The sequence below is a fragment of the Thermoactinomyces sp. FSL K6-2592 genome (assembly GCF_038006465.1).
Lineage (GTDB): Bacteria > Bacillota > Bacilli > Thermoactinomycetales > Thermoactinomycetaceae > Thermoactinomyces > Thermoactinomyces vulgaris.
The window spans coordinates 1-54,264 of record NZ_JBBOVH010000001.1 but is presented as its reverse complement, the minus strand read 5'-3'; the positions used below and the strand labels follow the sequence as shown (position 1 = coordinate 54,264).

General features: G+C 48.9%; 73 protein-coding genes, 2 pseudogenes and 2 other annotated features (1 of these 77 only partly in view). Of the genes and pseudogenes, 69 read left to right on the top strand and 6 right to left on the bottom strand.

Going from position 1 to position 54,264, the window contains the following annotated elements:
* The 61 genes from gltX to rpsI form a co-directional block, all read left to right on the top strand.
* Positions 1–280: the 3' portion of a glutamate--tRNA ligase gene (gene gltX, locus NYE37_RS00375; protein WP_037997000.1), read on the top strand. Its footprint begins 1,184 nt before the window's first position; the window shows 280 of its 1,464 coding nt (coding positions 1,185–1,464); its start codon lies beyond the left edge, outside the window; the stop codon is at positions 278–280.
* A gap of 31 nt (positions 281–311) precedes the next feature.
* Positions 312–529 (top strand) — a binding site (T-box leader).
* A 65-nt stretch (positions 530–594) separates the two neighbouring features.
* Positions 595–1,362, top strand: a complete 768-nt coding sequence (gene cysE, locus NYE37_RS00370) for a serine O-acetyltransferase (RefSeq protein WP_206760047.1) — start codon at positions 595–597, stop codon at positions 1,360–1,362.
* Positions 1,301–2,698 (top strand): cysteine--tRNA ligase, encoded by a 1,398-nt coding sequence (gene cysS, locus NYE37_RS00365; protein ID WP_037997003.1) that lies wholly within the window; start codon positions 1,301–1,303, stop codon positions 2,696–2,698. Before cysE ends, cysS begins: the two co-directional genes overlap by 62 nt.
* Complete coding sequence (locus tag NYE37_RS00360) at positions 2,695–3,129, top strand: Mini-ribonuclease 3 (protein ID WP_231564633.1); 435 nt, start codon at positions 2,695–2,697, stop codon at positions 3,127–3,129. The genes cysS and NYE37_RS00360 overlap by 4 nt, the downstream gene beginning before the upstream one ends.
* Positions 3,122–3,862 carry a 23S rRNA (guanosine(2251)-2'-O)-methyltransferase RlmB gene (gene rlmB, locus NYE37_RS00355; protein WP_037997004.1) on the top strand — a complete coding sequence of 247 codons (741 nt, stop codon included), beginning with the start codon at positions 3,122–3,124 and terminating at the stop codon, positions 3,860–3,862. The genes NYE37_RS00360 and rlmB overlap by 8 nt, the downstream gene beginning before the upstream one ends.
* The gene (locus NYE37_RS00350) at positions 3,855–4,376 is read left to right on the top strand and encodes an NYN domain-containing protein (RefSeq protein ID WP_037997007.1); all 522 of its coding nucleotides are present in this window, start codon (positions 3,855–3,857) and stop codon (positions 4,374–4,376) included. The genes rlmB and NYE37_RS00350 overlap by 8 nt, the downstream gene beginning before the upstream one ends.
* Before the next feature lie 95 nt (positions 4,377–4,471).
* Positions 4,472–5,137 carry an RNA polymerase sporulation sigma factor SigH gene (gene sigH, locus NYE37_RS00345; protein ID WP_037997009.1) on the top strand — a complete coding sequence of 222 codons (666 nt, stop codon included), beginning with the start codon at positions 4,472–4,474 and terminating at the stop codon, positions 5,135–5,137.
* Between the two features lie 325 nt (positions 5,138–5,462).
* Entirely contained in the window at positions 5,463–5,612 is a 150-nt protein-coding gene (gene rpmG, locus NYE37_RS00340; RefSeq protein WP_037997011.1) for a 50S ribosomal protein L33, read from the top strand.
* Between the two features lie 39 nt (positions 5,613–5,651).
* Positions 5,652–5,876, top strand: coding sequence for a preprotein translocase subunit SecE (gene secE / locus NYE37_RS00335; protein ID WP_037997014.1), 225 nt, complete (start codon positions 5,652–5,654; stop codon positions 5,874–5,876).
* Between the two features lie 45 nt (positions 5,877–5,921).
* Positions 5,922–6,455, top strand: a complete 534-nt coding sequence (nusG, locus tag NYE37_RS00330) for a transcription termination/antitermination protein NusG (protein WP_037997016.1) — start codon at positions 5,922–5,924, stop codon at positions 6,453–6,455.
* Positions 6,456–6,621: 166 nt separating this feature from the next.
* The gene (gene rplK, locus NYE37_RS00325; RefSeq protein WP_037997076.1) at positions 6,622–7,047 is read left to right on the top strand and encodes a 50S ribosomal protein L11; all 426 of its coding nucleotides are present in this window, start codon (positions 6,622–6,624) and stop codon (positions 7,045–7,047) included.
* An 88-nt stretch (positions 7,048–7,135) separates the two neighbouring features.
* Positions 7,136–7,834, top strand: coding sequence for a 50S ribosomal protein L1 (gene rplA, locus NYE37_RS00320; RefSeq protein WP_037997019.1), 699 nt, complete (start codon positions 7,136–7,138; stop codon positions 7,832–7,834).
* Positions 7,835–7,974: 140 nt separating this feature from the next.
* Positions 7,975–8,130, top strand: a sequence feature (ribosomal protein L10 leader region).
* Positions 8,131–8,156: 26 nt separating this feature from the next.
* Positions 8,157–8,660 (top strand): 50S ribosomal protein L10, encoded by a 504-nt coding sequence (gene rplJ / locus NYE37_RS00315; RefSeq protein ID WP_037997020.1) that lies wholly within the window; start codon positions 8,157–8,159, stop codon positions 8,658–8,660.
* 41 nt (positions 8,661–8,701) lie between these two features.
* A complete protein-coding gene (gene rplL / locus NYE37_RS00310) occupies positions 8,702–9,067 on the top strand; it encodes a 50S ribosomal protein L7/L12 (RefSeq protein WP_037997021.1) in 366 nt (121 codons plus the stop codon).
* A gap of 120 nt (positions 9,068–9,187) precedes the next feature.
* Positions 9,188–9,790 (top strand): class I SAM-dependent methyltransferase, encoded by a 603-nt coding sequence (locus tag NYE37_RS00305; protein WP_037997022.1) that lies wholly within the window; start codon positions 9,188–9,190, stop codon positions 9,788–9,790.
* Positions 9,791–10,025: 235 nt separating this feature from the next.
* Positions 10,026–13,580: a DNA-directed RNA polymerase subunit beta gene (rpoB, locus tag NYE37_RS00300; RefSeq protein WP_037997024.1), complete on the top strand. Its 3,555-nt coding sequence runs from the start codon at positions 10,026–10,028 to the stop codon at positions 13,578–13,580.
* 71 nt (positions 13,581–13,651) lie between these two features.
* Positions 13,652–17,266, top strand: coding sequence for a DNA-directed RNA polymerase subunit beta' (gene rpoC, locus NYE37_RS00295; RefSeq protein WP_037997026.1), 3,615 nt, complete (start codon positions 13,652–13,654; stop codon positions 17,264–17,266).
* 86 nt (positions 17,267–17,352) lie between these two features.
* Entirely contained in the window at positions 17,353–17,607 is a 255-nt protein-coding gene (locus NYE37_RS00290) for a 50S ribosomal protein L7ae-like protein (protein WP_198051079.1), read from the top strand.
* Positions 17,608–17,758: 151 nt separating this feature from the next.
* On the top strand, positions 17,759–18,172 hold the full coding sequence (gene rpsL, locus NYE37_RS00285; protein WP_037997033.1) for a 30S ribosomal protein S12: 414 nt from the start codon (positions 17,759–17,761) through the stop codon (positions 18,170–18,172).
* Between the two features lie 45 nt (positions 18,173–18,217).
* Positions 18,218–18,688 carry a 30S ribosomal protein S7 gene (rpsG, locus tag NYE37_RS00280; RefSeq protein ID WP_037997036.1) on the top strand — a complete coding sequence of 157 codons (471 nt, stop codon included), beginning with the start codon at positions 18,218–18,220 and terminating at the stop codon, positions 18,686–18,688.
* A 34-nt stretch (positions 18,689–18,722) separates the two neighbouring features.
* Positions 18,723–20,798: an elongation factor G gene (gene fusA, locus NYE37_RS00275; protein WP_198241565.1), complete on the top strand. Its 2,076-nt coding sequence runs from the start codon at positions 18,723–18,725 to the stop codon at positions 20,796–20,798.
* A 110-nt stretch (positions 20,799–20,908) separates the two neighbouring features.
* On the top strand, positions 20,909–22,096 hold the full coding sequence (gene tuf, locus NYE37_RS00270; protein WP_037997041.1) for an elongation factor Tu: 1,188 nt from the start codon (positions 20,909–20,911) through the stop codon (positions 22,094–22,096).
* Positions 22,097–22,368: 272 nt separating this feature from the next.
* Complete coding sequence (gene aroD, locus NYE37_RS00265; protein WP_236533808.1) at positions 22,369–23,151, top strand: type I 3-dehydroquinate dehydratase; 783 nt, start codon at positions 22,369–22,371, stop codon at positions 23,149–23,151.
* Between the two features lie 136 nt (positions 23,152–23,287).
* The gene (locus NYE37_RS00260; protein ID WP_049720837.1) at positions 23,288–23,857 is read left to right on the top strand and encodes a shikimate kinase; all 570 of its coding nucleotides are present in this window, start codon (positions 23,288–23,290) and stop codon (positions 23,855–23,857) included.
* Between the two features lie 261 nt (positions 23,858–24,118).
* Positions 24,119–24,427, top strand: coding sequence for a 30S ribosomal protein S10 (gene rpsJ, locus NYE37_RS00255; RefSeq protein WP_037997048.1), 309 nt, complete (start codon positions 24,119–24,121; stop codon positions 24,425–24,427).
* 33 nt (positions 24,428–24,460) lie between these two features.
* A complete protein-coding gene (gene rplC, locus NYE37_RS00250) occupies positions 24,461–25,090 on the top strand; it encodes a 50S ribosomal protein L3 (RefSeq protein ID WP_082240741.1) in 630 nt (209 codons plus the stop codon).
* Positions 25,091–25,115: 25 nt separating this feature from the next.
* A complete protein-coding gene (rplD, locus tag NYE37_RS00245; RefSeq protein WP_037997051.1) occupies positions 25,116–25,742 on the top strand; it encodes a 50S ribosomal protein L4 in 627 nt (208 codons plus the stop codon).
* On the top strand, positions 25,739–26,026 hold the full coding sequence (rplW, locus tag NYE37_RS00240; protein WP_037997053.1) for a 50S ribosomal protein L23: 288 nt from the start codon (positions 25,739–25,741) through the stop codon (positions 26,024–26,026). The genes rplD and rplW overlap by 4 nt, the downstream gene beginning before the upstream one ends.
* Before the next feature lie 27 nt (positions 26,027–26,053).
* Entirely contained in the window at positions 26,054–26,887 is an 834-nt protein-coding gene (rplB, locus tag NYE37_RS00235; protein ID WP_037997056.1) for a 50S ribosomal protein L2, read from the top strand.
* A 39-nt stretch (positions 26,888–26,926) separates the two neighbouring features.
* A complete protein-coding gene (gene rpsS / locus NYE37_RS00230; protein WP_037997058.1) occupies positions 26,927–27,208 on the top strand; it encodes a 30S ribosomal protein S19 in 282 nt (93 codons plus the stop codon).
* A 29-nt stretch (positions 27,209–27,237) separates the two neighbouring features.
* Positions 27,238–27,573 (top strand): 50S ribosomal protein L22, encoded by a 336-nt coding sequence (gene rplV, locus NYE37_RS00225; RefSeq protein WP_037997060.1) that lies wholly within the window; start codon positions 27,238–27,240, stop codon positions 27,571–27,573.
* A 22-nt stretch (positions 27,574–27,595) separates the two neighbouring features.
* Positions 27,596–28,258: a 30S ribosomal protein S3 gene (rpsC, locus tag NYE37_RS00220; protein ID WP_340711708.1), complete on the top strand. Its 663-nt coding sequence runs from the start codon at positions 27,596–27,598 to the stop codon at positions 28,256–28,258.
* 3 nt (positions 28,259–28,261) lie between these two features.
* Positions 28,262–28,687, top strand: coding sequence for a 50S ribosomal protein L16 (gene rplP / locus NYE37_RS00215; RefSeq protein WP_037997063.1), 426 nt, complete (start codon positions 28,262–28,264; stop codon positions 28,685–28,687).
* The gene (rpmC, locus tag NYE37_RS00210; protein WP_037997849.1) at positions 28,684–28,896 is read left to right on the top strand and encodes a 50S ribosomal protein L29; all 213 of its coding nucleotides are present in this window, start codon (positions 28,684–28,686) and stop codon (positions 28,894–28,896) included. Before rplP ends, rpmC begins: the two co-directional genes overlap by 4 nt.
* Positions 28,893–29,159, top strand: coding sequence for a 30S ribosomal protein S17 (gene rpsQ / locus NYE37_RS00205; RefSeq protein ID WP_037997846.1), 267 nt, complete (start codon positions 28,893–28,895; stop codon positions 29,157–29,159). The genes rpmC and rpsQ overlap by 4 nt, the downstream gene beginning before the upstream one ends.
* A gap of 38 nt (positions 29,160–29,197) precedes the next feature.
* Positions 29,198–29,566 carry a 50S ribosomal protein L14 gene (gene rplN, locus NYE37_RS00200; protein ID WP_037997843.1) on the top strand — a complete coding sequence of 123 codons (369 nt, stop codon included), beginning with the start codon at positions 29,198–29,200 and terminating at the stop codon, positions 29,564–29,566.
* A 53-nt stretch (positions 29,567–29,619) separates the two neighbouring features.
* The gene (rplX, locus tag NYE37_RS00195; protein ID WP_037997839.1) at positions 29,620–29,973 is read left to right on the top strand and encodes a 50S ribosomal protein L24; all 354 of its coding nucleotides are present in this window, start codon (positions 29,620–29,622) and stop codon (positions 29,971–29,973) included.
* A 26-nt stretch (positions 29,974–29,999) separates the two neighbouring features.
* Entirely contained in the window at positions 30,000–30,542 is a 543-nt protein-coding gene (rplE, locus tag NYE37_RS00190; RefSeq protein ID WP_037997838.1) for a 50S ribosomal protein L5, read from the top strand.
* Positions 30,543–30,575: 33 nt separating this feature from the next.
* On the top strand, positions 30,576–30,761 hold the full coding sequence (locus tag NYE37_RS00185) for a type Z 30S ribosomal protein S14 (protein WP_037997836.1): 186 nt from the start codon (positions 30,576–30,578) through the stop codon (positions 30,759–30,761).
* Between the two features lie 23 nt (positions 30,762–30,784).
* Positions 30,785–31,183, top strand: coding sequence for a 30S ribosomal protein S8 (gene rpsH / locus NYE37_RS00180; protein ID WP_037997834.1), 399 nt, complete (start codon positions 30,785–30,787; stop codon positions 31,181–31,183).
* A 26-nt stretch (positions 31,184–31,209) separates the two neighbouring features.
* Entirely contained in the window at positions 31,210–31,746 is a 537-nt protein-coding gene (gene rplF / locus NYE37_RS00175) for a 50S ribosomal protein L6 (protein ID WP_037997831.1), read from the top strand.
* A 35-nt stretch (positions 31,747–31,781) separates the two neighbouring features.
* A complete protein-coding gene (rplR, locus tag NYE37_RS00170; RefSeq protein WP_037997828.1) occupies positions 31,782–32,150 on the top strand; it encodes a 50S ribosomal protein L18 in 369 nt (122 codons plus the stop codon).
* Positions 32,151–32,197: 47 nt separating this feature from the next.
* Positions 32,198–32,665 (top strand): 30S ribosomal protein S5, encoded by a 468-nt coding sequence (gene rpsE / locus NYE37_RS00165; protein WP_121874459.1) that lies wholly within the window; start codon positions 32,198–32,200, stop codon positions 32,663–32,665.
* 13 nt (positions 32,666–32,678) lie between these two features.
* Complete coding sequence (gene rpmD / locus NYE37_RS00160) at positions 32,679–32,867, top strand: 50S ribosomal protein L30 (RefSeq protein WP_037997822.1); 189 nt, start codon at positions 32,679–32,681, stop codon at positions 32,865–32,867.
* A 35-nt stretch (positions 32,868–32,902) separates the two neighbouring features.
* Positions 32,903–33,343, top strand: a complete 441-nt coding sequence (gene rplO / locus NYE37_RS00155; protein ID WP_037997821.1) for a 50S ribosomal protein L15 — start codon at positions 32,903–32,905, stop codon at positions 33,341–33,343.
* Entirely contained in the window at positions 33,343–34,641 is a 1,299-nt protein-coding gene (gene secY, locus NYE37_RS00150) for a preprotein translocase subunit SecY (protein ID WP_037997819.1), read from the top strand. Before rplO ends, secY begins: the two co-directional genes overlap by 1 nt.
* A gap of 112 nt (positions 34,642–34,753) precedes the next feature.
* A complete protein-coding gene (locus NYE37_RS00145; protein WP_037997815.1) occupies positions 34,754–35,407 on the top strand; it encodes an adenylate kinase in 654 nt (217 codons plus the stop codon).
* A complete protein-coding gene (map, locus tag NYE37_RS00140; protein WP_037997812.1) occupies positions 35,404–36,150 on the top strand; it encodes a type I methionyl aminopeptidase in 747 nt (248 codons plus the stop codon). Before NYE37_RS00145 ends, map begins: the two co-directional genes overlap by 4 nt.
* 15 nt (positions 36,151–36,165) lie before the next feature.
* The gene (locus tag NYE37_RS00135) at positions 36,166–36,471 is read left to right on the top strand and encodes a KOW domain-containing RNA-binding protein (protein WP_037997809.1); all 306 of its coding nucleotides are present in this window, start codon (positions 36,166–36,168) and stop codon (positions 36,469–36,471) included.
* A 4-nt stretch (positions 36,472–36,475) separates the two neighbouring features.
* Positions 36,476–36,694: a translation initiation factor IF-1 gene (gene infA, locus NYE37_RS00130; protein WP_037997807.1), complete on the top strand. Its 219-nt coding sequence runs from the start codon at positions 36,476–36,478 to the stop codon at positions 36,692–36,694.
* Between the two features lie 49 nt (positions 36,695–36,743).
* A complete protein-coding gene (gene rpmJ / locus NYE37_RS00125; protein WP_022738894.1) occupies positions 36,744–36,857 on the top strand; it encodes a 50S ribosomal protein L36 in 114 nt (37 codons plus the stop codon).
* Positions 36,858–36,875: 18 nt separating this feature from the next.
* Positions 36,876–37,244, top strand: coding sequence for a 30S ribosomal protein S13 (rpsM, locus tag NYE37_RS00120; protein ID WP_037997804.1), 369 nt, complete (start codon positions 36,876–36,878; stop codon positions 37,242–37,244).
* 21 nt (positions 37,245–37,265) lie between these two features.
* Positions 37,266–37,664, top strand: a complete 399-nt coding sequence (gene rpsK, locus NYE37_RS00115) for a 30S ribosomal protein S11 (protein ID WP_037997801.1) — start codon at positions 37,266–37,268, stop codon at positions 37,662–37,664.
* 154 nt (positions 37,665–37,818) lie between these two features.
* A complete protein-coding gene (locus NYE37_RS00110; RefSeq protein ID WP_049720822.1) occupies positions 37,819–38,763 on the top strand; it encodes a DNA-directed RNA polymerase subunit alpha in 945 nt (314 codons plus the stop codon).
* Between the two features lie 23 nt (positions 38,764–38,786).
* Positions 38,787–39,176 carry a 50S ribosomal protein L17 gene (rplQ, locus tag NYE37_RS00105; RefSeq protein ID WP_037998354.1) on the top strand — a complete coding sequence of 130 codons (390 nt, stop codon included), beginning with the start codon at positions 38,787–38,789 and terminating at the stop codon, positions 39,174–39,176.
* Positions 39,177–39,255: 79 nt separating this feature from the next.
* Positions 39,256–40,095, top strand: coding sequence for an energy-coupling factor transporter ATPase (locus tag NYE37_RS00100; protein ID WP_037998351.1), 840 nt, complete (start codon positions 39,256–39,258; stop codon positions 40,093–40,095).
* Complete coding sequence (locus NYE37_RS00095; RefSeq protein WP_198051077.1) at positions 40,071–40,934, top strand: energy-coupling factor transporter ATPase; 864 nt, start codon at positions 40,071–40,073, stop codon at positions 40,932–40,934. The genes NYE37_RS00100 and NYE37_RS00095 overlap by 25 nt, the downstream gene beginning before the upstream one ends.
* Positions 40,931–41,725 (top strand): energy-coupling factor transporter transmembrane component T family protein, encoded by a 795-nt coding sequence (locus NYE37_RS00090; protein WP_049720824.1) that lies wholly within the window; start codon positions 40,931–40,933, stop codon positions 41,723–41,725. The genes NYE37_RS00095 and NYE37_RS00090 overlap by 4 nt, the downstream gene beginning before the upstream one ends.
* Before the next feature lie 18 nt (positions 41,726–41,743).
* Positions 41,744–42,517, top strand: coding sequence for a tRNA pseudouridine(38-40) synthase TruA (gene truA / locus NYE37_RS00085; RefSeq protein WP_037998387.1), 774 nt, complete (start codon positions 41,744–41,746; stop codon positions 42,515–42,517).
* 154 nt (positions 42,518–42,671) lie between these two features.
* Entirely contained in the window at positions 42,672–43,109 is a 438-nt protein-coding gene (gene rplM, locus NYE37_RS00080; protein WP_037998383.1) for a 50S ribosomal protein L13, read from the top strand.
* Positions 43,110–43,127: 18 nt separating this feature from the next.
* Positions 43,128–43,520, top strand: coding sequence for a 30S ribosomal protein S9 (gene rpsI / locus NYE37_RS00075; protein ID WP_037998380.1), 393 nt, complete (start codon positions 43,128–43,130; stop codon positions 43,518–43,520).
* Between the two features lie 117 nt (positions 43,521–43,637).
* Here rpsI and NYE37_RS00070 read toward each other — a convergent pair.
* Together NYE37_RS00070 and NYE37_RS00065 are read right to left on the bottom strand one after the other, a co-directional pair.
* Positions 43,638–43,991: pseudogene (locus NYE37_RS00070) on the bottom strand (DUF2200 domain-containing protein).
* Positions 43,992–44,105: 114 nt separating this feature from the next.
* Positions 44,106–44,611, bottom strand: a pseudogene (locus NYE37_RS00065) (5'-methylthioadenosine/S-adenosylhomocysteine nucleosidase); the annotation flags it as partial.
* 101 nt (positions 44,612–44,712) lie between these two features.
* Between NYE37_RS00065 and NYE37_RS00060 the strand changes: the two are divergent.
* Positions 44,713–46,335 (top strand): catalase, encoded by a 1,623-nt coding sequence (locus NYE37_RS00060; protein ID WP_198051090.1) that lies wholly within the window; start codon positions 44,713–44,715, stop codon positions 46,333–46,335.
* A gap of 20 nt (positions 46,336–46,355) precedes the next feature.
* Here NYE37_RS00060 and NYE37_RS00055 read toward each other — a convergent pair whose 3' ends face one another.
* The gene (locus tag NYE37_RS00055; RefSeq protein ID WP_198051076.1) at positions 46,356–46,823 is read right to left on the bottom strand and encodes an HAD family hydrolase; all 468 of its coding nucleotides are present in this window, start codon (positions 46,821–46,823) and stop codon (positions 46,356–46,358) included.
* Positions 46,744–47,076, bottom strand: a complete 333-nt coding sequence (locus NYE37_RS00050) for an HAD family hydrolase (RefSeq protein WP_069201566.1) — start codon at positions 47,074–47,076, stop codon at positions 46,744–46,746. Before NYE37_RS00050 ends, NYE37_RS00055 begins: the two co-directional genes overlap by 80 nt.
* 181 nt (positions 47,077–47,257) lie before the next feature.
* Here NYE37_RS00050 and NYE37_RS00045 point away from each other — a divergent pair, with 181 nt between their 5' ends.
* The 4 genes from NYE37_RS00045 (at position 47,258) to NYE37_RS00030 (ending at position 50,690) form a co-directional block, all read left to right on the top strand.
* Positions 47,258–48,073 (top strand): ZIP family metal transporter, encoded by an 816-nt coding sequence (locus NYE37_RS00045; RefSeq protein ID WP_198051075.1) that lies wholly within the window; start codon positions 47,258–47,260, stop codon positions 48,071–48,073.
* Between the two features lie 149 nt (positions 48,074–48,222).
* On the top strand, positions 48,223–48,747 hold the full coding sequence (locus NYE37_RS00040; RefSeq protein WP_037997911.1) for a hypothetical protein: 525 nt from the start codon (positions 48,223–48,225) through the stop codon (positions 48,745–48,747).
* 77 nt (positions 48,748–48,824) lie between these two features.
* On the top strand, positions 48,825–49,556 hold the full coding sequence (gene cwlD / locus NYE37_RS00035; protein ID WP_037997909.1) for an N-acetylmuramoyl-L-alanine amidase CwlD: 732 nt from the start codon (positions 48,825–48,827) through the stop codon (positions 49,554–49,556).
* A 45-nt stretch (positions 49,557–49,601) separates the two neighbouring features.
* A complete protein-coding gene (locus tag NYE37_RS00030) occupies positions 49,602–50,690 on the top strand; it encodes an Mrp/NBP35 family ATP-binding protein (protein ID WP_049720827.1) in 1,089 nt (362 codons plus the stop codon).
* Positions 50,691–50,717: 27 nt separating this feature from the next.
* Here the strand turns inward: NYE37_RS00030 and gerD are convergent, their stop codons facing one another.
* The gene (gerD, locus tag NYE37_RS00025) at positions 50,718–51,335 is read right to left on the bottom strand and encodes a spore germination lipoprotein GerD (protein WP_037997903.1); all 618 of its coding nucleotides are present in this window, start codon (positions 51,333–51,335) and stop codon (positions 50,718–50,720) included.
* A gap of 132 nt (positions 51,336–51,467) precedes the next feature.
* Here gerD and NYE37_RS00020 point away from each other — a divergent pair, with 132 nt between their 5' ends.
* Positions 51,468–52,130, top strand: a complete 663-nt coding sequence (locus NYE37_RS00020; protein WP_049720828.1) for a KinB-signaling pathway activation protein — start codon at positions 51,468–51,470, stop codon at positions 52,128–52,130.
* Between the two features lie 89 nt (positions 52,131–52,219).
* Here NYE37_RS00020 and pdaB read toward each other — a convergent pair whose 3' ends face one another.
* Positions 52,220–52,984: a polysaccharide deacetylase family sporulation protein PdaB gene (pdaB, locus tag NYE37_RS00015; RefSeq protein ID WP_037997897.1), complete on the bottom strand. Its 765-nt coding sequence runs from the start codon at positions 52,982–52,984 to the stop codon at positions 52,220–52,222.
* 92 nt (positions 52,985–53,076) lie between these two features.
* On the opposite strand from pdaB, the gene NYE37_RS00010 reads away from it, so the two are divergent.
* Both NYE37_RS00010 and NYE37_RS00005 read left to right on the top strand, forming a co-directional pair.
* Entirely contained in the window at positions 53,077–53,694 is a 618-nt protein-coding gene (locus NYE37_RS00010; protein ID WP_037997894.1) for a stage II sporulation protein M, read from the top strand.
* Positions 53,695–53,705: 11 nt separating this feature from the next.
* Positions 53,706–54,128 carry an OsmC family protein gene (locus NYE37_RS00005; RefSeq protein WP_037997891.1) on the top strand — a complete coding sequence of 141 codons (423 nt, stop codon included), beginning with the start codon at positions 53,706–53,708 and terminating at the stop codon, positions 54,126–54,128.
* Positions 54,129–54,264 lie beyond the last annotated feature (136 nt).

Below are 54,264 nucleotides of genomic sequence, written 5' to 3'. Positions count from 1 at the left end.
ACAAGCCCGGCAAGTGCTTGCGGAAGAGCAAGTTCCCGCTGTCTTGAAGGCCTTTTTGGAACAAGTTCAACAAAGCGGGTCCTTTGAACCGGATGATATCAAGAAAATGTTTAAACAGGTGCAAAAAGAAACCGGTTATAAAGGGAAAAAATTGTTCATGCCGGTCCGGGTGGCCGTCACCGGTTTGGAACACGGCCCCGATCTGCGCGGAAGCCTTTCTTTGATTGGCCGGGACCGGGTGATAAAACGTTTGCATCAAGTCATTGACAATGTTTTGTGAAGCCGCCAAAATAATATAGATAGAAACGAGTAACAAGGCTGTGATCGGGAGAGTCAGATGTTAAAGGGATTCCAGAGAGGAGCTGGCCGGTGCGAAGCTCCATTCCTGAACATCTGATATGCACCCGGGAGCTGACCTCTGAAACGGATGCGGTCCGGAGTAGGAGGATCCGGCCACCCGCCGTTATCGGGAAAAAGAGGGGCCTGGTTGGCCCAAACAGAGTGGAACCGCGGATATACCGTCTCTGTAGCTTGCGTGCTGCAGAGATTTTTTATTTCCTATTTCAAATCGGCGATAAGAGGGGGAAACCTGACATGCTGTGGAGTAAGAAAAATGGAATTCGCCAAACTCTGCAGGCAGATATTCAAGCGGTGTTTGACCGGGATCCGGCGGCTCGGAGCACTTTGGAAGTGGTGTTGACTTATTCCGGATTGCATGCATTATGGGCTCACCGGTTGGCGCATTGGTTCTACAAAAAACGTTTGTTGCTCATTGCGCGTATAATATCTCAGTTAAACCGCTTTTTTACCGGGATTGAGATTCATCCCGGTGCCAAAATCGGCCGGGGGGTCTTCATTGATCACGGAATGGGTGTGGTCATCGGAGAGACATGTGAAATTGGCGACTATGTGACGATTTATCAGGGCGTCACATTGGGAGGAACAGGCAAAGAAAAAGGAAAACGGCATCCGACGATCGAGGATCATGTGATGATTGCGTCAGGGGCGAAAGTTTTGGGCTCCATTCGTGTCGGACGTTTTGCCAAAGTCGGAGCCGGCTCGGTGGTCTTGCGGGATGTGCCGCCCAATTCCACCGTTGTCGGAGTGCCGGGACGGGTAGTGATTCAGGACGGCGTGAGGGTGAAAGATGATTTGGATCAAGTGAACCTGCCCGACCCGGTTGCGGAAACATTGCGATCCATGCATGTTGAAATGGATGCGTTAAAAGCCCGGTTGAGTGAGTTGGAAGCGAAGTTAAACTGCAGGGAAAATCCAGTGGATCAGGGAGGAACAACCGACGATGACAATACAGCTTTACAACACGCTGACCAGAAAGAAAGAAATGCTTCAAGTGCAAAATAATGAGGTTCGCATCTATGTGTGCGGCCCGACGGTATATAACTTTATTCATATCGGGAACGCCCGTGTCTTTGTCTTTTTTGACGTGGTGCGGCGGTATTTGCGCTCCCGGGGTTATCGTGTGACTTATGTGCAGAATTTCACCGATGTCGACGACAAGTTGATCCGGGCCTCCCAAGAAACGGGAAAACCGGTCCCGGAAATTGCCGAACAATACATCCAAGCTTATTTTGAGGACATGGATACATTGGGGGTGCAACGGGCGGATGTGCATCCGCGGGCAACCGAGCATATTCCGGAGATGATTGAAGCGATTCGGGATCTGATTGACAAAGGATATGCTTATGAAAAGAACGGGGATGTTTACTTCCGCTCCTTGCGCAAAAAAGATTATGGAAAACTGTCCCATCAATCGTTGGAAGAATTGAAGGCGGGGGCCAGGATTGAAATCAATGAACAAAAGGAACATCCGTTGGATTTTGCATTGTGGAAAGCCGCCAAGCCCGGGGAAATCAGCTGGGAAACGCCTTGGGGACGCGGGCGGCCCGGCTGGCACATCGAATGTTCCGTAATGGCACGCAAATACCTGGGGGACACGTTGGACATCCATGCAGGCGGAGCGGATCTCTGCTTCCCCCACCACGAAAACGAGATCGCACAAAGCGAGGCATGGACGGGCAAAACATTTGTGCGTTATTGGCTGCATAACGGGTATATTAATATGGGAAATGAAAAGATGTCGAAATCGCTCGGGAATGTCAAACGCGTGGTTGAATTGCGTAAGACCTATTCCCCGGAGGCGATCCGGTATTTCCTTTTATCTGCCCATTACCGGCATCCGATTTCCTTCAGCGATGAAGTGATGAGACAGGCGGAAGGAAGCATTGAACGGATCCAAACCGCGGTGGAAAATTTAAAACACCGGTTGGATTCGGCGATGCCCGGCGGGGAAGATCCGGAAACGGCCGCGAAGCTGTCACGGTACAAAGAGCAGTTTGAAGCCGAGATGAACGATGATTTCAATACAGCCAATGCCATCAGTGTGCTGTTTGAAGTGGTCAAACTGGCGAATGAAACGGTGGCGAAACCGGTCGTGTCCAAGGAAACGGTTCAAGGAATCTTGGATTGGCTGAAAACGCATGGGGAAGAAATTCTGGGCCTGGTCACAACCGAATCGGAAGACCGCCTGGAGCAGGAGCTGGAAGCCTTGATCGAAGAAAGGCAAAAAGCGCGAAAAGCCCGGGATTTTGCAAAAGCTGACGCAATCCGGGACCAGCTTTTGGCCCGCGGGATTGTGCTGGAAGATACACCACAAGGAGTTCGATGGAGAAGAAAATGAGTGAAAATATATTCGGAATGCTTCAACCGCTGACAAAAACACCGCGGGAATATAATCCTTTGTTGCTGGCTTATCTGGGTGATGCCGTGTATGAGATATTTATCCGGCATCACCTGGTGGCCCGCGGCATTGCCCGGCCTCAGGACTTGCAAAAAGAGGCGGCCAAATTTGTGTCTGCTTTGGCCCAAGCCAAAGTGTACAAAGCGATTGAAAACGATCTGACGGAAGAAGAGCGGGACATCTTAAGACGCGGCCGCAATGCCAAGTCAGGAAGTGTCCCCAAAAACGCAAAGGTGACGGATTACAGACAAAGCACCGGATTGGAAGCGTTGATGGGCTACCTGTATTTGAAAAAAGATGAACAACGTTTGCATGAATTGATGAATTCAGCGATAGAGATTGTCGAAAAGGGGTACAAGGAAAATGATTGACTGGATATACGGGAAACACGCGGTTTTGGAAACATTGAAGTCCGGGCGCCCGGTGGAAAAAATTCTTTTGGCAAAAAATATCAACAAATTCAGCGTGAATGAGATCATTGAACACGCCAAAAAACAAAATGTTCCGTACCAATGGGTGCCCCGTTCCCGTTTGGACCAATTGGCGGAAGGGAATAACCATCAAGGAGTCGTTGCCCAAGTCGCTGCCTTTGAGTACGCTTCGCTGGAAGACCTTTTTAAGCGGGCGGAGCAGAAACAGGAGGCACCCTTTTTTTTGCTTTTGGACAGTATTGAAGATCCCCACAACCTCGGATCGATTTTGCGTTCAGCCGATGCTTCGGGGGCGCATGGCGTCATCATTCCGAAGCGGAGGGCGGCAGGGGTGACTTCCGTGGTGGCAAAAACCTCGGCCGGTGCGGTGCAACATGTGCCGGTGGTCCGGGTGACCAATTTGAATCGTGTTGCCGATGAATTGAAAGAACGGGGAGTTTGGCTCGTCGGAAGCGACGGATCGGCCGAACAGGAGTATACCGGGATTGATTACAACATGCCGGTTGCCGTGGTGATCGGGAATGAAGGGCGCGGGATTCACACGTTGTTGAAAAAGAAATGCGATTTTTTGGTGAAGCTCCCGATGAGAGGGAAGGTTTCATCGTTAAATGCATCGGTTGCGGCGGGGATTCTCATGTATGAAGTCATGCGCTGCCGGATGAATGATGGTTAAGCACGAAGAATGGCTGGTGGTGGATGGGTATAACGTGATCGGTGCCAAGTCGGGGGTGCACTGGAATCCGGTTTCGATTGAAGAGGAACGGGTTCAATTGATTCGCGATTTGTCTGAATATCAGGCGATGACCGGCCGGCAGGTCCATCTTGTGTTTGATGCGCATTCCACACCAGGGATTGACGTGAAAACCGACGAGGAGAAAATTCTGGTTTACTATACCCGTCGCGATGAAACCGCGGATGAGTTTATCGAACGCTTTGTCAAGAAGCATAAAAGCCCGCACCGCTCCATTTATGTGGCAACGTCCGATTATCTGGAGCAACGGATGGTTTTCGGACAAGGGGCCTACCGCATCTCTTCCAGGGAGCTGTTGGAGGAGATCCGGATCGCAAAAGAGAAATTAAACAAAAAATTGAAACGGGAGAGGCAACAAAAGCAAAGAAACACCTTGGAAGAAAGAATAAGTATCGATCTCAAACAGATATTTGAAAAATGGAGAAGGAAAAAATAGGTTAAAATTTGACGTTTTTGTTTCACTTCGGATATAATAACATTACTGTGGGTTAATATAAGGGTTTATAGGCTACTTGGTCGGGAGGGAAAGCGGTGAGTGTAAATCTTCAATCCAGTAATTTTGTCACTTACGACAGAAATGCTGATTACAAAAACATGGCCGACGAAGAGCTGGTTTATGGCGTACGCGTGGGAGATCATCAGGCTCTGGAATATTTGATTAATAAGTACAAAAATTTCGTCAGAGCGAAAGCGAGATCCTATTTTCTCATCGGAGCCGATCACGAAGATATCGTGCAGGAGGGGATGATTGGACTATTTAAAGCGATTCGGGACTTTAAGGGGGACAAGCTGGCTTCGTTTAAAGCATTTGCCGAATTATGCATCACGCGCCAGATCATCACAGCGATCAAAACGGCTACCCGACAAAAACACATTCCGCTCAACTCTTATGTTTCATTGGACAAGCCTGCTTACGACGACGATACGGACAGGACGTTGCTGGATAAAATCCCCGGAAGTCTATCAAACCCTGAGGAGATCTACATCAGCCAGGAAGAATATAATGATATTGAAGATAAAATAGCGAAAATTCTTAGTGATTTGGAACGGAAAGTATTGATGTTGTATCTGGACGGACGTTCTTATCAGGAAATCGCGGTCGACTTAAATCGACATGTGAAGTCGATCGACAACGCCTTGCAGAGAGTGAAACGGAAATTAGAGAGATACCTTGAAGTGCGTGAACTTTCTTTATGATTAACAAAAGCACCGGTTCACAAAAGAACAGGTTTCGTACCTGTTCTTTTGTTTGGATTCGACAAAAAACATCATGATTCCTTTTTGTTTTGAAAAAATGTATGGAAAATCATGCGGATTGCTTGCTTTTTAACAAAGTATTCAAAAATTCCCGGCCGGTTTCTTTTTTATAAACTGATTTTTGATGAGCGAAATTTATGTCAATAATGGTTTTACAAACGGCTTTACATTGACAGCAGGGAGCCAGTGTGATAATGTAATTTGGGTATTTTCTATCGTTTCCTTCCGTTTGAACGGCGACTTGATGAAGAGGAGGTGTCGGAAGATGCGGGTGAACATTACACTGGCTTGCACCGTATGTCGTTCACGCAACTATGCATTGACCAAAAACAAAAGCAAACATCCGGATCGCATGGAATTACGCAAATATTGTCCGCGTTGCAATTCGCATCAAATCCATCGTGAAACCAAGTAATAAGGGTTTAGCTGCTTGATAGAAGATGGGGGTGACAATATGGCTGCTTTTCAAGGCCTTAGACGTGGAGTCCGGAAAAGTGTTTCCGGCACAGCCGGCTTTTTCCGGGGAAGCATTCAGGAGCTGAAAAAAGTTCGCTGGCCAAACCGGCAGGAAATGTTCAACTACACCGTTGTGGTTTTGCTGATTGTGATACTCTTGGCTGTCTTTTTCTTTGTCGTGGATGCTGGGATTTATCAGTTGGTGAAACTGATTACTAAATAGCAGTCATTTCTTAAGGGGGGGACAGGGGTCAAACCCTGATGAGCAATGGAGAAAAATTGGTATGTGGTTCACACGTATTCCGGCTACGAGAACAAAGTGAAAACCAACCTGGAAAAGCGTGTCCATTCCATGGACATGCAAGATAAGATCTTCCGCGTTCTTGTACCAATGGAAGAAGGAATCGAGCACAAAGACGGAAAAAAGAAAACGGTAATGCGAAAAGTCTTTCCGGGTTATGTGTTGGTAGAGATGGTTATGACCGACGACTCGTGGTATGTCGTGCGAAACACACCAGGAGTGACAGGATTCGTGGGTTCATCAGGGGCAGGGTCCAAGCCAACTCCCCTTATGCCGGATGAGGTTGATGCCATCCTGCGTCAAATGGGCATGGAAGAGTCTAAGGTGACGGTTGATTTTTCGATTGGCGAAAATGTCAAAGTGAAGGAAGGACCGTTCGCTAATTTTGTCGGAAGAATTGACGAAATTGATGCAAGCCGTTCAAAAATCAAAGTAATGGTCAATATGTTCGGCCGGGAGACGCCGGTTGAACTGGATTTTGACCAGGTGGAAAAAATTTAGCGAACCGAAAACTTTCGTTTCTTTTTTGTGTGTGGTAAAGTATAACTGTTTGTTTTATGTTACCCCCATCTTTGGGGCGAGCGCAAGCCTGACTGAAAGGGAGCTTGCCTTTCCGTGGGAGGGTAATACCCGAGAAAACCACATGTTTGAAGGAGGTTGGATTCGCGTGGCCAAAAAAGTCATTAAAGTGGTCAAGCTGCAGATTCCGGCTGGGAAAGCCAATCCGGCACCGCCTGTAGGTCCGGCATTGGGTCAAGCTGGTGTGAACATCATGGGATTTTGTAAAGAGTTCAATGCCCGCACGGCTGAACAGGCCGGACTGATCATTCCGGTTGAAATCACGGTTTATGAAGACCGTTCCTTTACGTTTATCACCAAAACTCCTCCAGCTGCCGTTCTCTTGAAGAAAGCAGCCGGGATTGAATCCGGATCCGGTGAACCGAACCGGAATAAAGTAGCGACCATTAAACGGGATAAAGTGCGTGAGATCGCTGAAATGAAAATGCCCGATTTGAATGCCGCAAGTGTGGAAGCTGCCATGCGCATGGTGGAAGGCACGGCAAAAAGCATGGGCATTCAGATCGAAGACTGATCGGGTGAAGAGCCGGGCTGCTCTGCCACGAGCAGCTTGAAGCTTGTGGGAGGATCTTCCGCTAAGACCACGAAAGGAGGAAATGAACGTGGCAAAACACGGCAAAAAATATCTTGAGGCGCTTAAAAAAGTTGACCGCGAAAAACTCTACAGCCCTCAAGAAGCATTGGAACTTGTGAAAGAAATTTCCACTGCGAAATTTGATGAAACGGTTGAAGCAGCGTTCCGTTTGGGAATCGACACCAAAAAAGCTGACCAGCAAGTGAGAGGTGCGGTGGTGTTGCCGCATGGTACCGGGAAAACCAAACGTGTTCTCGTCTTTGCCAAAGGGGAGAAAGCAAAAGAAGCTGAAGCTGCCGGTGCCGATTATGTCGGGGATGAAGAGACGATCAACAAAGTCAGCCAAGGATGGCTTGATTTTGACGTGGTTGTGGCCACTCCCGACATGATGGGGCAAGTCGGTCGTTTGGGACGGATCCTGGGACCGAAAGGATTAATGCCAAACCCGAAAACCGGTACGGTTACCTTTGAAATCGAGAAAGCCGTAAAAGAAATCAAAGCCGGCAAAATTGAATACCGTGCCGACAAAGCCGGTATAGTCCACGCTGCGATCGGTAAAGTTTCCTTTACGACAGATCAATTGCGTGAAAACTTGCAAGTGTTGGCTGACGCTTTGATGAAAGCCAAACCGGCTGCTGCCAAAGGAACCTACATGAAGAGCGTGACCGTTTCTTCGACCATGGGACCTGGCGTTTCCGTCAGCGCACAACAATTGGTTGGTCGTTAATTTTTGCATCTGGAAATCTTTTGCACGGGGCAATAAAGAGAACAAGTATTGCCCGGTGATGACTTTTCTGATATAATCCGTGTCATGATGTGATTCGCCGGTGGCAGTGTGTCTGCTTCGGATGAGGTGAATCCGCAATAATTGGATATAGCTTTTTACCGTAGACAGTAGGTGCCGAAGTTGCTGCTTAATATCCTACCGAGGTAAGGATACATGCATGGATGTGGTGTGTTCCACGGAATCCATACGAGTAACGGAAGCCTTCGACTGTCTACGGAGGCTTTTTCTATTTTTAAAAACTCCTGATGAGGAGGTGTGCCGCGTGTCCAAAGCGATTGAAAGAAAAAAACAAGTTGTCGCAGAAATCGCAGAAAAACTGGAAAAGAGCAAAAGCACCATTGTAGCTGACTATCGCGGTTTGGATGTAAAACAAATGAACGAGCTGCGCAAACAGTTGCGCGAAGCCGGCGTTGAATTCAAGGTGCTCAAAAATACGCTGACCCGCCGCGCTTGCGAACAAGTCGGCGCCAACGACCTGACCGAGCATCTGACCGGACCAACCGCAGTTGCATTCAGCTACGAAGATGTAGTGGCTCCGGCCAAAATTCTCCATGGCTTTGCCAAAGAGAACAAGGAGCTGGAAATCAAAGGCGGTTTGGTGGAAGGTAAAGCCGTCAGCCTTGATGAAATCAAGGAACTGGCAGAACTGCCGTCCTACGAAGGTTTGCTCTCCATGTTGCTTAGCGTGTTGCAAGCGCCTGTGCGCAACTTTGCACTGGCTGTCAAAGCAGTGGCTGACAAAGATGGAGAAGCTGCCGAAGCTTAAAAAATTATTGATATCTAACAGAATGCAAGGAGGTTTCCTTTATGTCTAAAGAAGAAATCATTCAAGCGATTAAAGAAATGAGCGTTCTCGAACTGAACGATCTTGTAAAAGCAATCGAAGAAGAATTCGGTGTAACTGCTGCGGCTCCGGTTGCAGTGGCTGGTGCTGCCGGCGGCGGGGATGCTGCTGAAGAAAAAACTGAATTTGATGTTGTGCTTGCCAATGCAGGCTCCTCCAAAATCAACGTCATTAAAGCCGTTCGCGGTATTACCGGCCTCGGCTTGAAAGAAGCAAAAGCACTTGTTGACAACGCTCCGTCCCCGGTCAAAGAAGGAGTTTCCAAAGAAGAAGCAGACAAAATCAAAGCAGAACTCGAAGAAGCCGGTGCTACTGTAGAAGTTAAGTAATCGTTTGGATCCGGCTAACCCGTCGTCATACGGTCGGCGGGTTCTCTTTTTAAAGCAGACGATCTGAAATTTGAGATGAGAAGGACTGATCCTCTCTTCAAAAAAGGAGATCCGTTATCCATGGCTGATCACTATTTTTCCCGTCAACCTGAGTCGAAAAGTGAAGAGCGCGAAATCCAAGCCGTTCTGTCGGGTGAATCTTTCCGGTTTAAAACGGATGCCGGTGTGTTTTCGAAAAAGGGAATTGATTTTGGCACCCGCCTTTTGATTGAAAGCGCCGAGATTGAACCGGAATCCGCCGTCCTTGATTTGGGCTGCGGCTACGGAGCGGTTGGAATTGCGGTGAGCAAAACGGTTCCGGATGTAGCAGTGACCATGGTGGATGTGAATGAACGGGCTGTTCAGCTGGCAAAAGCGAATGCAGCTTTGAATCAAGCGGATGACCATGTGGAAATTTTGGTCAGCGACGGGTTCTCTCAATTGCAAGGCAGAAAATTTGACCATATTTTGTTAAACCCGCCGATTCGTGCGGGGAAATCAACGATTTACCGTCTGTTTAAAGAAGCGTCTGTTGCCCTTCATCCAGGGGGATCTTTGTGGATCGTCATCCGCAAGCAACAGGGAGCGGAATCGGCCAAAAAAGAGTTGGAACAATTATTTGCAGATGTGGATGTGGTCCGGAAGAAAAAAGGGTATGTCATTATCCGCTCACGAAAAGATTGACACTAAATTTTCGTTATGATAGTGTATTAAATTGCAGAAAGTGTCTTTGAACTCATAGAATCATTGAAAACGGTTGTGTGAAAACCGGTTGGTTTATTGCGCGATCCAACTGGATAAAATAGGTAAATAGACTGCTTCTAGGTAAAAATGAGGTTCAATATCACTCATTTTCTTTTTTTACTTTGACAACCGCATCTGGAAAGCGGTTTTGACTGGGTGCGAGGGGGGAGTTTATTTGGCTGGTAAAATGATCCCGTGTGGTCGTCGGCAACGTCGTAGTTATGCTCGCATTAACGAGGTTTTGGAACTACCGAATCTGATTGAGATTCAATTGAAGTCATACCAATGGTTTTTGGATGAAGGTTTGCGGGAAATGTTCCGCGACATTTCGCCTATCGAAGATTTCACGGGGAATCTGGTGTTGGAATTTATCGATTACAGCTTGGGCGAACCCAAGTATACCGTGGAGGAAGCAAAAGATCACCAGGTTACCTATGCAGCACCGTTGCGCGTGAAAGTTCGCCTGATCAACAAAGAAACCGGTGAAGTCAAGGAACAGGAAGTGTTTATGGGTGACTTCCCGCTCATGACAGAAACCGGAACCTTTATCATCAACGGCGCAGAACGAGTCATTGTAAGCCAATTGGTTCGTTCGCCCAGTGTGTATTATAACACGAAAGTCGATAAAAACGGGAAACCGACTTATACTGCCACAGTAATTCCAAATCGTGGCGCTTGGCTTGAGTTGGAAACCGATGCCAAAGATATCATTTATGTTCGCATTGATCGTACACGGAAAATTCCGGTGACGGTTCTTTTGCGTGCGCTCGGATTCAGCAGTGATGCGGAAATCCTCGAGTTGTTGGGGGATGACGAGTATATCCGCAACACCCTGGATAAAGACAACACGGGGAATACTGAAAAAGCGCTGATTGAAATTTATGAACGTTTGCGTCCGGGTGAACCGCCAACCGCGGAAAATGCCCGCAGTCTGCTTTATGCGAGATTTTTTGACCCGAAACGGTATGACTTGGCAAGTGTCGGACGCTATAAAATCAATAAAAAACTGCATATCAAAAACCGTTTGATCAATCAAAAACTGGCTGAACCCATTGTGGATGCAGAAACCGGCGAAATTTTGGCCGAAGCCGGACAAGTCTTGGAGCGCCGCGTGTTGGACAAGTTGATGCCTTATCTCACCGGGGAAAAGGCATACGGTTACAAGTCCTACAAAGTGCGTGGAGGCGTGCCGGAAGACGGAACGATTGAGTTGCAATCCATCAATATTTTCTCCCCGTTGGAAGACGGAAAAGTGATCAAAGTCATTTCGAACGGGGAAGTGGATGACTCGGTCAAACACATTACCGCTGCGGATATTTTGGCTTCCATTAACTACTTTATCAACTTGTTGCACGGGGTTGGCTCAACGGATGACATTGACCATCTCGGAAACCGCCGTCTGCGTTCCGTCGGGGAATTGTTGCAAAACCAATTCCGGATCGGTTTGTCCCGGATGGAGCGTGTGGTACGTGAACGGATGTCCATCCAGGATGCCAATGCCATCACACCGCAAGCGCTGATTAACATTCGTCCGGTGATTGCCGCGATCAAAGAGTTTTTCGGCAGCAGCCAGTTGTCCCAATTCATGGATCAGACCAACCCGCTGGCTGAGTTGACGCATAAACGCCGTTTGTCAGCCTTGGGTCCCGGTGGTTTGACCCGGGAGCGCGCAGGGATGGAAGTGCGTGACGTTCACCACTCACACTATGGTCGGATGTGTCCGATCGAAACTCCTGAGGGTCCGAACATCGGGCTGATCAACTCTTTATCGACATATGCACGGGTCAATGAGTACGGCTTTATCGAGACGCCTTACCGCCGGGTCGATCCCGAAACCGGAAAGGTGACGGATCAAATTGATTATCTGACTGCGGATGAAGAAGACCATTTCTATGTTGCCCAAGCCAACGCAGAACTGAACGAGGATGGAACCTTTGCCCATGAAACGGTGACCGTCCGTTACCAAGATGAAACGATTACCGTTCCGCGGGATCGGGTCGATTACATGGACGTTTCCCCGAAACAGGTCGTGTCGGTGGCAACGGCATGTATTCCATTCTTGGAAAACGACGACTCCAACCGTGCGTTGATGGGATCGAACATGCAGCGTCAAGCCGTTCCGTTGCTCCGCCCGAGAGCACCGTTTGTCGGGACCGGCATGGAACATATTGCCGCCAGGGATTCGGGGGTCATGATTCGTGCCAAACGGCCCGGCACCGTTGTGCGGGTTACAGCGGATGAAGTATGGGTCCGCCATGAGGAAGAAGTGGACGGCCGCGTGGTTGAAGGGGACATCGACAAGTACAAGCTGACGAAGTTTGCCCGTTCCAACCAGGGAACCTGCATCAACCAGCGTCCGGTTGTCAAGTACGGGGAGAAAGTGAAAGCCGGTGACACGCTGGCGGACGGACCTTCAACCGAACAAGGGGAATTGGCCCTGGGACAAAATGTGGTTGTCGCGTTCATGACGTGGGAAGGTTACAACTACGAGGACGCGATCTTGTTAAGTGAAAAGCTTGTGAAAGAAGATGTTTACACATCGATTCACATTGAAAAATACGAAAGCGAAGCACGGGATACCAAATTGGGACCGGAAGAAATCACACGGGATATTCCCAATGTCGGGGAAGATGCGCTGAAAAATCTGGATGAACGCGGAATCATCCGCGTGGGGGCTGAAATCAAACCCGGCGACATCCTCGTGGGGAAAGTCACTCCGAAAGGAATGACCGAACTGACCGCGGAAGAGCGCTTGTTGCACGCCATCTTTGGTGAAAAAGCGCGGGAAGTTCGCGACACCTCACTGCGCGTTCCCCATGGAGAATCCGGAATCGTTGTCGATGTAAAAGTGTTTACCAGGGAAAACGGAGATGAGTTGCCGCCTGGCGTCAACCAACTGGTTCGCGTGTACATCGCCCAAAAACGGAAGATTTCCGAAGGGGACAAAATGGCGGGACGCCATGGAAACAAAGGGGTTATCGCAAAAGTTCTGCCGGAAGAAGACATGCCGTTTTTGCCCGACGGCACGCCGGTTGAAGTGGTGTTGAACCCGCTCGGGGTTCCGTCACGGATGAATATCGGACAGGTTCTGGAAGTCCACCTTGGGATGGCTGCAAAAGCTTTGGGGCTTCATATGGCGACACCGGTCTTTGACGGTGCGACCGAGAACGATGTCTTTGACACGTTGGAAGAGGCCGGACTTAGCCGGGACGGGAAAACCATCCTGTACGACGGCCGGACGGGTGAACCGTTTGAAAACCGCGTCACGGTCGGGGTTATGTATATGATCAAGCTGGCTCACATGGTTGACGATAAAATTCACGCCCGTTCAACCGGACCGTACTCACTGGTTACCCAGCAACCGCTTGGAGGTAAAGCGCAGTTTGGCGGTCAGCGGTTCGGTGAGATGGAGGTATGGGCGCTGGAAGCTTACGGTGCAGCCCACACCTTGCAGGAAATTCTCACTGTGAAGTCAGACGATGTCGTCGGTCGTGTGAAAACGTATGAAGCGATTGTCAAAGGTGAAAATGTGCCAGAGCCGGGTGTTCCCGAATCATTCAAAGTTCTCATCAAAGAACTGCAAAGCTTGGGTATGGATGTCAAGATCCTTGCCGGCGATGAGCAGGAAATTGAGATGCGCGAACTGGATGAAGAAGATGAACCGGCCAATGAAAAGTTAGGATTTGATTTGTCGGTCGATGAAGGCAATAAATCCAACTCTTCTTCGTAGTGCGAAAGGGGGAGCGTGTGAAACGCTCTCCTTACGCACAACGGGATGAATCCTGAGGGAGGAATCGCCCAATGCTCGATGTAAATAACTTTGAATTTATGAAAATTGGTCTCGCCTCGCCCGAGAAGATCCGTTCCTGGTCCCGTGGTGAGGTGAAAAAACCCGAAACGATCAACTATCGTACGTTAAAGCCGGAAAAAGAAGGCTTGTTTTGTGAAAAAATCTTTGGTCCGACCAAAGACTGGGAGTGTCACTGCGGAAAGTACAAACGGGTCCGGTATAAAGGGGTTGTTTGTGACCGGTGCGGTGTGGAAGTAACCCGTTCGAAAGTGCGCCGCGAACGCATGGGGCATATCGAATTGGCCGCACCCGTCTCCCATATTTGGTACTTCAAAGGAATTCCCAGCCGGATGGGTCTGGTTCTGGATATGTCTCCCCGTTCACTGGAAGAAGTGATTTACTTCGTTTCCTACGTGGTCGTGGATCCGGGATCGACCCCGCTGGAGAAAAAACAATTGTTGTCGGAAAAAGAATACCGTACTTACCGCGAAAAATACGGTTCCGCATTTACAGCCATGATGGGGGCCGAAGCGATCAAACGGTTGCTTTCCGAAATTGATCTGGATAAAGAAGTCGAGGCACTGAAAGAGGAACTGCAAACCGCACAAGGGCAAAGACGCAACCGTGCGATCAAACGTTTGGAAGTGCTGGAAGCATTCCGCACCTCCGGAAATGATCCGGCATGGATGGTTTTGGATGTTTTGCCGGTGATTCCTCCGGAACTGAGACCGATGGTCCAACTGGATGGCGGACGGTTTGCCACTTCCGACCTGAACGATTTGTATCGCCGGGTGATTAACCGGAACAACCGCTTAAAACGTTTGTTGGATTTGGGTGCTCCGGATATCATCGTGCAAAACGAGAAAAGAATGTTGCAGGAAGCGGTCGACGCCTTGATCGATAACGGCCGTCGCGGTCGTCCGGTGACCGGTCCGGGAAACCGCCCGCTGAAGTCGTTGTCGCATATGTTGAAAGGGAAACAAGGACGTTTCCGTCAAAACCTGCTCGGAAAACGGGTCGACTATTCCGGCCGTTCGGTAATCGTCGTCGGACCCCACTTGAAAATGTACCAATGCGGCTTGCCCAAGGAAATGGCTTTGGAGCTCTTTAAACCGTTTGTCATGAAAGAGTTGGTGGCAAGAGGGCTGGCCCACAACATCAAAAGTGCTAAACGGAAAGTGGAACGCGTCCATCCCGAAGTTTGGGATGTCTTGGAGGACGTGATCAAAGAGCATCCGGTTCTGTTGAACCGTGCGCCGACGTTGCACCGTCTGGGAATCCAAGCGTTTGAGCCGGTCTTGGTCGAAGGGCGTGCCATCCGTTTGCACCCGCTCGTATGTACGGCTTATAACGCGGACTTTGACGGGGACCAAATGGCGGTTCACGTGCCCCTTTCGGCTGAGGCGCAAGCGGAAGCCCGTCTGTTGATGTTGGCGGCACAAAACATTTTGAACCCGAAAGACGGCAAACCGGTAGTCACGCCTTCACAAGACATGGTTCTCGGTTCTTACTATCTGACGCTGGAAAAAAGAAACGATCCCGGAGAAGGAAGTGTGTTCTACTCCATTTCCGAAGCGATCAATGCATACGATCACGGTTATGTCACTTTGCATTCGCGGATTGCGATTCCGGCGAAAAACGTGGGCAAAAACGTCTTTACGGAAAAGCAAAAGGACGCACTCTTGGTGACAACCGTCGGGAAATTGATTTTCAACGAAATTTTCCCGGCAGATTTCCCGTATATCAATGAACCTTCCAAAGAAAACCTGGTACGCACTCCGGACAAGTATTTCATTTTCGAAAAAGGAACCAACGTGAAAGAATTCATCCAGAATATAGAGGAACCGTCCGCTTTGAAAAAAGGACACCTCGGAACGATTATTGCCGAGTGTTTCCGCCGTTTTGGAACAACGGTGACCTCTGAGGTTCTGGACAAAGTCAAAGAGTTGGGATACAAGTATTCCACCAAAGCGGGAATCACGATTTCCGTTTCCGATGTCACGGTTCCGGAAGAAAAGAAAGACATTCTGGCCAAGGCAGACGAAGAGGTTAAAAAAGTCCTCAAGCAATACCGTCGCGGTCTGATCACCGACGATGAACGGTATGAACGCGTCATTTCGATCTGGAGCCAGGCCAAAGACCAAATCACGGACGTCCTGATGAAGAATATGGGCAAATTCAACCCCATTTATATGATGGCCAACTCCGGTGCGCGGGGGAACGTGTCGCAAATCACCCAGCTGGCGGGAATGCGCGGTCTGATGGCAAACCCGGCCGGTAAGATCATTGAACAGCCGATTCGTACCAACTTCCGTGAAGGGCTGACCGTGTTGGAGTACTTTATTTCAACACACGGTGCACGGAAAGGTTTGGCGGATACCGCCCTCAGAACGGCAGACTCCGGTTATTTGACCCGCCGTTTGGTCGACGTGGCTCAAGATGTGATTGTGCGTGAAGACGACTGCGGTACGGATAAAGGAATTTCCGTGACCAAACTGGCCGAAGGCAATGAAGTGATTGAGGAACTGTATGACCGGATCGTGGGACGGGTTTCCTTCCAAACGGTTCGTCATCCGGAAACGGGTGAAGTGATTGTCCGCCGGAATGAATTGATCGATGAAGACATCGCCAAAGAAATTGTGGATGCTGGCATCGAAGAAGTAGTCATCCGTTCGGTGCTGACATGCCGGACCCGACACGGGGTGTGCAAAAAATGTTACGGACGCAACCTGGCCTTGGGTACGCCGGTGGAAGTCGGTGAAGCCGTCGGAATCATTGCCGCCCAATCGATCGGTGAACCCGGAACCCAGCTGACGATGCGGACGTTCCATACAGGCGGGGTGGCCGGAGACGACATCACCCAAGGTTTGCCACGGATTCAAGAGCTGTTTGAGGCCCGGAATCCAAAAGGTCAGGCGGTCATCAGTGAAATTGCCGGTACGGTCAAAGACATCCGCGAAACCAAGGATCGCCGTGAAATCGAAATTGAAGGAGCGGTGGAATCCAAAGTTCATGTCGTTCCGTACGGCGCACGGCTGAAAGTGGACGTGGGTGATGTTGTGGAAGCCGGTGTGGAGCTGACCGAAGGTTCGGTGGACCCGAAAGATCTGCTCCGCATCAAAGGCGCCCGCGGGGTTCAAAATTATATCTTGCGCGAGGTACAAAAAGTGTACCGCTTGCAAGGGGTTGAAATTAACGATAAACACGTTGAGGTCATGGTTCGCCAAATGATGCGCAAAGTCCGGATCACCGATGCTGGAACGACGGACTTGTTGCCGGGGTCCATCGTGGATATTCACGATTACGAAGATGCCAACCGGAGAGAACTGTTGTCGGGCGGGGATCCGGCAGTGGGCCGTCCGGTTCTGCTCGGAATCACCAAGGCTTCACTGGAGACCGATTCCTTCCTGTCGGCAGCATCGTTCCAAGAAACAACCCGCGTCTTGACCGATGCCGCCATCAAAGGAAAAGTGGATCGTCTGTTGGGATTGAAAGAAAACGTGATTATCGGGAAATTGATCCCGGCCGGTACCGGTATGGACCGTTACCGTTCCATGGGATACAAGTTGGCGAATGAAGTCGGGGACAGCGACAAACAGGAGATGGAAAAGGTAACGATTGAATAGTGTTTTTTATTGACTTTGCTCATTCATGGTGGTAATATATCCTCGTGTGCTTGGATGTAAATTATTCACTTTGGAGGGCAGCAAGCATGTCTTATGAAAAAGTGAAACAAGCAAATTCGTTAACGATTGGTGCCAAGCAAACGAAGAAAGCCATTGAACAGGGCATTGCCACCCGGGTGTTTGTGGCTGATGATGCGGATCCGCGAATCACAGAACCGATTGTTATGCTTTGCAAAGAGAAAGGAATCGTTGCGGAACATGTCGACTCCATGAAAAAGCTCGGAAAAGCTTGCGGCATTGAAGTCGGCGCAGCGACGGCAGCGATTTTGAAAGAAGTGTGAGCGACGATATAAACGGTTGGCCGCGCAGGGTGATTGCGCGGCTGGCCTCCTGAAACATAAGTCGTTCCCATTTTTATAACCACAGATGGAACACCTGGATCTGTGGTCTTGTGAACAAGTTAAATCCGCGCCAAAGGGAGGTGCCTGAAGAATGCCGACAATTAACCAGCTCGTGCGTAAAGGTCGTAAAAGCAAAAAATCTCAATCCAAATCACCAGCGCTTCAATACACCTACAACACGCTGAGAAAAGAGGTTGTACACCAAAGTGCACCGCAAAAACGCGGAGTATGTACCCGTGTGGGCACGATGACGCCGAAAAAGCCGAACTCCGCTTTGCGTAAATATGCCCGTGTCCGTTTGACAAACGGAACCGAGGTGACGGCGTACATTCCGGGAATCGGCCATAACCTGCAAGAACACTCCGTGGTTTTGGTTCGTGGCGGACGTGTTAAAGACTTGCCTGGTGTGCGTTACCACATTGTGCGTGGCGCTTTGGACACGGCCGGAGTGACCGACCGGAAACAAGGCCGTTCCAAATACGGTACCAAACGCCCGAAAAAATAATGAAGCATAAGATTTGACAAAATGGGATAAAAAGGAGGGAGAAGCATGCCGCGTAAAGGCCCAGTACCTCGTCGGGATGCGCTGCCGGATCCGATTTACAACAGCAAACTGGTTACCCGTCTGATCAACCGGCTGATGTATGACGGAAAAAAAGGAGTTGCTCAGCGCATTTTGTACAATGCCTTTGATATCATCCGCGAGCGTTCCGGAAATGATCCGATGGAAGTGTTTGAACAAGCACTGAAAAACGTAATGCCAGTATTGGAAGTAAAGGCACGTCGTGTTGGGGGTGCCAACTACCAAGTGCCGGTTGAAGTCAAGCCGGAGCGCCGTACCAGCCTTGGTTTGCGTTGGCTCGTGAACTATGCCCGTCTTCGCAGCGAGAAGACCATGGAAGAGCGTTTGGCCAACGAAATCATGGATGCAGCAAACAACACAGGAGCTGCAGTGAAGAAGAAAGAAGATACACACCGGATGGCAGAAGCAAACCGTGCTTTTGCACATTATCGCTGGTAATTTAAATTTGCCGACATGAAAGGAGAAATTTCCGATGGCCCGTGAATTCTCCTTAAAAAATACACGTAATATTGGAATCATGGCTCACATTGATGCGGGTAAAACAACGACCACCGAGCGGATCCTGTTCTATACCGGGCGTGTGCACAAAATCGGGGAAACCCATGAAGGTGCCGCCACGATGGACTGGATGGAACAGGAGCAGGAACGCGGAATCACCATTACTTCCGCCGCAACCACGGCTCAGTGGAAAGGACATCGGATTAACATCATCGATACTCCGGGTCACGTTGATTTTACCGTGGAAGTTGAGCGTTCACTGCGTGTATTGGATGGAGCTGTAGGGGTTTTTTGTGCGAAAGGTGGCGTTGAGCCGCAATCCGAAACGGTATGGCGTCAGGCTGACACCTATGGCGTTCCGCGCATTGCTTACGTAAACAAAATGGATATCATCGGTGCTGACTTCTACGGTGCCGTGGAACAAATGCGTGAACGTTTGAACGCCAATGCCGTTCCGATTCAGTTGCCGATCGGCGCTGAAGACACGTTTGAAGGCATCATTGACCTCATCAACATGAAAGCGATCTTTTACCTCGATGACTTGGGAACCCGGTCCGAGGCCCGCGACATTCCCGAAGAGTATAAGGAAAAAGCGGAAGAATACCGCACGGCATTGGTGGAAGCGGTCGCTGAGTTGGATGAAGAGTTGATGATGAAGTACCTCGAAGGGGAAGAATTGACCGTTGATGAAATCAAAGCGGCACTCCGCAAAGGAACATGTAACGTAGAAATCACACCGGTTCTTTGCGGTTCTTCCTACAAAAACAAAGGGGTTCAATTGTTGCTGGATGCTGTCGTGGATTATTTGCCGTCCCCGCTCGACGTGCCGGACATCCAAGGAACATTGCCGGATGGCACCGAAGCCACCCGCAAATCCGGGGATGACGAGCCGTTTGCAGCGTTGGCGTTCAAAGTCATGACAGATCCGTATGTAGGAAAATTGACGTTCTTCCGTGTGTATTCCGGTACATTGGAATCCGGTTCCTATGTACTGAACTCAACCAAAGGAAAACGTGAACGCATCGGTCGTATCCTGCAAATGCACGCAAACCACCGTGAAGAGATCAGCACCGTTTATTCCGGTGACATCGCTGCAGGGGTGGGACTCAAAGACACCACCACCGGTGAAACCCTGTGCGATGAAAAACACCCCATCATCCTGGAATCGTTGGAATTCCCGGAACCGGTGATCCACATTGCCATTGAACCGAAGTCCAAAAGCGACCAGGATAAAATGGCAGTGGCTCTTTCCAAACTGGCTGAAGAAGACCCGACCTTCAAAACGAGAATGGATGAAGAAACGGGTCAAACCATCATCAGCGGAATGGGAGAGCTTCACCTGGACATCATCGTTGACCGCCTGAAACGCGAATTCAAAGTGGAAGCGAATGTGGGTGCACCTCAGGTTGCCTACAAAGAAACCTTCCGTTCTTCCGCAAAAGTGGAAGGAAAATTCGTGCGTCAGTCCGGTGGACGCGGTCAATACGGTCACGTATGGATCGAATTCGAGCCGCTGGAAGAAGGCGCCGGCTTCGAATTTGTCAACAAAATTGTCGGTGGGGTTGTACCGAAAGAATACATCCCGGCCGTACAAAGCGGTATCGAAGAAGCCATGCAAAACGGTGTGTTGGCGGGTTATCCGTTGGTGGACATCCGTGCGACACTCTTCGACGGATCTTACCACGATGTGGACTCGTCGGAAATGGCCTTTAAAATCGCAGGTTCCATGGCGTTGAAAGCAGCCAAGGACAAATGTAACCCGGTTCTCCTCGAGCCCATCATGAAAGTGGAAGTCGTGGTTCCGGAGGAATACATGGGAGATGTCATGGGTGACATCAACTCGCGCCGCGGACGTGTGGAAGGAATGGAATCCCGTTCCGGAGGCCAAGTCATCCGTGCGATGGTTCCGCTCGCCGAAATGTTCGGTTACGTAAACACCTTACGTTCCCGCACACAAGGACGCGGTGTCTTCACAATGGTGTTTGACCATTATGAAGAAGTGCCGAAAAACATCGCGGATGAAATTGTCAAAAAAGCAACTGGCGCTTAATGGCAAACCCTGCTAAACTACCTGGAGAAGCGGAAAAATGTCCGCTTCCCTGATTCCAATAAATTTATTAAAATATTACTGATTCCTAAGCAAAGGGAGGATTATTCGATATGTCTAAAGCCAAATTCGAGCGTACGAAACCGCACGTAAATATCGGAACAATCGGTCACGTAGACCATGGTAAAACCACTTTGACCGCTGCAATCACAACCGTTCTTTCTCAAACCGGTGGTGCTGAAGCACAAGCTTACGATCAAATCGACAAAGCTCCGGAAGAAAGAGAACGTGGAATCACCATCTCCACCGCTCACGTTGAGTACGAAACCGAAAACCGTCACTATGCTCACGTTGACTGCCCGGGTCACGCTGACTACGTGAAAAACATGATCACGGGTGCTGCCCAAATGGACGGAGCCATCTTGGTTGTATCCGCAGCTGACGGTCCGATGCCGCAAACCCGTGAACACATCTTGCTGTCCCGCCAAGTGGGCGTTCCGTACATCGTTGTATTCTTGAACAAATGCGACATGGTGGACGACGAAGAGCTTCTCGAGCTTGTTGAAATGGAAGTTCGCGAGTTGCTCAGCGAGTACGAGTTCCCGGGAGATGACATTCCGGTTGTCCGCGGTTCTGCATTGAAAGCTCTGGAAAATCCGACCGGAGAAGATGCTCAACCGATTCTCGAACTCATGAAAGCCGTCGACGAATATGTTCCGACTCCGGAACGCGACACCGACAAAACCTTCTTGATGCCTGTGGAAGATGTGTTCACCATCACCGGTCGTGGTACCGTTGCTACCGGTCGTGTAGAGCGTGGTGTTCTGAACACAGGTGACGAAGTGGAAATCGTTGGTTTGGATGAAACCCGCAAAACGGTTGTAACCGGAATTGAAATGTTCCGTAAGTTGCTCGACAGCGCTGAAGCTGGTGACAACATCGGTGCATTGTTGCGTGGTATTGACCGCAAAGAAATCCAACGTGGTCAAGTTCTCGCAAAACCGGGAAGCGTAAACCCGCACACCAAATTTAAAGCACAAGTTTATGTATTGTCCAAAGAAGAAGGTGGACGTCATACCCCGTTCTTCTCCAACTATCGTCCGCAATTCTACTTCCGCACCACGGACGTAACCGGTGTTATCAAACTGCCGGAAGGCGTTGAAATGTGCATGCCTGGTGACAACGTGGAAATGGAAGTTGAACTCATTGCACCGATTGCTATTGAAGATGGTACCCGCTTCGCTATCCGTGAAGGTGGACGTACCGTTGGTGCAGGTGCCGTTACCCAAATCATTGAGTAATATCAATGGTGGATTTGGCACAACCGCTGCCTGAAATCAGGCAGCGGTTTTTTTATGGCCGAAAACCACGGATGTGCGGCTCCTTGCTTTGGAATGTGCGGTGGAATGGTTGCTTGGGGCATCGATGGAGGCGGATGCGGTTTTAAACGGGACGGGTACACCATCATCCGGTATGCAAGTTTTTTTCTTCAGGGTGGATATAGTATAGTAAATTCAATACGCATGCATCCAGCCTGAAAAGGCAGAGAGGCGGAGAGGAGTGTGAAGGGTGAATGAATATTTCGCCAACGGTCGTTTCGGTCCGAAAGGTTGAAATCGGGGGCGGACAGCCATGTATTTGTGTCCCAGTGGTCGGCAAAGATGCGGATGAGATCCTGAAGCAGACAAGGGAACTTTGTCGGAAAAAGCCGGATTTGATCGAGTGGAGGGCGGACTTTTTTCAAGAGATCAGCGATCCGGAAAAGGTGTTGGATGTTGTTCAGCACATGAGGGGGATAATCGGGGAGATTCCGCTTTTGTTCACGATTCGCTCCGAAAAAGAAGGGGGGCAACCCATCCCATTGACGGATTCAGAAAAAATCAGCCTGATGAAGCGGGTCTGTCAAACCCGTCAGGTGGATCTGATTGACCACGAGTTGTGGGATGAGCGGAACATCCCGGTTATCCGCAACGTTTCCAAAGAGTACGGGGTCCGCTTGATTTTGTCTTTCCATGATTTTGCTCAGACTCCATCAAAAGAAGTGCTGGTTGATAAAATCTTAAAAGCCGGGGAGTTCGGGGCGGATATTGCCAAAGTGGCCGTGATGCCCGTCACTTTCAAGGATGTGATCGTTTTAATGGGAGCAACCGAAGAAGCGCGGCATCATGTGCGAATTCCCTTAATCACCATGTCGATGGGCGGATTGGGGACGATGACCCGGCTGGCGGGTTGGCAATACGGGTCCGCCGTCACGTTTGCCGCCGGATCGCGATGTTCTGCTCCGGGACAAATGCCGGTTGAAGAGGTCCAAAATCTGTTGCCGGTCATTCGAAAGTATACCTGGGGCGAAGATTGACACGGTTTGCGGGTGCGCTTTATACTCTTAGTTAATTAAAAGGGCCTGGATGGAAGAGATTGGATGGAATCCGGAAAACTGTGCCGATCTTTCTTCTGACGGGTTCAGCACTGGCGGGAAAAGGGTGAAAGCGGAGATGAAGGAACCGGATGGTCTTTCGTGTCAGGAGCGAAATCTTGTGCTGATTGGTTTTATGGGAGCGGGAAAAACAACGGTCGGGAAGCAGGTGGCTGGGAGGTTGGGCTTTGATTTTGTGGATACGGATCGGGAATTGGAAAAAGTGCTTCACATGTCTGTCCCGCAAATTTTTGCCCGCAAAGGGGAAGCCTGGTTCCGGCGGCAGGAACGGAATCTGATCGTCAGGTTGTGTGCGGGGGAGCAAAGGAAGGTGCTTTCCCTTGGCGGCGGTGCGTATTTGCAGGAAGAGGTGCGCCGTGTCTGCCTGGAACACGGCCTGGTCGTTTTCCTCGATGTATCCTGGGAATATTGGAAAAAGGAACGTTATCCGCGGATCCGTGACAACCGGCCGGTTTTGCAAAACAAAACGATGGAAGAGATCAAAGGGTTGTTTTTTGAAAGAAGGCGTCAGTATGTATTAAGTCATGCAAGCATTGCCATCACGAACCGGAAAGACGCCGAGCAAGCCGCCGGCCGGATTGCGGCATTTCTCCGTCGTGCACGGGAATCGGAAAAAGCCAAACCGTGACGCCCGGCAGGAAATTGCCATATGGTTCCCGTACTCTTTTATTCCGGGACTTTTTCATCAAAAATGGGACAATGGCTCCCCGATGCAATCAAAACAAGAAAAAAACTTGCATATCTATTGTTTTTTCTTTATAATCGTGAATGTTGTCATGAACGCGATGAAGCGAAAGGTTGCCGACACACCCGGCCCCTTTGCCATGGCCGGGCGGGAAATTTTCGTGGAGAAGTTCATTTTCAAAATGGGCGAGAAGGAGGGGTAAAGATGGCAAAACAAAAGATTCGCATTCGGTTGAAAGCTTACGATCACCGCATTTTGGACCAATCTGCGGTAAAAATCGTGGATACCGCCAAGCGGACAGGCGCCAGTGTTTCCGGCCCGATCCCGCTTCCGACGGAAAAATCGGTTTATACGATTTTGCGCGCGGTTCACAAATACAAAGATTCTCGTGAGCAATTCGAAATGCGCACTCATAAACGTCTCATTGACATCATGAATCCAACTCAGCAAACAGTGGATGCGTTGATGAGATTGGATCTTCCGTCTGGTGTCGATATCGAAATCAAATTGTAATCTCTGATTCTGTAATGGCAGGAGGTGTGCAAAGTGAAAGGGATTCTCGGTAGAAAAGTCGGGATGACTCAGGTCTTCAATGAAGACGGAGTGGTCACTCCGGTTACGGTGGTTGAAGCAGGTCCCTGTGTCGTGTTGCAGAAAAAAGAAGTCGCAACCGACGGATACGAGGCCGTTCAACTCGGTTTTGACGAAAAGAAAGAACATCGTGCAAACAAGCCGGAACTCGGTCATGCGAAAAAAGCCGGCGTCAAACCCCAAAAATTCATCAAAGAGATTCGCGGTGTGAATTTGGATGAGTATGAATTGGGAAGCACCATCAAAGCGGATATTTTCTCCGAAGGGGACATCGTGGATGTCACAGGTACATCCAAAGGGAAAGGATTTGCCGGTGCCATTAAACGGCATAATCAATCCCGCGGTCCGATGAGCCACGGTTCCCGTTATCATCGCAGACCCGGTTCTTTGGGTGCGGTTGGTCCGAGCCGTGTGTTTAAAGGACAAACATTGCCCGGACGCATGGGCGGAGACAAGGTGACAACACAAAACCTGCAAGTGGTTCGTGTTGATGCCGAGAAAAATCTGCTCTTGATCAAAGGCGCCATTCCGGGACCGAAAAACGGTTATGTTGTGATCAAATCTGCTGTGAAAGCAGGCAATTGATTGAGTGAAGAAAGGAGGAGCATCCATGCCAAAGTTAACGGTCTTAGATATGAGCGGTAAGCAAGTCGGGGACATTGAGCTTTCTGAAAGTGTTTTTGGCATCACCCCGAATGAAGCTGTGTTGCACGAAGCCGTTGTCATGCAACAAGCATCCTTGCGCCGCGGTACCCATGCAACCAAAAATCGTGCGGCTGTGAGCGGTGGCGGCAAAAAACCTTGGAGACAAAAAGGAACCGGACGCGCACGTCACGGCAGCATTCGTTCCCCGTTGTGGGTTGGCGGTGGCACCGTGTTTGGTCCGCAACCACGGAGCTATGCATACAAATTGCCGAAAAAAGTACGGCGACTCGCCATCAAATCGGCGCTTTCTTCCAAAGTGAACGACAGCGAGCTGATCGTTCTGGATGAATTGAAAATGGAACAGCCCAAAACCCGTGAGATGGTTCAAGTCCTCAAAAACCTGGGTGTGGATCGCAAAGCGTTGATCGTTGCAGATCAAGTGGAAGAAAATGCAGAGCTGTCCGCCCGTAACATTCCGGGAGTGAAAGTGATCCCGGCTGAAGGCTTGAATGTTCTTGATGTGCTTTATCATGACAAACTCATTCTCACCCGCGGGGCTGTGAATCGCATTGAGGAGGTGTTTGGCCAGTGAAAAACCCACGTGACATTATTCGTCGACCGGTCATCACCGAAGAGTCCACAGACCTGATGGAAGAAAAGAAATATGTATTTGAAGTGGATCCTCGCGCAAACAAAGTGGAAGTGAAAAAAGCGATCGAAGAGATCTTCGGCGTGAAAGTGGATAAAGTAAACACGATGCGCGTAAAAGGAAAAGTGAAACGTTACGGTCGTTACAGCGGTCGCAGACCCGAACGGAAAAAAGCGATTGTAACGCTCACGGAAGACAGCAAGGCCATCGAAGTATTCGAGGTTTGATTTTAAGCAAGAAGGAGGGAAAGAGCAGTGGCTATTAAATCTTTTAAGCCAACGACCCCGTCCCGTCGTCATATGACCGTTTCGGCATTTGATGAGATTACGACGGATAAGCCGGAAAAGTCATTGGTTGTTCCGCTGGTGAGAAAAGCCGGCCGCAACAATCAAGGGAAATTAACGGTCCGCCATCAAGGTGGGGGACATAAACGGAAATACCGTATCATTGACTTTAAACGTGATAAAGATGGCATTCCTGGCAAAGTTGCCACAATCGAGTACGACCCGAACCGTTCTGCAAACATTGCACTGATCCATTATAAAGATGGTGAAAAACGCTACATCCTGGCACCGCACGGGTTGAAAGTCGGAATGACCGTGGTTTCCGGTCCGGATGCGGACATTCGTGTCGGAAACGCCTTGCCGCTGAAAAACATCCCGGTGGGTACGGTGATTCACAACATCGAAATGAAACCGGGCCGCGGCGGTCAATTGGTGCGTGCTGCAGGTGCTTCTGCACAATTGCTCGGAAAAGAAGGAAAATATGCGATCATTCGCCTGACTTCCGGTGAAACCCGGATGATCCTTCTCACCTGTCGTGCAACGATTGGTCAAGTAGGAAACATTGATCATGAATTGATCCGTGTGGGTAAAGCCGGACGTTCTCGTTGGATGGGTAAACGGCCGACGGTTCGCGGTTCGGTGATGAACCCGGTGGATCACCCGCATGGTGGTGGGGAAGGTCGTGCACCGATCGGACGCAAATCTCCGGTTACACCGTGGGGGAAACCGACGCTGGGTTACAAAACCCGCAAGAAAAACAAGCAGTCTGACAAATATATTATTCGTCGCCGTAAAAGTAAATAAAGGCTGTGAAATAGCCTCACTCGAAGGGAGGTCGAACTTATGGGCCGCAGCTTGAAAAAAGGGCCATTTGCCGATGCACATCTTTTGAAAAAAGTGGAAGAACTGAACAAAAAAGACGAAAAACGTGTGATCAAAACATGGTCTCGTCGTTCCACCATTTTCCCCGAATTTGTGGGTCATACGTTTGCTGTGCATGACGGGCGCAAACATGTGCCGGTTTATGTGACAGAAGACATGGTGGGCCACAAATTGGGTGAATTCGTACCGACCCGGACCTTCAGAGGGCATGCCGGTGATGACAAGAAAACGAAAAGACGGTAGAGGTTTCGGTTAAGAGAGGAGGTTAAATGATGAAAGCAAAAGCAGTTGCTCGTTACGTGCGGATCACTCCCCGTAAAGCACGTCTGGTGATTGACTTGATTCGCGGCAAATCTGTAGAAGAGGCACTTGCCATTTTACGCTTTACTCCTCGTGCCGCCTCTCCGATTATTGAGAAAGTGTTGAATTCCGCCGTAGCGAATGCGGAGCATAACTACAATATGGACACCAATCGTCTTTATGTAGAGCAAGCTTTCGTAGATGAGGGGCCGACGATGAAGCGTTACATTGCACGTGCTCGGGGTGGCGCGGGCCGTATCAACAAACGCACAAGCCACATTACGGTAGTTGTTTCTGAAAAAGAATGATTGAATAAGGAGGGATGAAGCTTTGGGTCAAAAGGTAAATCCGGTGGGTCTGCGTGTCGGCGTGATCCGCGACTGGGAATCCAAATGGTATGCGGATAAAGACTATGCAGATCTCTTGCACGAAGACATTCGAGTCCGTGAGTATATCAAAAAACGCCTGAAAGATGCAGCGGTGTCTGGAATTGAGATTGAACGTGCTGCAAATCGCATTAACATTACCCTTCATACCGCGAAACCCGGAATGGTGATCGGTAAAGGTGGAGCTGAGGTGGAAGCACTTCGTCAGGCTCTCACAAAATTGACCGGCAAGAAAGTTTACATCAATATCAGCGAAGTGAAAAACCCGGAGCTTGATGCATATCTGGTAGCTGAAAACATTGCACAACAACTGGAACGCCGTGTTTCGTTCCGTCGTGCGATGAAGCAAGCCATTCAGCGTTCGGTTCGTGCTGGTGCAAAAGGGGTTCGCACTTTGGTGAGCGGCCGTCTTGGCGGTGCAGACATTGCACGCAGTGAAGGTTACAGCGAAGGAACGGTTCCGCTTCACACATTGCGTGCAGATATTGACTACGGTTTTGCCGAAGCACACACCACATACGGCCGGATTGGTGTGAAGGTATGGATTTATCGTGGCGAAGTTTTGCCGCAAAAAAATAAAGAAGGAGCAGCGGAAGGAGGCGAGTAACCTATGCTGATGCCAAAACGCGTGAAATTCCGCCGTCCACATCGCCCCAGTTTGAAAGGGAGGGCAAAAGGCGGTACGGAAGTCGCTTTCGGTGAATATGGTTTACAAGCGCTTGAACCGGCTTGGATCACCAACCGTCAAATCGAAGCTGCCCGTATTGCCATGACCCGTTACATGAAACGTGGCGGGAAAGTGTGGATTAAAATTTTCCCGGATCAACCGATCACTCAAAAACCCCTCGAAGTACGGATGGGAAGCGGGAAAGGTTCGCCCGAAAAGTGGGTGGCGGTTGTGAAACCTGGCAAAGTGATGTTTGAAGTAGCAGGGGTTCCGGAAGAAGTGGCCCGTGAAGCGATTCGTCTTGCAGCTCACAAACTTCCGATCAAAACCAAATTTGTAAAACGTGAAGAAGCGGGTGGTAACGAATGAAAGCAAAAGAGCTGATTGAATTGACCACCGCCGAAATCGAGCAAAAGCTCGCACAGTACAAAGAAGAGCTGTTTAACCTCCGCTTCCAATCGGCAACCGGTCAATTGGAAAACCCGGCCCGGTTGCGTCAGGTTCGCAAGGATATTGCCCGTTGTAAAACCGTGTTACGGGAGCGCGAACTAGGGATTGAAAGGAGGAAACAGGGATGAACGAGCGCACAAGTCGCCGTAAAGTACGTGTCGGCAAAGTGGTCAGCGATAAAATGGATAAAACGATCGTCGTCGCTGTTGAAACCTACAAAAAGCATCCGTTGTACGGGAAGCGCGTGAAATACACCAAAAAGTTCAAAGCGCATGATGAAGAAAACCGTGCAAAAGTCGGGGATGTTGTACGAATCATGGAAACACGTCCGCTTTCAAAAGATAAGCGCTGGCGTTTGGTTGAAATCGTTGAAGAAGCAGTGATTGTTTAATGACAAGCGCATGATTGAAGCGGGAAGGAGGGAATGTCATGATTCAACCTCAAACACGTTTGCGTGTGGCAGATAACTCTGGTGCGAAGGAAGTAATGTGCATTCGTGTACTTGGTGGATCGAAAAAAGCATCGGCCGGTATCGGTGATGTGATTGTGGCTTCTGTAAAACAAGCTACACCCGGTGGCGTTGTCAAGAAAGGGGATGTCGTGAAGTGCGTGGTGGTACGCACGGTCCGTTCCGTACGTCGTCCGGACGGTTCTTACATCCGTTTTGACGAAAACGCCGCGGTTGTGATCAAAGATGATAAAAGCCCTCGCGGTACACGGATTTTTGGACCCGTTGCCCGTGAGCTGCGTGACCGCGACTTCATGAAAATCATCTCTTTAGCACCGGAAGTACTCTAAGGATTTCATGAAGATGAAAACAGAACACTTCTGCAGGTAAGGAGGTGCCCGGTATGCACATCAAAAAGGGTGATATGGTCATTGTGATGCGAGGTAAAGAAGCTCCGTACTTCGCAGATGGCAAAAAAGTTTACACTCGCGGCCGTGTGATTAAAGCAATGCCGAAAGAAAACCGTGTGCTGGTTGAAGGTGTCAACATGGTCAAAAAGCACACTCGCCCGACCCAAGCCAATCCACAAGGCGGGATCGTTGAACAGGAAGCACCGATTCATGTGTCCAATGTGATGATCGAAGATCCGAAAACCAAAGAGCCGACCCGTGTCGGTTACAAGTTTGTGGAAGGCAAAAACGGCGAGAAGAAAAAAGTGCGCTATGCGAAAAAATCGGGAGAAATTCTTGACAAGTAATGTTTGATGAAGGGAGGTTAACCCTGATGGCAGCACGCTTGAAAGAGCACTATATCAATGAGGTAACTCCTGCCCTCATGAAAAAATTCGGATACAAATCAACCATGCAATTACCCAAAGTGGAAAAAGTCGTAATCAACATGGGTGTGGGTGAAGCTGTACAAAACTCCAAAGCTTTGGACGGTGCAGTGGAAGACCTCACATTGATTTCCGGTCAAAAGCCTGTTGTGACACGGGCGAAAAAATCAATTGCCGGATTTAAACTCCGTGAAGGAATGCCCATTGGTGCAAAAGTAACGCTTCGTGGTGAACGGATGTATCATTTCCTTGACAAACTGATCAATGTGGCTCTGCCACGGGTTCGCGATTTCCGCGGGGTGTCTCCGAAATCCTTTGACGGACGCGGAAACTACACCCTCGGTTTGAAAGAGCAATTGATTTTCCCGGAAATCTCTTACGACAAAGTGGACAAAGTTCGTGGAATGGATGTCGTGATCGTGACGACAGCCGATACGGATGAAGAAGCGCGTGAAATGTTGGCATTGATGGGAATGCCTTTTCGCAAATAACGGGACGGCAAAACTTTGAAGGGAGGGAATCACTTGGCCAAAAAATCGATGATCGTGAAGTCGAAACGCAAACCGAAATTCAAAGTTCGTGCTTATACGCGCTGTGAACGTTGCGGTCGCCCGCATTCGGTGATGCGTAAGTTCCGTCTGTGTCGTATTTGCTTCCGAGAATTGGCCTACAAAGGGCAGATTCCCGGCGTGAAAAAAGCAAGTTGGTAATAGGATAGGAAGGAGGGTTTCACATGGTGATGACAGACCCGATTGCAGATATGCTGACAAGAATTCGGAATGCCAATATGGTTCGTCATGAAAGTGTTGAGTTTCCGGCATCCCGTATGAAACGGGAAATCGCCGAGATCTTGAAACGTGAAGGTTTTATCCGCGACGCGGAATATATCGAAGACAACAAACAAGGCATTATTCGGATCTTCTTGAAGTACGGACCAAACAATGAAAAAGTGATTACCGGATTGAAACGGATCAGCAAACCCGGGTTGCGCGTTTATGTAAAAGCCAATGAAATTCCGCGTGTTTTGCGTGGCTTGGGCATCGCTCTTTTGTCCACCAGCAAAGGGATTTTGACGGACAAAGAAGCCCGTGAGCAAAAAGTCGGCGGAGAAGTCATTGCATATATCTGGTAATTGGTTTACGGATGGAGGTGAATGTGATGTCTCGTATCGGGAAAAAACCGATTGAAATCCCAAACGGGGTTGAAGTAAACGTTGAAGGGAACAAGGTTACCGTGAAAGGCCCGAAAGGCACCTTGTCCCGTGACTTCCATTCCGATATCAGCATCAAGGTGGAAGAGAATCAAGTCGTGGTGGAACGTCCGAACGACCATCGGACCTACCGTGCTTTACACGGAACCACCCGCAGCTTGATCGCCGGAATGGTGGAAGGCGTAAGCAAAGGATTCTCCAAAACTCTTGAGTTGGTTGGTGTCGGTTATCGGGCTCAGAAAAAAGGAAACAAACTGGTCTTAAACGTCGGTTATTCTCATCCAGTGGAGATTACTCCGATGGATGGAATCGAGATTGACGTCCCTTCCCAAACGCAAGTCGTAGTCAAAGGGATCGACAAACAAGTTGTTGGTGAAATGGCCGCCAACATCCGGAAAGTCCGTGTGCCTGAGCCTTACAAAGGCAAAGGAATCAAGTACAGCGATGAAGTGATTCGTCGTAAGGAAGGGAAAACCGGGAAGTAAACCGTAGCATGATCAAGAAGGGAGTGAACTAGACCGTGATTCGTAAAGTAAGTCGTAACGAGAGACGGAAAAAACGCCATTTGCGTGTTCGCAACAAAGTGTTTGGTACCGCTGAGCGTCCTCGTTTGAATGTTTTCCGTTCTTCCAAAAACATTTACGCTCAATTGATTGATGACATGGCCGGACACACATTGGCAGCTGCTTCGACCTTGGATAAAGAAATCAAAGAAAAAGGTGTCAATGGCGGAACAGTGGATGCGGCACGCGAAGTCGGCAAATTGATTGCGAAACGAGCTGCGGACAAAGGATTCAATAAAGTGGTTTTTGATCGCGGTGGATACATTTATCATGGTCGTGTGAAAGCTTTGGCTGAAGGAGCACGGGAAGGAGGTCTGGACTTTTGAGCAAACAAGAAAAGCCGCGCAAAAGAGATGCTGCGCAATCAGAGTTTATCGAAAAAGTGGTTAGCATTAACCGTGTGGCAAAAGTTGTAAAAGGCGGACGTCGCTTCAGTTTCAGCGCTCTTGTCGTTGTCGGCGACGGCAAAGGCAAAGTTGGCGCAGGGATCGGAAAAGCGGCTGAAGTACCGGAAGCGATTCGCAAAGGAATTGAGAATGCGAAAAAGAATATGATTCGTGTGCCCCTTTTGGGAAGCACGATTCCGCACGAAATGATCGGCCGTTTTGGTGCCGGGAAAGTTCTTTTGAAGCCGGCATCGAAAGGTACCGGAGTTATTGCCGGAGGTCCTGTGCGTGACGTGTTGAATGCTGCGGGTGTTGGTGACATTCTGACAAAATCGACAGGTTCAAACAACCCGATCAATATGGTACGCGCTACACTGAATGGACTTGAAAACTTGAAACGTCCGGAAGACGTAGCAAAACTGCGCGGTAAAAGCGTAGAGGAACTGTTGGGATAAGGAGGGGATGACCATGGCTAAAAAACTGGCGATTACCCTCAAGCGCAGCATGATCGGCCGCCCGGAAAGCCAACGCGTAACCTTGCGTACGCTGGGTTTGAAAAAACGTGAACAAACCGTTACGCATCAAGACAATCCGGCGATTCGCGGGATGTTGAACAAGGTGCAACACCTGGTAGAAGTCAAAGAAATCAATGAGTGATTTTGGGATGACATGCTGAAGAGGAGGTGCGAGGGATGAAATTGCATGAATTAAAACCAGCTACCGGCGCTCGTAAAGCGAAAAAACGCCTTGGACGTGGTATTGCAGCGGGTCAGGGAAAAACTTCGGGACGTGGTCAAAAAGGACAAAATGCACGTTCTGGTGGCGGTGTACGCCCTGGTTTTGAAGGGGGTCAAATGCCGATTTACCGCCGCTTGCCGAAACGCGGTTTTACAAACCCGAATCGTGTGGAATACGCGATCGTCAACTTGGACACGTTGAACCGTTTTGAAGAAGGAACCGTTGTGACACCGGAACTCTTGGTTAAAGAAGGCGTTGTTAAAAACCTGAAAAGCGGATTGAAAGTTCTTGGCAATGGCGAACTGGAGAAAAAGCTGACTGTAAAAGCTCACAAATTCTCTGCTTCAGCGCAGGAGAAAATTAACGCCGCTGGTGGAGCGACGGAGGTAATCTAATGATTCGGAACCTGGGCAATATCTTTAAGGTGGAAGATCTTCGTCGGCGTATTTTATATACTTTGATGATGTTAGTGATATTTCGGATCGGAAGTTTTATTCCGGTTCCGAACACTAACGCCGAGGCTCTCCAAATGTTGATGGATCAAGCACAAGGTGTTTTTGGTCTCATCAATGCGTTTTCCGGGGGAGCTTTCACGAACTTCTCCATTTTTGCGATGGGGATTATGCCCTACATCACTGCTTCGATCATTGTGCAACTTTTGACGATGGATGTCATTCCGGCCTTTGCACGATGGGCGAAGGAAGGTGAAGTGGGTCGCCGTAAATTGGCACAGTTTACCCGCTACTTTACGATTGTGTTGGGATTGATTCAATCCATCGGATTGTCCATTGGTTTCAACCGTTATATTACCGGCTTTATTGAAGACCAAAGCGTTTGGTCCTATGCTTTGATTTCTCTCACACTGACAGCGGGTACCGCATTTTTGATGTGGATGGGCGAACAAATCACGGAAAAAGGAATCGGAAATGGAATTTCCATTTTGATTTTTGCCGGAATTGTGGCTGCCATCCCGTCTCATGTGGGTGCGATTTACAACACATTGTTTGTTCAGGAAGACCAACTGTTCCTTGGAATTTTGAAAGCCGTTGGAATTTTGCTGGTCGTGATCCTGGTTGTGATCGGGGTCATTTACATTCAACAAGGTGTCCGCAGAATTCCGGTACAGTACACCAAACGGGTGGTTGGCCGTAAAATGTACGGCGGTCAGTCGACGCACATTCCGATGAAAATCAATGCAGCCGGCGTGATTCCGGTGATCTTTGCACTGGCTTTGCTCATGTTCCCGGTGACGATCGCCAGCTTCTGGCAAGGACATCCGGTTGCTGATTGGATTCAGGCCAATTTCACCTACACCCAATTTGGTTTGGGAATGGTTCTGTACGTCATCCTGATCATCGGATTCTCTTATTTTTACACTTTCGTGCAAATCAATCCGATTCAATTGGCTGATCAGATGAAGAAAAATGGCGGCTTTATTCCGGGGATCCGGCCTGGAAAAAACACTTCGACCTACCTGACCAAGGTGATGAATCGCTTAACCTTGACAGGTTCTGTGTTTTTGGCAGCCGTATCCATTTTGCCGATCTTTTTCATCAACTTTTCGGGTCTGCCCAGTACCGTTCAGATTGGTGGAACCTCGCTTCTCATCGTGGTCGGTGTGGCACTTGAAACGATGAAAACGATCGAAAGTCAGTTGATCAGACGCCATTATAAAGGGTTTATGCATAAATGAGCATTGTCCATCCCCCGGATTGATTTCCGGGGCTATGATATGGGCATGCAAATCCATTTTTCTCTGTAAGTGCGGACCAAACCCGTAGACAGTTGAACCGGGAGGGATATTGATGAATATTGTACTCATGGGCTTACCCGGGGCCGGGAAAGGGACGCAAGCAGCGCACATTATTGATGAGTTGAAGATCCCGCATATTTCGACCGGAGATATGTTCCGCCAGGCAGTGAAAGAGGAAACGCCGCTTGGCCTGGAGGCAAAAACTTACCTGGATCAGGGAAAATTGGTCCCTGATGAGGTGACGATCGGTATTGTGCGTGAACGTTTGGGCAAAGATGATTGTGCAAACGGATTTATGTTGGATGGCTTTCCCAGAACGGTTCCGCAAGCTGAAGCACTGGATGAATTGACGAAAGAGTTGAATCGTCCCATCGATTATGTGATTTATATTGATGTTGATGAGGAGGAACTCCTGAAACGTCTGACGGGTCGACGCATTTGCCGCGAGTGTGGCGCGACTTATCATGTCGTTTTTGCTCCGCCAAAAGTGGATGGAGTTTGTGACCGCTGCAACGGAGAACTTTACCAGCGGGATGATGACAAAATTGAGACAGTGAAAGAACGTCTCAAAATCAACATGGAGCAGATCCAAAAGTTACTGCGTTATTATGAATCAACTGGCAAACTTCATCGTGTCGATGGGAAGCAGCCGATCGAAGATGTAACCAAAGAGATTATGTCCGTGATTCGAGGGGCGAAGTCATGATTATCATCAAATCGGCCAATGAACTCGAACGCATGAGAGAAGCCGGAAAGATCGTATATTTGACTCATCAGGAGTTAAAAAAGGCCATTCAGCCCGGGATTACCACCAAAGAGCTTGACCGGCTGGCGGAAAAAGTGATTAGCGGATATGGTGCGACGCCTTCCTTTAAGGGGTATAATGGCTTTCCAGGCAGTATCTGCACATCCGTCAACGATGAGTTGGTACACGGGATTCCTGGAAACCGCGAATTAAAAGAAGGAGATATTATCTCTCTGGATATCGGTGCATGTTATGAAGGATATCACGGAGATTCGGCTTGGACTTATCCGGTTGGAAAGATCAGTCCGGAAGCGGAAAGATTGCTGAAGGTTACGGAAGAATCTTTATATAAAGGACTGGAGCAGGCCAAAGCCGGGGCCAGAGTGGGTGATATTTCGCATGCCATCCAGACCGTTGCTGAAGAAGCCGGTTTTTCCATCGTACGGGAGTATGTCGGGCATGGTGTGGGCCGGAACTTACATGAAGGTCCGAGCATCCCGAATTACGGGATTTCCGGAAAAGGCCCCCGTTTGAAATCCGGAATGACCATTGCGGTCGAGCCGATGGTCAACTATGGGAAACGGTTTGTCAAAACACTTTCTGACAATTGGACGGTCGTAACGGTGGATGGTTCTCTCTGCGCGCACTTTGAGCATACCATCGCGATCACAGATGACGGCTATGAGATTCTGACCAAAGCGTAATCCAGGTGAAGGGTGATGGACGTGACAGATGTGGATTGTCTCCCGAGTCCCGGACAGATTGTACGCATTTTGCGCGGACGTGATGCAGGGAACTTCGCAATCGTGGTCGGCTGTCAAGAACCGTATTTCGTTCTTCTGGCGGACGGGGACCGGCGAAAGATGGAATGCCCGAAAAAGAAGAATGTCAAGCACATTCAAGTGACGAATACGATTAATCAGGAGATCGCAGCTGATTTAAAAAAGTATCGTCGAGTGGATAATGCGAAGTTACGATACGCCCTGAACCAATATTTGCTCAAGAAAGAGCATAAAGGAGTGTGAATCGATGGCCAAAGAAGATGTGATCGAGGTAGAAGGGATTGTAAAAGAACCTTTACCGAATGCGATGTTTCGTGTAGAGTTGGAAAATGGTCATGAAGTTCTGGCCCATGTCTCCGGAAAGATTCGCATGCACTTTATTCGTATTTTGCCGGGAGACAAAGTAACTGTTCAACTTTCTCCTTATGATCTATCCCGTGGACGGATCACTTATCGTTACAAGTAAAGACCTGTGAGCAGTTGCTGAAAGACGCTTAAGACAGGAGGGTGCTGAAATGAAAGTGAGACCTTCAGTGAAGCCCATTTGCGAAAAATGCAAAGTGATTCGTCGCAAAGGGGCAGTCATGGTAATTTGTGAAAATCCGAAGCATAAGCAAAAACAAGGTTAATGACGGGAGGTGTAAAGTATGGCGCGTATTGCCGGAATCGATTTACCACGTGAAAAACGCGTAGAAATTGCCCTCACTTATATCTACGGAATCGGTCGTTCCCAATCGAAAAGAATTTTGAAAGAGACGGGTGTTAATCCGGATACCCGGGTTCGTGACCTGACGGAAGATGAAGTAGCAAAATTGCGCAGCTTCATTGACAAAAACCTGGTCATCGAAGGGGATCTTCGTCGTGAAGTGGCATTAAACATCAAACGGTTGATCGAAATCGGATGTTATCGCGGAATTCGTCATCGTCGCGGGCTGCCTGTTCGCGGTCAAAGCTCCAAAACGAATGCACGCACACGCAAAGGTCCTCGCCGCACTGTAGCGAACAAGAAAAAATAAGAATAGCAAGGAGGGAAAATTGTGGCTAAACGTAAAACGACAACTCAACGTGTCAAACGCCGTGCAAGAAAAAACATTGAAGCCGGTACGGCTCACATTCGTTCCACTTTTAACAACACCATCGTAACAATTACCGATCCGCGCGGAAACACCGTTGCATGGGCAAGCTCCGGTACGATGGGATTCAAAGGTTCCCGTAAAAGCACGCCTTTTGCAGCTCAAATGGCTGCGGAACAAGCTGCGAAAGTAGCGATGGAAAACGGAATGAAATCTGTGGATGTTCTGGTGAAAGGGCCGGGAGCAGGTCGTGAAGCAGCGATTCGTTCTTTGCAAGCGGCAGGTTTGGAAGTAAGTCTGATCAAAGACGTAACACCAATCCCTCACAATGGATGTCGTCCGCCGAAACGTCGCCGTGTTTAATTTTTGCTTCCAATCTGTTCCATTGTTTATTTTTGCATGAGATGGTGTATACTGGATAAGACTAATTCTTTTATCCTGTTATACCAAATCCGTGCAATCATGAGGTTGGATTTCGCCCGGAACGCGACGTTCTGAAGGAGGGTTTGTGAGCCGTATGATTGAAATTGAAAAGCCGAAGATCGAAGCTGTGGAGATCAGTGAAGATCATCGATATGGAAAATTTGTGGTGGAACCTCTTGAACGCGGATACGGCACTACCCTGGGCAACTCTCTGCGCCGTGTCCTGCTCTCTTCATTGCCAGGAGCGGCCGTTAATTCCATCCAGATAGATGGGGTATTGCATGAGTTTTCCACAATTCCCGGAGTTGTGGAAGATACGACGGAAATTATTTTAAACTTGAAGCAGTTGGCTCTGAAGATTCATTCGGATGAAGAAAAAATCTTGGAGATCGATGTGGAAGGCCCTGGAGATGTAACCGCAGGCGACATTCGCGCGGACAGCGATGTGGAAATTTTAAACCCGGATTTGCACATTGCCACATTGAGTGATGATGCTCATTTGCGCATTCGGATGACGGCGAATCGTGGCCGCGGATATGTATCTGCTGATAAAAACAAACGTGAAGATCAACCGATTGGTGTGATTCCGGTCGATTCGATCTACACGCCGATTGAACGGGTTAACTACCAAGTGGAGAACACACGGGTTGGACAAGTCACCAACTATGATAAGCTGACATTGGAAGTATGGTCCGATGGAAGCTTGAAACCGGACGAGGCGGTAAGCCTTGGTGCGAAAATCCTGAACGAACATCTCATGTTGTTTGTCGGCTTGACCGAAGAAGCAAAAGACGCGGAAATCATGGTTGAAAAAGAGGAAGACAAGAAAGAAAAAGTCATGGAAATGACAATCGAAGAGCTCGACCTTTCGGTTCGCTCTTATAACTGTCTGAAACGGGCCGGCATTAATACGGTTCAGGAACTGACGCAAAAAACGGAAGAAGACATGATGAAAGTGCGTAACCTTGGACGCAAATCTTTGGAAGAAGTACAAAGCAAATTGGCTGAGCTTGGTTTGTCTTTGCGTAAAGAAGACTAATCTCTGAAGGGGGAGGGAAAAGCATGGCATACGCAAAACTTGGCAGAAACAGCAGCGCACGCAAAGCAATGCTTCGTGACTTGGTTACCGATCTGATCATTCATGAACGCATCGAAACCACGGAAGCAAAAGCAAAAGAAGTGCGCTCGATCGTTGAAAAAATGATTACGCTCGGAAAGCGCGGCGATTTGCACGCACGTCGTCAAGCCGCTGCCTATGTGCGTACCGATCGTTCTTACACGGTGAAAGAGGGAGAAGAAGTCACACATCAAAAAGTGAACGCAGTGAAAAAGCTGTTTGATGAGATTGCTCCCCGTTATGAAGACCGGAATGGTGGTTACACACGCATTCTCAAATTAGGACCTCGCCGTGGAGACGGTGCACCCATGGTCTTCCTTGAATTGGTAAAATAATCTTTTTTTGTTGGAAAGGGTGAGGCAGGATCCAGCACTTGGTCCTGACGTTTACCCTTTTTTCTTTTAAGGAGAAAAAATGGAACCGATCATTCAGTATGAACGAGTATGGTTTCGTTATGAACAGGAATCAGATTCCCCTTGGGTGTTGAAAGATGTCTCGCTTTCCATTGGTTCCGGGGAATATGTGAGCATTGTCGGGGGTAACGGCTCTGGCAAGTCCACACTGGCCCGGTTGGCAAACGGATTGTTGCTTCCGGTAAAGGGCCGGGTCCGGGTGGCGGACATGGATACCCGGTCGGAAGAAGATCTGTGGAATATCCGCCGGAAAGTCGGGATGGTGTTTCAAAACCCGGATAACCAAATCGTTGCGACATCCGTGGAAGACGATATTGCCTTTGGATTGGAAAATATCGGTGTTCCGCGTGCGGAAATGAAAAACAAAATCGATCAAGCGGTGAAAGCGGTCGGACTTCAGGGGTTGGAACGTGTCCAGCCCCATCACCTTTCGGGCGGACAGAAGCAAAGATTGGCCATTGCCGGAGTGCTGGTGTTGGAACCGGATGTGATCATTTTTGATGAATCCACGTCCATGCTTGATCCGGTTGGACGGAGGACGTTGCTCCATTTGATGCAATCGTTAAATGATCGGGGAACCACCATTATTCACATCACCCACTCCGCGGAAGAAGCTTTTCAGGCGGATCGAGTGATTGTCATGCATCAGGGAGAATGCAAGTTGGATCAACCGGTGAAGCAATTGTATCCCCGGGCACATTGTTTGAAACAATGGGGTTTGGCGGTTCCGCTCGAAGTGGAGTTGAAACACCGGCTCCAGAAAAAAGGCTGGCCGCTGGGAGAGATCACCGGCAAAGAAGATCTGGTGAGTGAAATATGGAGATTGTTATCCAAGACCTGAGCGTGAAATATTTGCCGAATACTCCTTTTGAGAGAGAAGCTTTGTCCCGGGTTTGCCTTCGCATTCCGAAAGGGAGTTTTGCTGCTGTGGTCGGTGGAACCGGCTCTGGAAAATCGACATTGATCCAGTGTATCGCCGGGCTGATCCGCCCCAGTGCGGGACACGTCCAGGTGGGGGACCTGGTTTGGGACGCCCGGAGCCAATCGGGATCGGCCCTCAGACGGCATGTCGGGTTGGTTTTTCAATATCCGGAACACCAGTTATTTGCGGAAACCGTAGCGGCTGATATTGCCTTCGGCTTGAAAAACCGGGGGGTGGAGGAACCGGAACGAAGTCGCCGGGTCCGATGGGCCATGGACTTGGTCGGGCTTGCGCCGGAATTATGCGATCGTTCTCCTTTTCACTTAAGCGGCGGACAGATGAGGAGGGTGGCGATTGCCGGGGTCTTGGCCTTGGAACCGGATATACTGATTCTGGACGAGCCCTCGGCCGGATTGGATCCGGAAGGGGAAGAAGAGCTGTTTGCTTTGCTTAAAAAGCTGCATCAGCAGGGGAAAACCATTGTCCTGGTGACCCATGACATGAATCACGTCGTGCGCTGTGCCGACCGGGTGTTTGTGCTGGCAGATGGAAAGCTGGTCTTGTCCGGAACGCCGGAAGAAGTGTTCAGCCGGGAGCAAAAGTGGCAGGAACTTTCTTTGGCATTGCCGTATGTCACGCAGTTGATCCTGAAAATGAACCGGAAACTGGATCCGCCGCTTCCTTTATCCATTTTTACCTTGGATGCGCTTGAAAAAGCTTTGGAAAAACGGTTTGCTTCCGGGGTGAATGCAAAATGAAAGGGTTTGTGGTGGGGTCCTATTTTCCCGGCGATTCTTTTGTTCACCGGCTGGATCCCCGGGCCAAACTGGGATTTGTTTTTGTCTTTATGATTTATGTTTTCTTTTTGGAAGCTGTTTTGCCGAGCATAGTGTTCCTTTTGTTCACGCTTGCCGCCGTCCGTGCGGCCGGGATTTCATACAAGCTTTTTTTCAGCGCACTGAAACCCGTCCTTTGGATCATTCTGTTGTCTTCCTTTTTGCATTTATGGATGAACAAAGGCGGGGATGTGGTCTTGTCTTTTTCTTTCATCACCGTTTATGAAGAGGGCATCCGCCAAGCCGGGATCATTGCCAGCCGGCTTTCCTTGCTTGTCGCCATTGCTTCGCTGCTCACGTTTACGACGTCTCCGATGGACTTGACGGACGGGATTGAAAAGATTTTGTCTCCGTTTAAAAAAGTCAGGGTTCCCGCACATGAATTGGCTTTGATGATGTCCATCGCACTCCGGTTCATCCCGACGCTGTGGGAGGAAACGGAGAAAATCCGCAAGGCGCAAATGGCGCGCGGAGTGGATTTTGGAGAGGGGAATCTGCTGAAACGGTTGAAAAAATATTTTCCGATCCTCATCCCGTTATTTGTGTCTTCTTTTCGGAGAGCGGAAGATCTGGCACTGGCCATGGAAGCCAGATGTTACCGGGGAGCGGAAGGGAGAACGAAATGGCGCCGGCTTCAGCTCACCTGGAGGGATGGGTGGCTGGTTGCCGTTTTGATCCTGTTGGGGGGCATTGTGTGGATTTTTCGCCAATAGGGAGGTGCAAAGCCCGGATTGAAAAAGATTAAACTGGTCATCGCTTACGACGGAACGGATTTTTCCGGTTTTCAAAGCCAACCTGGACAAAGAACGATTCAAGGGACACTGGAAGAAGCATTGCGGAAGATGACCGGTGAGGCGGTTTCGGTTCATGGTTCCGGCAGGACCGATGCGGGGGTTCACGCCCTTCACCAAGTTTGTCATTTTATGACTTCCAGTCCGATCCCGGTTGAAAAATATCCTTATATCTTAAGGCGTACCTTGCCGCGGGATGTATTGGCCCTTTCGGCGGAAGAAGTCCCCATGGACTTTCATGCCCGAAAAAGCGCAAAGTGGAAAACATACCGCTACCGGTTGGATTTGAGGCCGATCCCCGATTTGTTTGAGCGCCGGTTTCGCACTCATGTCCCGGTTTCGTTGGATGTGGGGAAAATGCAGGATGCGGCGGATCATCTGGTGGGCACCCATGATTTCACCTCTTTTTGTTCCGCCAAAACCGAGATCGAAGATAAGGTCCGCACGATTTACCAATGCCGCTTGGAAAAGGAGCCGGGCGGATTGGCCATCGAAGTGACCGGCAACGGTTTTCTTTATAATATGGTGCGGATTATCGCAGGGACGCTGGTGGAAGTCGGGAAAGGGAGAATCCGGCCGGAGGCGGTTCCCGGAATCATTCTGGCAAAAGACCGGCAAAAAGCGGGACCCACGTTTCCGCCGGAAGGACTGGTCCTGGTCAAAGTCGGCTATACACCTTGGAAAAATTCCGATCCCACCGCGTCTCCTTCTTGACATCGCACCTCATTTGCGATATTATAACGCTTGGTATTTTCCACTCCATGCCCCGGTGGAGTTATGTTCGGCGCAAAATCAGTCACTGATAAATGCTTCTAAAACTTGAAAATGATTAACGGTTTACCGTTTGTTGATAGAGGAGGGAATACGGATGCGTACCACCTATATGGCGAAACCCAATGAAGTGGAACGGAAGTGGTATGTGGTTGATGCCAAAGGCAAAACCTTGGGTCGTTTGGCATCGGAAGTTGCGGCATTGCTTCGCGGAAAACATAAGCCTGAGTTTACCCCGCATGTCGATACCGGGGATTTCGTGATTGTGATCAATGCAAGTCAAATTGAATTGACCGGTAAAAAATGGAACAAAAAGATCTATTACCGCCATTCCCGTTATCCGGGCGGATTGAAAGCGACTCCGGCACACGAAATGCGTGACAAACATCCGGAACGTATGATCGAATTGGCAGTCAAAGGAATGCTTCCAAAAGGAAGCCTTGGTCGCAAGCAACTCAAAAAATTAAAAGTATATGCAGGTTCCGAGCATCCTCATCAGGCACAACAGCCGGTTGAGTGGGAACTGCGTGGATAATAAAAGGAGGTAACCGATTTGGCACAAGTTCAATTTTACGGAACCGGTCGCCGTAAGGAATCGGTCGCTCGAGTTCGCCTCGTTGCCGGAGATGGACGAATCGTGATCAACGGCCGCAGCATTGATGATTATTTTGGTTTGGAAACCTTGAAAGCCATTGTTCGCCAACCGTTGGTGCTGACGGATACACAAGATCGTTATGATGTTCTGGTCAATGTTCATGGCGGCGGCTTCACAGGACAAGCCGGAGCCATTCGTCACGGAATTGCACGGGCTTTGTTGAAAGTTGATCCGGAACTTCGTCCAGCTTTGAAAAAAGCCGGTTTCCTGACACGTGACCCACGGATGAAAGAGCGTAAAAAATACGGTCTCAAAGGCGCTCGCCGTGCACCCCAATTCTCCAAACGTTAAGCTTTATATCTCAACGTTTACAAGGCCCTTTCCCGAATTGTCCGGGAAAGGGTTTTTTACATTCAAACCAAAACGAAGAAACACTGCTCCTTTTTGGAATCAGTGCTTCTTCGTTTTTCATGTGCGCAAAATGGTCTCCATTGATTTTCCACGGGCCAACTCATCGATCAGTTTATCCAAGTAGCGAATTTCCTGCATTGTTGGTTCTTCGATGTCTTTCACCCGGACACCGCAGATCACCCCTTTGATCAAGAACCGCAAAGGATTCAATTGAGGAGCTTCCAAAAAGAAGGTCTCAAGGTCAGTTTGTTTTTCCAAGTGCGCCTCTAATTCTTCTTGGCGTTATCCTGTCAACCAACGGATGATTTCATCGACTTCTTCTTTGGTTTGTCCTTTTTTTCTCCGCTTTTTTTTTACATACAGGGGATCAATTTTTGAAAAACTCATTTGGTAAATCCGGGGTTTGTTCATCATTGATTCTCCTTTTGCGATATATGGGGAAACGGAGGGAAGTCGGTGATGGACACTTAAGAGAAAGAGGCCTGTGGGTGAAATAACCATCCATACGCCTCTTTCACAACGGGATTATTTGTTTTTCAGCGTGGAAATATATTCGTTTACCACATGATACACAAGGTTTCAGCGGTATCAAGGTGGTATTTTCCCGCGTTTGTCTTATTGTTGGACATACCCAAGAACGGAACCCCATAGGCATCGGCAATTTGCGCGGCGGAGGCGCTTTCCATTTCCTCGACGGAGGTTCCGTATTTTTCATGATACTATTGGATCCGGTTCACCTCATTGTTCCAAAGGTCGGCCGAACCGATGGTGCCTTCCACCACTTTGCCGTTTTTGTATTTGTCTTTGACGGACAGAGCCGCTTTCAGCAATTTCGGATCGTCTTCATAATAACGGATCTTTTCCGCGCTCTTGACTTCCCCGGCACTGCCTTCCGAGGCCATCTGGTCCATCGGTTTCCATGTGAATGGATCGGTTCCTTGGTTGATGATGGCAACAGGATGGTACTTCTCGATGGCCAAGGCGGTGGCAGCCGCCGTGTTTTCCATTCCTTTTCCGGTTTTTACGACAATGGCCGCAGCATGGATGAAAGCGAATAAAAATTCGGTTTGGATTGAAAATAGGGGTGAATCCATTTTCAAAGGAGGAGCTTGATTTGTCTGGGAAAGATGATATGAATCATAAAATCGTTCGCGGAATACTGACCACCCGCCAAGGGCATCCGGTTTTTGACAATCAAAACATTAAAACGATTGGAAACCGGGGACCGGCAACCCTTGAAAATTATCATTTCATCGAAAAGATCTCTCACTTTGACCGGGAAGAAGTTCCGGAACGGGTGGTGCATGCACGTGGCACCGGAGCATTTGGATATTTTGAAACCTACGGGAAAGTAGGGGATGAACCGGTTGAAAAGTATACCCGTGCCAAAGTGTTTTCCGGAGCGGGAAAAAGAACCCCCGTATTGGTTCGTTTTTCCACCGTGGCCGGTGCAAAAGGATCACCGGAAACAGCCAGGGACCCACGCGGATTTGCAGTGAAAATGTATACGGAGGATGGGAACTGGGACTTGGTCGGGAACAATCTTAAAATTTTCTTTATCCGTGATCCCATGAAATTTCCGGACATGATTCACGCTTTTAAACCGGATCCTGTTTCCAATGTGCCAAATCCTCAACGGATGTTTGATTTTGTTGCCCGTTCACCGGAATCCATTCACATGATTACGTTTCTCTTTTCCCCATGGGGGATTCCCGCAACATACCGGCACATGCAAGGTTCCGGGGTAAATACGTACAAATGGGTCAATGACAAAGGAAAAGCGGTTCTGGTGAAGTATCACTGGGAACCAAAACAAGGAATCCGAAACCTGACGCAGGAAGAGGCGGAAATAATCCAGGCGAAAAACGTGGAACATGCGACACAAGATCTGTATGAAGCCATCGAGCGGGGAGATTATCCCGAATGGGAGTTGTTTGTCCAAATCATGGAGGACGGGTACCATCCCGAACTTGATTTTGATCCACTGGATGTCACAAAGCTTTGGCCGGAGGATCAGTTCCCGTGGCTGCCAGTCGGCCGGCTTGTGCTAAACCGAAACCCGGTGGACTTTCATGCAGAGATTGAACAGGCGGCGTTCGGAACCGGAGTGCTGGTGGACGGAATGGATTTTTCCGACGATAAAATGTTGCAAGGACGCACGTTCTCTTATTCGGACACCCAGCGTTACCGCATCGGGGCCAACTATTTACAATTACCGGTGAATGCCCCGAGGGTTCCGATCCGAACCAATCAGCACCGGGGTCAAATGGATCGCCGTGACCCCCGTGAATCCGGTGGAAATCCGCATATCAATTACGAACCTTCTTTGCTGGGGGGGCTGGAAGAAGCCGCCAGAGAAGGAAGCGTTCCGCATCAGCCGATGTACAATGCAGCCGCAATGAGTGCACCGATTGAGCGTACAAACGATTACGGACAAGCGGGACAGACATACCGGAGTTTTGAAGACTGGGAGCGTGACGAATTGATCAAAAACTTGTCGGATGCGCTTGCGGTTTGTGACAAGCGGATTCAGGATGCAATGATTGAACACTTTACAAAGGCGGACGAAGATTACGGACGTCGTGTGAAGAAAGGAATTGAAAAGAAAATGAAAGAGTTGGCAAAGCAAGAAAGGGAAAAAATCACGCTGCCGGGACGTGAAGCCGGACGCACCAAATTTGGCCAAGGGACGCTTTCCGCCAACCAGGCAACCAAAGAAGCCGTGCAGAAAAGCCATGAAGCGGATCCTTACTGATGGCTTCGGAAAGATGGAAATCAGGGGAACGTATTAAAAGAACTTCCTTGCTCCAAAGGAGTTCCCTTTGATTTCTCATGAAGAATGGCGATTTGTCTCAACCACGCAAAAGTTTTTTCAGCCGAAAAACAGCGCATTCCCTCTTTGACAAGGTAATCGGCTTTTTGGAAACCGTCAGGCAAAGGCTCTTCCGCCAGATAAGGAATCGCCACACAATACATTCCGGCCCGTTTGGCGGCCTCAACCCCGTATGGGGAATCCTCCACCACCAAACATTGTTCCGGGCGGATGGCGAGCTGTCTGGCGGCTTCCAAAAACACATCCGGTTCCGGCTTGCCTTTCTTGACATTTTCCGAAGAAACCACCGCATCGAAGAAAGTGGACAACCGGGTCACCGACAAGATCTCCTCAATGATGTCCGGTGAAGACCCCGAAACCAGGGCCAATGGAACCTTGTTTTCCTGAAGGATGTGCAAAAACTTTTTCATTACAGGAAAAACGTGTGTAAACCCTGTTCTTTTTCTCGATCAACACATCGACGGGATCTGAAAAAGGGTACTTTTTATTCAAATCTTCCAGCATTTCTTTTGTGCTGATGCCCACATACGGCTTTTTCATCTCAAAGTCAAAACCGGTGATTCCGTATTCCGCCAACAACTTTTTCTCCGCTTCAAAATAATTGGGCTCGCTGTCAATCAGTGTGCCATCCAAGTCAAAAATTACCGCTTGAATCCCCGACATTGCATTTCCCTCCTCACGGCATAAAACAAAAAATTGAGAGACGGTTTTATCATTAAATTCTTCTTCAAACAAAAGGTTTCTGTGTGGAACATCGGTGTTTGTTCTTTGTTAAAGCAGGAATACCTTCATGATTTTTCGGGGATTTATTAAGTAAAACGCATAAAGGAGTTTGCTTTTCGCCATGTTTGACGCGTTTTATGCTCTTCATCCGGTGATGCAGGCTTTGATTGCCACGTTGTTCACCTGGTTCATGACCGCATTGGGAGCTTCTCTGGTTTTTTTTACCAAGACGTTCAACGAAAAGTTGATGGACAGCATGTTGGGGTTTGCAGGAGGCGTGATGATTGCCGCCAGTTATTGGTCGCTGTTGTCCCCGGCCATTGAAATGTCCCGGGGCCATGCGATTGCCGATTGGTTCCCGGCGGCAACCGGTTTTATGGCCGGCGGGTTTTTTTGGGGGGCCATCGATAAAATATTGCCCCATCTCCACCCAAACGCGCCCCTCGGCCAAGCGGAAGGTTATTTTTCAAAGGAAGTGAAAAAAAGCACCTTGTTGGTGCTTGCCATCACGTTGCACAACATTCCCGAGGGACTGGCGGTGGGGGTTGCTTTCGGCTCCATCGCAGGCGGGGGAACGGAAGCTTCTCTGGCAGCCGCCGTGACACTTGCCGTCGGGATTGGAATCCAAAATTTCCCCGAAGGAATTGCGGTTTCCATGCCGCTCAGGGGAGAAGGAATGTCCCGCAGAAAGAGTTTTTTCTACGGACAGTTCTCGGGAATGGTTGAACCCGTTGCCGCCGTCATCGGCGCATTTTTTGTCACGTTCATCGGGTCGCTGTTGCCCTATGCCTTAGGTTTTGCGGCGGGCGCGATGATCTTTGTGGTGGCGGAAGAAGTGATTCCAAGCTCGCAGGAAAGAGGGAATAAAGACCTGGCCTCCATGAGCTTGATGGTCGGTTTTGTTGTGATGATGATTTTGGATGTCACTTTCGGCTGAGCCAGGATGGTTTGCCCGGAATCCACAGAGGTTGGATCCGCTTTTCTTTCCGGAGGCAATCTGCTGTTCTTTCCCGGTTCTTGTTTTTTCTTACGTTTCTTTGTCAAGAATGAAGAAAAAGAGAGTTTGGACAAAGGAGCAAACCACCGGTGGCACAAATTTTTTACTGGGATGAATGGCAGATTAAAAGAGAAGAACAAATTCGGTTAAAAGCATTGAATCAGTTTCCCTGGTCCCAATTGAAAAAAATCAAGGAAGATTTTGTAGACCCGTTTACCCATTATTGGCCCGAGTTGCGCAAAATTATGTTGTTGGAATTGGTGTACCGCATGGTTTTTGAATCATATGCGGCCGGGATGATCGAGCGGAAAAAGGCGGGGAGGCGAAAAGTGACGTTTTCCCAACCGGTTGATGCTGCTTCCCGTACTCCCCAAAACAACCAACCGGAGCAGAAAACGATTTCTCTGTCCGAATCGCTTTGCCTGATCGTCACCCAAAACGACCCGGTGGATGTTTTTATCACCAACCGCGAAAAAATATGCCGCCAATTGACGGATCAACTGGTGAAGGAATTTTCCATCTTCCGGTGGTTGGATGAATGGAATGTGCAATCGGTGATGATTTTGCTGGAAGAATTGAGCCGCATCTGGTTCCAGCAAGGCTGGAGTGAGTGAGCGATGGTTTGTACATAACTGTCCGTTTCGCCCATATACATGAAGATAGACAGGTTTAATCAAGTGAGGCGAAATGGATGGAAAAATGGTTGAAAGAACATTGGGTGTGGGCGGGAATCGTTTTGCTTTTGCTCCTGTTGCCGGCTTTGTTTTTCATGTCGAAAAATCTTATTGTATCCACATGGTCCATGCCATTAAACGGAAAAGTCATTGTATTGGATGCCGGGCACGGGGGAGCGGACGGAGGAGCGGTCAGCGAGTCCGGGCTCATCGAAAAAGACATCACATTGCAAATGGTTTTTTATTTGCGGGATTATTTGCAAGAAGCAGGGGCCTTGGTTTATCTGACCCGGGAGAGTGACCGGGATCTGGCTTCCCCGGACACAGGCAGGCTCCGTTCCCGGAAAGCAGAGGATCTCATGCGCCGGATTCATTTGGTCAAAGAGAAAAAAGCGGATGCTTTGATCAGCATCCATTTGAATGCCATTCCTTCGCCCAGATGGTCAGGAGCCCAAACGTTCTATCATCCAGCGAAAGAAGAAAACAAAAGGCTGGCGGTTTTTATCCAGTCTGAATTGGTGAAACAGCTGGGCAACACCAAGCGTTTGGCGAAACAAAAAGGGGATGTGTATATTTTGAATCATTCCCCGGTTCCGACGGCTTTGGTGGAGGTTGGGTTTTTGTCCAACCCCGCGGAAGCCGAACTTTTGTCGCAGCCGGAGTACCAAAAAAAAGTGGCGGCATCCATTTATCTGGGGATTCTCCAATATTACACAGGAAAAGAACCACCTCCAATCGTTGATCAGTAGTGTGTTATAATGGACAAGAAATCGCTTTCGATTGAGGTGTCAGCCATGCTAACCCAGGAAAAAATATTAGAAGCATTAAAAAATGTGAAAGATCCTGAAATTAACCGAAGTCTTGTCGAATTGGACATGATTCGAAATATCCGGATAAAAGGGAAAGAAGTTTCGCTGGATGTAATTTTGACCATTCAGGGTTGCCCTTTAAAATTTAAAATCCAGGAAGATGTGGAGAAGGCCATTTATCAGCTGGGAGCCGAAAAGGTGAATGTGTGCTTCGGATCGATGACAGATGAAGAACGGCAAAAACTGGCGGCAAGTTTGCGCCAGGAAGGACAGAAAGACCGCCAGAGCCAGGTTCCCCCGTTGTTGGATCCTTCCTCCAACACGCAGTTTATCGCCGTGTCCAGCGGAAAAGGCGGTGTCGGAAAATCGACCGTGACCGTGAATCTGGCCGTGGCATTGGCCCGGAAAGGGAAAAAAGTGGGCATTATTGATGCCGATATATACGGATTCAGCGTTCCGGACATGATGGGCATCGAAACGCGTCCCGTGGTGATTGGTGAGATGATTTTGCCTGTGGAACGTTTCGGCGTGAAAGTCATGTCCATGGGATTTTTTGTTCAAGACAATTCGCCGGTGGTTTGGCGCGGACCCATGTTGGGGAAAATGCTGAGAAACTTCTTCAGTGAAGTTTACTGGGGAGACCTTGATTATTTGTTGATCGATTTGCCTCCGGGAACGGGGGACGTGGCGCTGGACATTCACCAAATGATCCCGCAAAGCAAAGAAATCCTCGTGACGACTCCCCACGCAACGGCGGCGTTTGTTGCTGCACGGGCAGGCGCCATGGCACTGAATACGACCAAACATGAGCTTCTCGGTGTCGTCGAGAACATGTCCTGGTACCAAAATAAATACGGGGAGCGGGAATACGTCTTCGGCCACGGCGGAGGCAAGAAGTTGGCCGAAGAGTTAAAAGTGGATCTGTTGGCCCAGATTCCGCTCGGGGCTCCGGAGTATAAAGACATGGATGATCCGGATTTTGCCCCGGCGATCTATGATGCCGATCACCCCAATGGCAAAAGGTACGGGGATTTGGCTGAAAAATTGTTGGAAAAGGCACCGGTTGCCGGATAACGGGAGGCGGTTTTCACCGCCTCTTCATTATTGTTGGGACTGTCCGCCTTCCTGATTGCCGCCGCCACCTTGTTCGCCTTCGTCTTCACCGCCGCCTTCTTGACTGTCTTGTTTTTTGCTTTGGGCTTGTTCACCGAGCTTTTTCTGGATGCTCGGCACTTGGATCAGTTCTTCCATGATTTTTTTGGTTTCTTCCCGGTATTGCTGGCTTTTCAGGATTTGCAGGATTTGATTGGACATTTGCGGATCTTTGAAGATCTCGATCAGCATTTTTTGATATTCCGGGTCTTTCAACAAGGTTTTCATCAGCTTTTTGTTTTGTTCTTCCGTGACCTGAAACAAATTGTTGGCCACTTCCGGCTTTTGCAAAATGGTTTCCCACTCTTTTTTCATTTTGGCATCGGTAAGGGATTGGGCCAGAGCCTTTTCCATTTCTTGCGATTTCATCATGATTTTTTGTTTGAATTCAGGCTCCTGCATCAGATCCTCCAGCACTTTTTTTCCTTCTCCCGTATGCAATACGTCCAGCGTGATTTCCTTGATTTTTTGATAATCCGGCTCGGATGGCTGGGACTGATTGGAACTGCATGATACGACCGTCAACACAGGAAGGATGATTGCTACGATCCATTTTATCTTCTGCATCTTCTTTGTTCCTCCGTTTCGCGAGCTTACTCTTTTTTAATATGCGAGTTTGCCGGAGGCTTTATGCCTGACTGTCAAATCAGAATCAATTTTGGTACAATCGGTTAAGAAAACAAAACAGGAGAGACCGTTATGACTTTAAGGAAATTGATTTATTGGTTTTTCTCGACACTGATCCTCGGATGTGTTACGGCAATTATTTTGGGTTTTCTTTTTGAACAGGCGGCGGGTGAAGTGTTGTTCGGTTCCTTGACCAGTCAGCTTTTGCTTGGCTTGACCCTGGCGGCCGTTGCGGAACTCGGCTTCTTTGCCTATCTGGTGTTTAATTGGTTGGCCAAGGGATTGTTAAGAAAAAAGACAGTTTATGACACGGTGATGCTTTTATTGATCCTGATTCTGACCGGAAATTTGCTGTACTTGAATTTCGCGAAATATCAGGGAGAAGAATTCTGGCTCCACTTGCTCGTTCCCACGGTCATTGTTTTGTCGGCCATCCTGATTGCCGGCCTGAAACAAAAGTGGACGAATCAAAGCGCATACATACCCACGCTTTTTTTTGTCATCGCCGCAACAACGATTGAAGCGATTCCTTCCATCAATCCCAAGGAAGGGGAAGTCCCGCTTCTGATCATAATGCACACGGTGTTGGTCCTTCTGGTTTGCAATGCATGGCAAATTTTGCAGCTGCACCGGTGGGTGCAACCTTCGCCCGCTGAAAGGGGGAAGAAGGGGAAGTTTGCCAAGAGCACGAAGGCCGGTGCAAAAAACACCCATAAACAGAAAAAGAAAAAATAAAGGAGTCGGTTGCCGTTCAAGCGAACGGAATCGACTCTTTTTTCATGGGGAAAACGCTGATCTTATGCTATGCTTATGTAGGTGCAACGTTATTCAACGGATTGGGTATCCACCTCGGAGCCGGAGATCAATTCAGACACCGTGACAAATTCATATCCTTTCGATCGCAACCCGTCAATGATTTCCGGCAAAGCTTCGTGGGTTTGGCGACAAGAATCGCTGGCGTGCAACAAAACGATGTCTCCGGGATGGGCTTTGGTTAAAACACGTTTGACAATTTCATCTTTCCCGGGATTCATCCAGTCGCGGGAATCGGTGTCCCATTGGATGGTTTTATAACCGAGACTGTCGGCAATCTTGAGGACCCTTTTGTCAAAGTCCCCGTTCGGAAAACGGATCAGATTCGGTTTTTTGCCTGTGGCTTTTTGCAAAATCTGGTCTGCTTTTAAAATTTGAGTGCGAATTTGTTCTTCGTTGTATTGGCTGTAGTTATCATGCCGGTGACCGTGGCTTCCGATTTCATACCCCATGTTCACAATCCGTTTGACCAGGTCGGGATGGCTTTCTGCCCACGGAGAAGATAAGAAGAACGTCGCTTTTTTCAGCCCTTTTTGTTCCAAAACGTCCAAAATGGGGCCGGTGCGTTCTTCCCCCCAGCTGATATCAAAGGTTAAGGCGATTTGTTTTTTATCTGTGTCAACGCTGTAAATCGCAGACGGGCCCGGATCCAGCGGTACAAAGACCTGAATGTTTTTGTTTTCCGCATAAAAGATCCCGGCTGCAAAGAATAGAACAAGAAGGATAAGAATACTCCGTTTCAGACGTTTGCCTGAAAGCACAAGAAAAAAATTCATTGTGTCGGTCCCTCCCCCGAATCAACATCTATCCTAAATGTATGCGTGAGGACGAGGGTTATGATTGTTTGTCCATAAAAAGGAGTGGAAATATGAAAAAGTGGTGGTCCGCCATTCGCGAAGAAAGAAGATATTTTACGATGATGGCTGTCGTGTTTGTCACCAGTGCCGTGACCGGTTACTTCCAAGGGGATTCGTTGACAACCTTTCTGAAACAAGCCGGGGTGTTTGAGGAAATTGAAAAAGTGGTGCAATCCATCCAAAGTCAGCCGACGTTTTTGAATGCATTTGTCTCGATCTTTCTGAATAACTTGTTTGCCACGATGATGATCATTTTATTGGGCGCTTTGTTTTTCGGAATCTATCCCTTTTCGGCCATGCTGATGAACGGAATGCTGTTGGGAACCACCCTTTACGTCGCATCCCATGATTCGGGACAAAATCCCTGGGCCATCTTTGTCCAGTCGATCTTGCCCCATGGTATCATGGAATTGCCGGCATTGTTTATGGCTGCCGGTTTGGGGATTCATTTGGGAATGGCCGTGTTGAGGCGGGTTTTATCGGTCTTTTCAAGCGAACGGATGCAGGCCAGCATTGCTGAATGGAAAAGGATTCGAAGCCGGCTGGTGCCCAATCTTACGGCCATTGTGGTGCTGCTGTTTTTAGCGGCTGTTGTTGAGGCGGCCTTGATTATATATGGAATATCCTAGGAGGAATAGAAATGAAAGTGAATGTGACATGGCAAGGAAAGATGCGGTTTGAAACGGAAACGCCGTCCGGACATACGGTGACAATGGATGCCGCACCGGAAGTCGGCGGGGAAAACAAAGGCCCCCGACCGACAGAAATGGTTTTGTCGGCAGTAGGAACCTGTTCCGCGATTGATATTGTCGATATTCTGCGGAAGATGCGTTTGAATGTGGAAGGATTCGCAATGGAGGTGGAAGGGGAACGGGCAGAAGATCATCCCCGCCGCTTCACCAAAGTGCACATGCATTATGTGTTAAAAGGGGATCTTCCCGAAGAAAAAGTCCGTCGGGCTGTACAGCTTTCCGTTGAGAAGTATTGCTCGGTTTCCAATTCATTAAATGCCCGGATCTCTTCCAGTTTTGAAATCAATGGGAAAAGATATGAAATGGATTGAGTTGGCCGCTTGGTCGCGGGGATTTTGAGGTCCCCGCCATTTTTTTCGATTTTATTTTTAAAAAAAGTGTTGACTTATGTCGGTGAAGGTGATAATATCGTATTTGTCGCCGCGAGAGAGCGGCAAACATAAAGCG

Coding starts and splice junctions, on each gene's coding strand:
- NYE37_RS00360 (WP_231564633.1), top strand. CDS start 2,695: ATGAGTGAAAATATATTCGGAATGCTTCAACCGCTGACAAAAACACCG.
- NYE37_RS00110 (WP_049720822.1), top strand. CDS start 37,819: ATGATTGAAATTGAAAAGCCGAAGATCGAAGCTGTGGAGATCAGTGAA.
- rpsG (WP_037997036.1), top strand. CDS start 18,218: ATGCCGCGTAAAGGCCCAGTACCTCGTCGGGATGCGCTGCCGGATCCG.
- secY (WP_037997819.1), top strand. CDS start 33,343: ATGATTCGGAACCTGGGCAATATCTTTAAGGTGGAAGATCTTCGTCGG.
- rplM (WP_037998383.1), top strand. CDS start 42,672: ATGCGTACCACCTATATGGCGAAACCCAATGAAGTGGAACGGAAGTGG.
- rplF (WP_037997831.1), top strand. CDS start 31,210: ATGTCTCGTATCGGGAAAAAACCGATTGAAATCCCAAACGGGGTTGAA.
- NYE37_RS00095 (WP_198051077.1), top strand. CDS start 40,071: ATGGAGATTGTTATCCAAGACCTGAGCGTGAAATATTTGCCGAATACT.
- rpmG (WP_037997011.1), top strand. CDS start 5,463: ATGCGGGTGAACATTACACTGGCTTGCACCGTATGTCGTTCACGCAAC.
- cysS (WP_037997003.1), top strand. CDS start 1,301: ATGACAATACAGCTTTACAACACGCTGACCAGAAAGAAAGAAATGCTT.
- NYE37_RS00005 (WP_037997891.1), top strand. CDS start 53,706: ATGAAAGTGAATGTGACATGGCAAGGAAAGATGCGGTTTGAAACGGAA.
- rpoC (WP_037997026.1), top strand. CDS start 13,652: ATGCTCGATGTAAATAACTTTGAATTTATGAAAATTGGTCTCGCCTCG.
- NYE37_RS00060 (WP_198051090.1), top strand. CDS start 44,713: ATGAATCATAAAATCGTTCGCGGAATACTGACCACCCGCCAAGGGCAT.
- rplX (WP_037997839.1), top strand. CDS start 29,620: ATGCACATCAAAAAGGGTGATATGGTCATTGTGATGCGAGGTAAAGAA.
- rpmJ (WP_022738894.1), top strand. CDS start 36,744: ATGAAAGTGAGACCTTCAGTGAAGCCCATTTGCGAAAAATGCAAAGTG.
- rplO (WP_037997821.1), top strand. CDS start 32,903: ATGAAATTGCATGAATTAAAACCAGCTACCGGCGCTCGTAAAGCGAAA.
- cysE (WP_206760047.1), top strand. CDS start 595: ATGCTGTGGAGTAAGAAAAATGGAATTCGCCAAACTCTGCAGGCAGAT.
- NYE37_RS00020 (WP_049720828.1), top strand. CDS start 51,468: ATGACTTTAAGGAAATTGATTTATTGGTTTTTCTCGACACTGATCCTC.
- rplN (WP_037997843.1), top strand. CDS start 29,198: ATGATTCAACCTCAAACACGTTTGCGTGTGGCAGATAACTCTGGTGCG.
- cwlD (WP_037997909.1), top strand. CDS start 48,825: ATGGAAAAATGGTTGAAAGAACATTGGGTGTGGGCGGGAATCGTTTTG.
- rpsQ (WP_037997846.1), top strand. CDS start 28,893: ATGAACGAGCGCACAAGTCGCCGTAAAGTACGTGTCGGCAAAGTGGTC.
- rplV (WP_037997060.1), top strand. CDS start 27,238: ATGAAAGCAAAAGCAGTTGCTCGTTACGTGCGGATCACTCCCCGTAAA.
- NYE37_RS00050 (WP_069201566.1), bottom strand. CDS start 47,076: ATGTCGGGGATTCAAGCGGTAATTTTTGACTTGGATGGCACACTGATT.
- rlmB (WP_037997004.1), top strand. CDS start 3,122: ATGATTGACTGGATATACGGGAAACACGCGGTTTTGGAAACATTGAAG.
- rpmC (WP_037997849.1), top strand. CDS start 28,684: ATGAAAGCAAAAGAGCTGATTGAATTGACCACCGCCGAAATCGAGCAA.
- secE (WP_037997014.1), top strand. CDS start 5,652: ATGGCTGCTTTTCAAGGCCTTAGACGTGGAGTCCGGAAAAGTGTTTCC.
- rpsS (WP_037997058.1), top strand. CDS start 26,927: ATGGGCCGCAGCTTGAAAAAAGGGCCATTTGCCGATGCACATCTTTTG.
- NYE37_RS00010 (WP_037997894.1), top strand. CDS start 53,077: ATGAAAAAGTGGTGGTCCGCCATTCGCGAAGAAAGAAGATATTTTACG.
- NYE37_RS00055 (WP_198051076.1), bottom strand. CDS start 46,823: ATGAAAAAGTTTTTGCACATCCTTCAGGAAAACAAGGTTCCATTGGCC.
- rpmD (WP_037997822.1), top strand. CDS start 32,679: ATGGCTAAAAAACTGGCGATTACCCTCAAGCGCAGCATGATCGGCCGC.
- aroD (WP_236533808.1), top strand. CDS start 22,369: ATGAATATTTCGCCAACGGTCGTTTCGGTCCGAAAGGTTGAAATCGGG.
- NYE37_RS00350 (WP_037997007.1), top strand. CDS start 3,855: ATGGTTAAGCACGAAGAATGGCTGGTGGTGGATGGGTATAACGTGATC.
- fusA (WP_198241565.1), top strand. CDS start 18,723: ATGGCCCGTGAATTCTCCTTAAAAAATACACGTAATATTGGAATCATG.
- map (WP_037997812.1), top strand. CDS start 35,404: ATGATTATCATCAAATCGGCCAATGAACTCGAACGCATGAGAGAAGCC.
- rplL (WP_037997021.1), top strand. CDS start 8,702: ATGTCTAAAGAAGAAATCATTCAAGCGATTAAAGAAATGAGCGTTCTC.
- NYE37_RS00045 (WP_198051075.1), top strand. CDS start 47,258: ATGTTTGACGCGTTTTATGCTCTTCATCCGGTGATGCAGGCTTTGATT.
- rplD (WP_037997051.1), top strand. CDS start 25,116: ATGCCAAAGTTAACGGTCTTAGATATGAGCGGTAAGCAAGTCGGGGAC.
- rpsL (WP_037997033.1), top strand. CDS start 17,759: ATGCCGACAATTAACCAGCTCGTGCGTAAAGGTCGTAAAAGCAAAAAA.
- NYE37_RS00030 (WP_049720827.1), top strand. CDS start 49,602: ATGCTAACCCAGGAAAAAATATTAGAAGCATTAAAAAATGTGAAAGAT.
- rplE (WP_037997838.1), top strand. CDS start 30,000: ATGGCAGCACGCTTGAAAGAGCACTATATCAATGAGGTAACTCCTGCC.
- rpsJ (WP_037997048.1), top strand. CDS start 24,119: ATGGCAAAACAAAAGATTCGCATTCGGTTGAAAGCTTACGATCACCGC.
- rplP (WP_037997063.1), top strand. CDS start 28,262: ATGCTGATGCCAAAACGCGTGAAATTCCGCCGTCCACATCGCCCCAGT.
- infA (WP_037997807.1), top strand. CDS start 36,476: ATGGCCAAAGAAGATGTGATCGAGGTAGAAGGGATTGTAAAAGAACCT.
- NYE37_RS00135 (WP_037997809.1), top strand. CDS start 36,166: ATGGACGTGACAGATGTGGATTGTCTCCCGAGTCCCGGACAGATTGTA.
- NYE37_RS00100 (WP_037998351.1), top strand. CDS start 39,256: ATGGAACCGATCATTCAGTATGAACGAGTATGGTTTCGTTATGAACAG.
- rpsH (WP_037997834.1), top strand. CDS start 30,785: ATGGTGATGACAGACCCGATTGCAGATATGCTGACAAGAATTCGGAAT.
- NYE37_RS00305 (WP_037997022.1), top strand. CDS start 9,188: ATGGCTGATCACTATTTTTCCCGTCAACCTGAGTCGAAAAGTGAAGAG.
- pdaB (WP_037997897.1), bottom strand. CDS start 52,984: ATGAATTTTTTTCTTGTGCTTTCAGGCAAACGTCTGAAACGGAGTATT.
- NYE37_RS00260 (WP_049720837.1), top strand. CDS start 23,288: ATGAAGGAACCGGATGGTCTTTCGTGTCAGGAGCGAAATCTTGTGCTG.
- rplQ (WP_037998354.1), top strand. CDS start 38,787: ATGGCATACGCAAAACTTGGCAGAAACAGCAGCGCACGCAAAGCAATG.
- rpsM (WP_037997804.1), top strand. CDS start 36,876: ATGGCGCGTATTGCCGGAATCGATTTACCACGTGAAAAACGCGTAGAA.
- NYE37_RS00145 (WP_037997815.1), top strand. CDS start 34,754: ATGAATATTGTACTCATGGGCTTACCCGGGGCCGGGAAAGGGACGCAA.
- nusG (WP_037997016.1), top strand. CDS start 5,922: ATGGAGAAAAATTGGTATGTGGTTCACACGTATTCCGGCTACGAGAAC.
- NYE37_RS00090 (WP_049720824.1), top strand. CDS start 40,931: ATGAAAGGGTTTGTGGTGGGGTCCTATTTTCCCGGCGATTCTTTTGTT.
- gerD (WP_037997903.1), bottom strand. CDS start 51,335: ATGCAGAAGATAAAATGGATCGTAGCAATCATCCTTCCTGTGTTGACG.
- NYE37_RS00290 (WP_198051079.1), top strand. CDS start 17,353: ATGTCTTATGAAAAAGTGAAACAAGCAAATTCGTTAACGATTGGTGCC.
- tuf (WP_037997041.1), top strand. CDS start 20,909: ATGTCTAAAGCCAAATTCGAGCGTACGAAACCGCACGTAAATATCGGA.